The following is a 57,489-nucleotide window of genomic DNA, read 5'->3' as shown; positions in this document are numbered from 1 at the left end:
CCGCCCACTGGAACTTCTTGTTGGCATCAATATTATCTGGAATATTCGGCCCACGTATATCGTCGGCCACCTTGTTAATGCGCTGCCGAAGGTCATCTCCCTCTTCCTTCTGCTTGTCAGGGATATCGGAAATCGCCTTATCAATAGAATCGACCGAGTGGCTTTGATTTTTATTGACTTCTTCCCACACATCCTTGGTAGAGAATGACTCACCTAGATCCATTGTAGGTAGATGATCGGGAATGCTCGGTGGCGTAGGAGAAGACTTTGTGTCGAAGTGTTTATCCCAGACGCTTTCTTTGAGGCTCTTATCGAGCCCCAGGGCGTCAGCAAAGTCGGGTTGGCCGGATAGTAACTTATAGCTTTCACCGGTCAATCTGATCAACGAGGGAGTAACACCGACCAGCGAAAGGAAATTGCGCGCAACTTCTATGCGCTCATTTTCGGTTGCACCCAGGTTTAAACCGCCATCAGACATCTTATAGATGCCCGCCACCATAGAGGTCAGACCCGCTGCGGAGGCGAGAGCACCCGATTTAGTTAGTGTACCGAGGACACCGGCCACCCCTTTGCGGTCAGCCGTTGGCACATTGGCCTTGTCAATCGCGCGATCAATTTCATCGGCAGTGATTGACTTATATTCAATTTTTCCGTTTTTACTGGTGTCTAGAATTTCCCGGGACTGATCACCGAGCAGCTCAGTCAGCGCCTTATGAGAATTTTTGATCTCTGTCAGTTTTTCTCGCTCTTCCGGGCTAACGTCAACCTTCTCGCCATTGACAATTTTGTTGTATATATCGACGCCACGCTTGGTACCAAACAGTGAGGTGACCATGCCTTGCAACAAACTGGTAGCAACATCTCCAGAAGCGTTACCCAGGCTATCTTCACCCACGGCATCGGCGCCACCCTCAAAAATGTCGTTGAGCCCGCCGATCGCATCTTGGAATTTTAGCGTATTTTGTACTTCTTCGGCTCGATCCGGGCTGAGCATTTGAAGGCTCTGCATATCATTGGCGAAGCGGGTCGCAGCACCGTCGACATTACCGTCCTCTTTTAGCTCTTCAAGAGCCTTGATGTAGTCATCATCCAGCATGCTATCGGCAATTTTATCTTCCAGTTCATCCTTGTTTTTTATCTTATCAACGGCTTTTTCAAGAAAATCTTCACTATCGGCCATGATGTCTTCATCAGCCATCAGATCAGATAACTCATTGCCTAACGCCTCTTCATCAAGCATGCCACGCGCATCGGCAGCTTTGAGCTCGGACATTTCCTCGGCATAATCAGTATCAGACCCCCCATACTGCCCGTACCCTGTATTATAAGGCAGGTATTGAAAATTGCCTTGCAGCATCCCTTGGGCTTCCATTAAGCGAAGATACTTAGCCTCTTTGGAATCGTCGGGCGCATCCTTGTACGCTTCCTTCATGTACTCTTGATAAAGTTCGGCAACGGTTTTTCCATCTTCGGTCGTTTCCGCTTGCATTACATCGGTTTCATCTGAAGCAGGCAGATCTTTGTCTTTAAAAAGATCGTCGACGTCCCCTAGCTGCTGGCTGGCCGCATCGGACGTAATCGTGTCAAATTGATGCGGCGTCTTAGATTCGAGAACAACGTACGTCTCGTCACCTTTAGTAACGAGCTTAATCCCCTCCACGGGATTGCCATTTTTATCCGTAACGCTGTCAACCTCATTATCACCACTGAGTACAGGCGAATCATCGCTGCCATAAAACAGCTTATAATCACCATCACCGATTTTTTCATCCACCTCGTCCCATGTCTCTTTCAGGTTTTTGATTTGGTCGTAAACCTTGGGCGTATACTCTTCAGAAACAGCGAAACGCTTTCCTTCGCTGTCTTTATAGATGAGTGTGCCACCCTCAGTCCAAGCTGAGTCATCCAGCGTTATCTGGACGCCCGAATCCAAACCGAGACTGATATCATCCAGGTCTCCAAAGTCAGAATATGAAATATCGTTGAAACTTTTCGGAATGGGCACATCGGAATTGGGGGTTATAATCTCAAAGTCTTGATTGCTTTTGGTCGATAACCAATCTTTATCATCGTCCGGAATATCCGCATCCGCCCAGTCATTGTCTTTGCCCAGCCGGTCTGTGTCACCACCGTCCATGACCGACTTAACCTGTTCATAGAGTTCCGGTGTAATGTCTTTCTGCACTAAAAACTTATCGCCATTCTCGGTTCTGACCTCAAGCATATCAAACCAATAAGATAGGGTGACGCCTCCACCGCCGACATATTCTTGACTGACGTACTCAACTTTATCTTTGGACACAAGCTTGTCTTCGGTCACAAGCTCCGGCTTTCCATCCATGTACGGGGCATACTCGCTATCATCGCCGACCAATTCATCTAGCATCTCCTGCCCTTTGTCACTCACCTCACTCTCTGGTTCGCGACTGCCAAAGGAAACGTTGTTAAACGGCAAACGCGAGGCAGAGTCAGAGGGCTCTTTGGCCCCCTCTAAAAACTGTGAGAACTTGGGCCGATCGGACTTTTCGTCGCCGAGTGCATTAGAGAGCCGTTGCGAGTTGCTTGTGGATCCGATTGCAGTAGACATATTACATAGTCCTAAATTTTGTGAAGATGCAAAATCAGCTGTAGGCAACGCGACCTGCTAAATGACTCATGACAAAAACGCAACTAGCGCTCTGCTAAAAAGCTCAAAGCCGCTGTGGCTATGACCAATGGCCGCTTTTTCCGATCAAATGAGTCACCACTGAGTATGTTGATCATTTTTATTTAAAGCTTGTAAACTCTTATATTTAAGCGTAGCTAAAGTTTTTGAAAACGCAATATGCAATATATTGTCCGGGCTCAGCCCGATTCAGTAGCGACGTTACTGAGTTCAGCGTCGCCACACACCAGAATAATCACGCATCGCTGAAGTGAGCCGAGACATGCCACTGAAGAGCGCCGGTCAAGACTCACTAAATAAGCTTGGCTGCAACCAAAATGTCGGCTACTGACTGAAAAGCATCGCCCGGGACCGGTTCGCCGTTACCGGCACGCCTACCGATCCGGCCGGCCAGCTCGCGGTTTTCCACAACAGTCAGCTGGCATTCCGCTGCCTTGCGTCGCAGCAAAGCAGAATCTTCAGGTGCCGCCCTGCAAACCACCACGGGCACCGGCGTCTCGCCACGCACGTAGCGGATACCCACCAACCAGTCGCCTTCGGCACCAATCATAATTGACGCCTGCTCTATCCCGGTACGCGTTGAGGCCCCATGAGTGCTGCGGCGCTGCCGCTGACGCGCCTTGCGGATTTCCGGATCGCCCTCTATATCTTTACGCTCACGCTTTTGCTCGGAGCGCGTCATGCGCTGATCACGTCGAAACAGCCAGCGCTGCATCTGCACGTCGATCAATCCAACCACTAAAAATACAACCAGGGCAGTAATTACCAACGGCTTGAGCAGGGCCAGAAATATACCCTCAAGGCAACCGATACCACAACGAGCCGACTCCATTAGAGCCTGCAACCCTAGCCGACACACCACAACGAAAGCGACACCAAGTGTGACAAGTTTGAGCAGTGATTTGAAAAACTCAATAATCCCGCGCGCAGAAAAAATCCGTTTGACCCCAGCGGCGGGATTAATGTGTTCGAATTTTGGTTTGATAGGTTCAACAGAGAACAGCATGCCGCGCATGATGAGGATGTTGGTCAGGACTGCGGCGACAACGGTGATAACGATCAGCGGCAGTATCGAGTACACCAGAACTTCGACTCCTGCAGCCACTAGCCGTGGCCACACGGTGTCAAAGGGCTCTAGGTAGAGCCGAGTAGTGAGAGTGATGAGACTACGTACCCGAGCCTCAATCATCCCAGTGCTGGCGAGTAAGTAGAGGGTGCAGCCCAGCATAGTGACGGCAGTTACCATGTCACTACTCTTATCCACTTGCCCTTTCAAGCGGACATCGCGAAGCTTTTTATCCGATGCGGGGAGAGACTTTTCCTCGCTTGGCTGCTCACTCATTGCAGACTCCTAAAAAGGGCGGTGCTATGGCATGGAGCCGACCAATGACGCGAAGCGCCGATAGTAATCGTCTAGCATTCCCAATTCGCCAAACATCTGGGGCACCAAGAATACCAAGTAGAGTGCTATCAGAAAGGTGAACAACAGGTTCTTGATCGGTAGCGACAAGATGAACATGTTGAGAGTAGGCGCCATGCGCGCCAGGTAGGCAAGCATCAGATCGGCCACCAGCATGGCGATGACCAACGGTGCAACCATCAGCAAGCCGACTCGCATCACCTGATCCAGAAAGCCAAGCATCGCCAGGGCTGTCCGAATGTCCAAAGCAGGCATGAAAGAATCCACAGGCCATAGTGTATAGCTGTTGTAAAAACCATCGAGCAGTACTAAGAAGCCGCCACTACCAAAAAATAGTGCCACTAGCATGATTACTAAGAGCGTGCTAGTAACACTGGACTGCGTGGCGCCGCTCGGGTCGAGCAATTGCCCCATGGTCGAAGCACGCTGCAGATCGACCAATTCACCCGCCACCTCAGCCGCCCAGAACGGAATACCGAACACCATGCCAAGGAACACCCCGATCAACAACTCTTTGAAGAGCAAGCCAGTGATAATGAAAGCGGTTGTGTCTCCTAGAGCGGACAATGTCTCAAGAATAGGCAGTATCATGGGAATTGATAGGGTCAGGGCCACAGCGGCACGAATCAGACCGGTTAAGCCAAGGCGATTGAAGACGGGCGTAATTAAGATCATGCCCGAAGCGCGGGCCATACCAATAGCGACCGCTACCAACAAAGGATAGACTTGCTCAATCAGTACGCGGGAGAGCTCATCGTACAATATCACCACTCCTTCGGAAGTGTTCCATTATTGCCGTGGCGACGAAAATTGGTTTAACGCGTCCATGACGCGAAATTATTCAATATCTGATCGGTCAGGTTGATAAGCTGGCCAACCAACAAAGGCCCCGCCAGAATCAGCACCAGCATTATTACAATCACCTTGACCGACTGCGGTAGCGACTGATCTTGAATCTGCGTCAACGCCTGAAACAAACCGATGCCAAAACCGATCACAATCGCCGACACTAGCGCCGGTGCTGACAGCAGAAGCACTGTCCACAAAGCCTCGCTCATCAACGACTGAAAGATGCCTTCTGTCATCGCTAACCCCCATAGCTGAGAATCAGACCGTGCATCAACCGGGACCAGCCATCGACGGCGACAAATAGAAAGATCTTCAGAGGCACCGAAATTAAGGGCGGAGCTACCATCACCATGCCCATCGCCATCAAGACATTAGCTACGATTAAGTCTATAACCAGGAATGGGATATAAATCAGAAACCCTATCTCGAAGGCGCGCGTCAGCTCGGATGTGACAAAGGCGGGAATTAACGTCACTAGATCGTCATCCCTGACATTTTCTCGCGCTTGCTCAGACCAGATGTTCTGAGTGGCATCAAGGAAGAAGGCTCGCTCACGCTCGTTCGCGTACTGCGATAAATATTCCTTGAGCGGCTCTCGCAAAATTTCTCCGGTCGCCTGGATCTCTTCCATACTACTTAGTCCCGCTGAGCTACTTTCGAGCTGATAGTAAATCTCCCCCACCAGTGGAGTGGTGATATACACAGTCAATACCAAAGCAATGCCATACAACAAAAGATTCGGCGGTGTCTGCTGAACCCCCAGCGCATTGCGAATAAGAAAAAGCACTACGGCGATCTTGAGAAAAGAGGTCATGGTGACAACTGCCAGCGGCAGCAGGCCCAGAGACGCGACAAGAACGATGATCCCGATCAAATCGGGCTCGAACTCATTCATCGATAGCCAGCCTCACGATTTGTACACCCAAACCATCGCCGACCTCCACCAAGCGTCCGCGTCCCATGACCTTGCCGTTGATTACCAAATCTACGGCCTCCTCCGATGGACGCGACAGGGCTAGCACACTGCCCTGATCAAGTTCGCGCAGCTCGCCTAGCGAGAGCTCAAGACGACCAAACTCACAGACCAGTCGAACCGGCAGTCGACCTAGCATTGCGTCATCCAACTGAGTCGACGGAATGCCGCCGGCGTCCTTCTGGGAGTCGTCGGGGGGCTGGGCCATATTGAAATCTCCTTGGGTCAAAATATGAAACGAGGACCGCAATTGCATACCGTCCCGATGTGCGGCCGCTTCAGCCATTAGGGTACCGCCGATCTCTGCCGTCTCCGGGCCAGGCCTGTCGAGCATGACAACGTCCCCCAGATTCAGACCACGAAGCTCGGCAAGACTCAGCGTCTGACATCCGGCAACCCACTGCAGCGGCCAGGACACTGCAGTGCATGCCTTCGGCGCCACCGAACAATGAGTATCAAGTAGAGGGTATAGTGCTAAGGCAGATGATAGAGTTAGCGCCAGCGAGAGCCAGCCACACTGCTCTTCGCCCTCTAACCGCAGTGCGATGCGCACTGGCAGATCCTCTGGCGTATCAACATCACTATGAAAACGAATCGTGCTCCCTAGTCGCGCTTCTAAGGGCTTGAGCCATTCGAGTAAAGCATACTCCAGCCATAAAGCGCGTACCTCAGGCGTGCAATCTTGCAATGACCGGCGTAGCGATAGAGGTGCAACCAGCATTGCGAGCGCCGCAGAGTCGAGTGTCAATCTCGCCGCCTCCGCCCCCAGGCCGATTCCAATCGTTATCGCGCTCACGCTGGGAGACGACCCAGAATCCAGGTGCCACCTCAGTGGGTACCCACCTAGCGACAGGACTAGAGGCTCCCGCGGACGGCTCATAACATTCAATATAGTCACGGCACCCGACGGCAGGCGAGGCAAGCGTGGTGAAATCAGTTTACCTGGAATAGCATCTACCAACGTTGTGTTGCTGTTAAGAAACGCCTCTTCATTCACCATCAACGCACACCTCGTGGAATAGCATCCTCAACTTCCAGTTCGGCATGTACTTCATCGCGGAGGCGTTCAGCGTCGTGCCGCCGTGCCACCAGTTTTTTAAGGGCACGCTCGCTCCGCATCCGACGCACCCACTCGGAGGCAAGACGGTCACGCTCGGTCAATTGCCGGGATTGCTCCTGCTCGGCCTCATGACGGACTTCTTCCAGAACTGCTTGACGGCGATAATGCACATTGATGCCTTGGCGCATGTCCTCAAACGCGGCCTTCGATAGCAAATTCTCTCCATTGGAGTCGAACCAAGCCTGCTCCTGGTGATCGAAGGCACGGCGTTGCTCAGCGAGCTTGTTATCAAGCGCTTCTAGATTTTCCGCATCGGTTTGACAGCGGCGCCTCTGCTCTGCCAGGGCGTATTCGGCCCGGCGCAAGCGACTCTCCCGTAGAGCCCGTAGCTTCTCAAGTTGTTGGCGTGCTTTCATGACACAATCTCGCTCATGCGTTGCAGAGTATCCTTAAGCCCACCAATCTCATCGCTGGACTGGCGTAGGAAAGCCTCTATGATCGCGCGTTTGTCCACGGCCTCGTCAGTAAGGGCATCTTGTCCTCGTTGGTATTCACCCACCTGGATCAAGAGCTCGACATCCTGATAACGCGCAAGCAGATCTCGAAGTCGACCGGCGTCACGGCGATGGTCTTCGCTTGCAACAGCGTCCATCAAACGGCTACGGCTGGCCAGCACGTCGATTGCTGGGAAGTGATTGCGGCGGGCCAGATCGGCACTCAACACGATATGCCCGTCGAGAATCGCCCGCGTTTCTTCGGCCACAGGGTCGAGTGTCCCATCACCCTCGGTGAGCACAGTGTACAGAGCGGTTATGCTGCCGCGCGCGCCCGGCCCTGAGCGCTCTAGCAAACGCGGTAAGGCCGCAAAGAACGAGGGCGGAAAGCCCCGACGTGTCGGCGGCTCTCCAGCGGCCAGACCAATCTCGCGCTGAGCGCGAGCAAAGCGAGTGATACTATCAACCAGCAGCAAGACATCGCGCCCTTGATCACGAAAATACTCGGCCACGCTGGTGGCTACCATCGCCGACCGAACACGCTCTATGGCCGGCCGATCCGAAGTGGCTACCACGCACACCGTGCGTCGGCGAGCCTCGGCACTCAATTGTACTTCCAGTAACTCGCGCACCTCGCGGCCCCGCTCGCCGACCAAGCCCAAAACAATGACTTCGGCTTCACTACCGCGCACTATAGCGGAGATAAGTGACGACTTGCCCACTCCGGGTTCGCCAAAAATCCCTATGCGCTGGCCACGCGCAACGGTGAGCGGGCCGTCGATGGCGCGAATCCCCAAAGCCAGCGGATGCTTGATTAACTGTCTTGACAGCGGCGCGGGCGGCGCAGCATGAACCGGGTATTCACTCAAGGCGTCAATAGATGGCTTTGGCGCGCCGTCGATGAAATTACCGAGCGGGCTAACGACACGACCTAGCAGGGCCTCACCGACGGGCACACTCTGCGGTGCCCCGGTGGCAATCACTTCCGTCCGGGTCGACATCCCGTACAGATCGCCGATGGGCGACAAGATAGCGTTTTCGGCCTCAAACCCAATGACCTCGGCGGGTACGCTGCGACCACTAAGCGGATCGCGCAAATAGCACAACTCGCCGATGCCTGCACCGTCGACGCTAGCATGCACTAATTGGCCAAGAATACGCCGCACTCGACCACGTACCGGCCTTAACTTTGCCTGGGCGACGCGCTCAGAGAGGCGCGGCAATAAGGTATCGAAATCAATGTCGGGACCTTGCGTCATCACGTTCTCCCTGCATCATGGCAGAACAGCGCTTCACGCAACGTATTCAGTTGTGCATCCACTCCCACGTCAACCACTGCCACTGGGCTGACAAGTAGACACTGCCCAGCATCAAGTTGGGCATCACCCACCACATGACATTCCCGGTGCCCACCTCTCTCTGTCAGCAGCGTCTCAACCTGGGCAACCAGCTCCGGTGCAACGCGCACCGTTAACACCATATCATGGCGATATTCGTCAAGCGCCTGACGCACACAACAACTGATCAACTCGGCATCATCAAATTCTCCCAGTATGCGTCGCACCATCTGCAGACTAAGGTCGGCCATCGACTGATCCAGCCCCGCCAGATACGTTTTTACGTGTTGCGTCGTTCGATCCAGCAGCTCGGCAGCCTGCGCCTCTCCAGCCCGCCGCCCTTCCTCAAAGCCCTCTAAATAGGCCTTTTCTGAAGTGCGGCGAGCCTCATCCGCGATGCCGTCGGCTTGACGTCGTACTTGTTTTAGAAAGGCGTAACCGTCAACCCAGGCAGCGGCTTCAGCTGCCTTCAGTATAGTTTTGCCCGGATGCGGCGGTAGCTCGTTCACTCTACTGCCTCCACTCCGTGATCAATCATGAACGCTGACGCACGACGCACGATGTCAGGCCCTAGTTTAAAAATCTCGTCACTGGGCTCGGAGTCAGGGCGACAAGGGCTTCCCAATACGCCTAGACGCAGCCAATCAGTAAGCCCTGTCGGCTGCATCGACATCCAAGCGGCGATGCAGGCGACGCCATCGCGCTCCACAGAATGCTCCAAAGCATCGTCATCGGCATAATCATGACTGTGAAGCGCCACGTCGCGATTGCTCAACGCAGCTCTATATGAAAGCTCGCCAAAACGCTGCTTAAGCTCGACGACGCGAGTTGCGCGAATTGCGTGTACGAAAGCTCTGGCGTGGCAGATCATGCCGCAATAGCGCGCCAGCTCCTCACCGGCCCCGGGCGGCAGCTTGAATAATACCAAGTCGTTCGCCTCAGGCATCGGTAACTCTTCGGGTGGAAGCAAGCCATGCCGGTGCGCTAGCTGCTCTCCCAGACGCTTCTGGAAGCGTGGATGCCGCGCCAATACTGCCTGGGTAGCATCGTCGGCCACGTTTTCCAGTTCAGCGCATAACCATTGCAGGGCGACATATTCCGTCGGCTTCTCAATAAACGCCTGCCAAGGGTCAGATTGCGCACTATCAGACATCATGGCGGCGTCTCCTCCAATTCATAGGTGCCTCGTTGCCGCTTTCGCCAGAGCACCCAACCCAGAGCACCTGCCAAGCCTAGGACAAGCGCCAGCAATATGCTGAAGAGCCAAACAGCGCGCGTCACACTAGAGGTCGGCATGGCGATGCCAAGAAACGAGCGCAAGGAAGCCTGTGTCTCTCCGACCGGCACCTCAAGCATGACCGCGGCGACCGGAACCACCGAGACACTTTCATAATCAAGACCCGAGATGCCATTGGCAACCAGTGTCTTGATCCTAGGGATCATGGGGTCGATCTCGAGAGCAGGGGAATGGCGGATAAACACCGAAGCCGACGACGGCGTACTGTTCTTTTCCAGCAGGTCGTTATCGGACAGTACTACATGCACTCGGGCTGAGAGCACTCCGTCGATTTGCGATACCGTATGGGAGAGCTCTTCACTGAGGGCATAGATCATTTTTGCGCGTTCTTGCACTGGCGAGGACACCAAGCTATTACTTTCGAAGACCTCATTAAGATTTGAAAACGTCTGCCCCGGCAGTCCCAGACGATCAAGAACGCTAATTGCCTCCGAAAAATGGTTCTCGTCGATGGTGACAGTCATACCCCCCTCTTTCTGAACCACTCGATTCGCCGGTATACCATGCCGTGCCAGACTCGCCACCATCACATTGGCTTCACGCTCACTGAGGTTGGTGTAGAGCTCCGTGTCACATGCCTGAAGCAAAAGCGACATAGCCACGACCGCCAGAAGCCGCACGGCATTCAACCAGGGTCCCGTCATCCGTTGTTTGGAAAGCAAGTGTCACTGTCCTCGTAACAAGGTTTTGCAAGCGCCGGACATCTGAGAAGCACAAGACGACATCAGCTTCGTCAAGGTCGCGTGATCGAACATGGTGGAGAATGATTCAAGCATTCGGTCAAACTGCATGTCCTCCACTCCTCCAGCCCCTTCTCCCGCCATACCTTCGCCGCTAGAGGGCCGCATGGCACCACTGTCATGCAACCTGCTGGAGAAGCTCTGCACCTTATCGAGAGGGCCCTCCAGTGAATTTAAAATACTGGAACCCAGCTCGGCTGGGGTGGTTACCTGCAGCGTCACTCCGGATTGCTGCGCCATGTGTTCGAATAGGTTCTGCGCCGCCAGCGCCTCTGTGCCCCCCCCACCGGGAGGGGTTGCAGCGCCTATCGTAGTTGTAGGAATCATAATCTAGGCTCCTTCGCTGGTATTGTTGACCGAATTATCGACCCCTCGCTCAGCCTTCTTCTTTAAGCATGTCGCTTGCATAGCCCATTAGATGCGATATAGCCAATGAGCCCACAGCCTGGCCGACAATATCAGTGACCTTGGCATTCTCAACAGCCTGATCAAAGTTCTGTTGCTGATCGAGACTCAGTGTCTCATTGCCATTTGAGGCGTTCACTCCATCTACCGTTGCCATAACTACTTCCTCCCATTCGGGTTGCTCATCATTCGGCAGTCTGCTTCGTAATACTGCCTCGAAACACAGTCACTCCACCGTCGTTACTCGGGCTAGGTGCCGGCTGACGCAAGCGCTCGACGCGTCGCGCCACATCATCAACCCAAGCATTCATACCCCATATTTGTAACGTATCACCACCGTCTACAAGCCTGGATCGCATAGGGTCACCAACGCTAGAACCTTCGATATCCGCCATCAGGCGCTGACTATCAATGTCAGTCAGCTCGAAGGACTGCTGCGTCATTTCCTCCCGCGTAGAAACATGCAACACACCACCATCAAAGAACCATGCTAGGTCATTGGCGGCACACACCTGCTCAAGAAACCCTCGGGCAGTCTCAGCCGTTATATTTCCACGAACCGCACCCTCGACCCGCTGAGAAACCTCCATAGGAAGCGCGAGATTCCTGCCAAACTCCTTCAACACAGCTTGAACGTCTTGCTCGACAATCAGATAGCGATATTCACGCTCCATCCATTCAGCGGCTCCATTCGATTCATCAGACGCCCATGTTACGGCTGGAAATAGCAGTATCATGGGACCTGACAAAAGGATGGCGTAGATCATTAAACGCCCACCTTTACTGCATGACGATGTAAGTGATAGTCGACGCTTGCTAGGCTCTCTAGCCTGCCTAAAATGCATAAAAAACCTACACATCATGCTTCCTCGACCCCAGTTGACGAGCTCCAGGTTCGGTGGCTCAATACCTTTAAACATAGAACACTAATTTTTTTTCTACCACACGCCATAAGGCGTACCATGGAGCGTCCAATGTCGATGCGATACTGCATACGCCTTCCCATCCTGTTGTCCTGCTCGTTGCTAGTTGCCTGCGCGACCACTGCCGAGCAAGCCGAAGAGTCTAGCTTATTGTCTTTGGCCGATGACATCGCTGCCCAGGGTGACTACGCCACCGCCACCACCCTCTATGAACGTGCAGCTGAGCTATCGGATGAAGACGTCAATATCAACGTCCGGCTTGGCGACGCACGACTCGCTAGCGGCGATCTGCAGGGAGCACTGCGCTCGTACCGAGCCGCACTGGAAAAGAACATCGACTCCCCAACGGCCCTGCTCGGCCTCGGATCGACCCAGCTGCGGCTCGACAAGGTCGAAAGTGCGTTGCGCAACCTACGCCGAGCAGCACCGGCACTTGACACTCCCACCGCCTGGAGCCGCCTAGGCGCCGCGCAGGCTTTACTGGGCGTGAAAGAGGGCGAAGCCGCAGTCTCTTCCTTTTCGCGAGCAGCAGAACTGCTACCAGATGCCCCCGACGCACAGACCAATTTGGCGCTAGCCCAGTCCCTGGCCGGACAACACGCTACTGCAGTAGCCCACATACGCGATGTCGCCTCTTCCCCGCTGGCCGAGGACCGCCACTTCCATAGCCTGATTTTAATTCTGATACTAGCTGGCGATACCCAACAGGCGGAAACGATCGAGATTCCCGATATGCCAGCATCACAGCGCCAATCACTAATCGAACAAGCCCAGCGCATTCGCGCCTTGCCCGACATCGGCGAACGGGCTCGTGCCATCGGGCTCGCCGGATATTAATGAGGCGACAGCTACATGTCGCTCGTTGTGGCATAGCGGCCCACCCCCCTCGCCTCTTCCTCTAGTCGTTGTCGCCGCCGCTGACTGTGCTCGCGATTAGAGAGCCGTTCCCGAGCCGCTCGGGCCAACGGCTCCGCGCTCGATGGCCCCATGTCTCGCCCTTGCAGCAGATCCCGTGGCCGTTCAACCATGAACTGCAAATTAAGGTCGTTCGCACAACCTGGAGGTAGGGCAACGATGCCAGTCTTTGAGGCCGGTAAATGACAGAGGTGAGGGGCCAGCAAAAGCCGCTGTTCGGTGGTATCATCCACGCCGGTTGCGTGGTAGCCCGTATCCCAGGACATCGGCCCCATTGATGAAGAACATCCTCCTAGCAACAGCAGCAGAGGCACTAGCCGCCAAATAGCCTTAGGCTTTGTCGTTATCACCACGTGCTCCTCACTCTTATTGTAGATAGAAGCCGAAGGGATCGTCCCGTACCGCTTGCCTGGGGAGTGCCTCGCCATTGACCTGCAAATAGCCGTTATCAGCCCGCCCTTGAGCCAACGGTGTACGCAATGGCTGTGTCACAGGCTCGACGATATAGGGAGTAATCAGAATAACGAGCTCAGTTTCACTGCGCTGAAAACGACGAGATCGAAACAGGTTCCCCAAGATCGGCAAGTCACCCAACACTGGCACCCGCTCAATGGCATTGGAGGCGTCGCGCTGGAATAATCCTGCGATAGCAAAGGTCTGACCACTTCCCACTTCAACCACAGTATCCGCTCGGCGCACCTGCAGCCCTGGCACACTGATGCCACCGATCTCAACACCGCTGCTGGTCAAGCTGCTGACCTCAGGCCGTACCTCCAACGATATACGTTCGTTAGGCAATAGGACTGGCGTAAACATTAGCGAGACCCCGAACTGCTTATACTCAATACCGACCAAATCATTGCCGACCGGTACCGGAATGGGAATTTCCCCTCCAGCAAGAAAACTAGCGGTTTCGCCGGTAACAGCAGTGATGTTGGGCTCCGCCAGGATCTGCAGCAAATTATTCCTCTGCAGAGCTTGGAGTAGACCATCAACGCCATCGACGCCGCTACCCACAGTGCCAAACGCATTGCCAGCCATAGAGCTCGGCAAGACACCCACCGAGAGCGAGCCGTTGTTGATCAGCGCGCTCCAACTGATGCCATACTCCAACAACTCCTCACGGGCTACCTCGGCGAAACGCACGCGAAGATTAATCTGAGTGGCACCCTCGTAGGTGGAGTTATTCTGCGCCGCGCCCTCCCCCGGTGCCTGTCGTTCAAGTGTGGCTTGAGTGGCAAGAGCGCCTTCGACACTCTGACTTTGTCCTTCGGCCAGCAATTGGTTACCAGCCACCCGTAGATGGATCGGTGTACCAGCATCGGCAGCGTGCAACGCCCGATTAGCCCCCTGAGCGCCATCACTGACCTCTAGGCGCATGGAGGCTTCGGTACTATCATCGGGGCCAAGCGCGATGAGATTGGTATCCCCATACTGCTTGCCGAATAAATAAAGAACACCGGGTGATACTACCTGAACATCGGCAATCTCAGGGTTGGCAACAAACACCGATGACACATCCTGGTTAAAACGTAAGATTAGCCCTTGCCCCGTTTCCAGGCTGAGAGAACGCTCACCAGACTGCCCATGGGCATGACCAGCCATCATCGTCAACAGCAATATGAGAGGCGTCAGAACGCGAGCCATCACACGTCGATCAGTATCTTCGGTCATCGCTCTAAAACTGAGCAGTGTCATGCATAATGTTGCTTTCACAGGTTGACTCCATACTGAAATATATTGTTATAGCGGTCTTTTACTCTTCCGAGGTGTCAGCCTTTTGATCGGTATCTCGTGGCGATGTTACCGGTATTTTCACCTGCGCCAGCACATGCAAATTGAATTCCGAGGCGACCTCCTGCCAGGCAATGACCGGTAGATCCAGTTGGTAGCGCTTGGCCCACTGTTGCAGCACTGGGCGAATATCACTGGAGGTAATGATCACCGGAGCCACATCTGCATCCAGCTCGCCCAATCGTTGTTGGAACCAACCGTTCAGTGATCGCGACAAGCGTATCGGCAAGCCACCGTTGCGAGTGCCGCCACCAGAACTACGTAGCGAGGTCCGAACCACTTCCTCGAGCTGGCGTGTAATTACCCAGGCCGGCAGAACCCTGTCTGCTCGTGCGTAGCGATAACATATCTGGCGGGCAAGAGCGGCGCGAATCCGCTCCACCAAGCGCACTACGTTCTGCTCCTGCCCTCCCCATGTCACCATCGCCTCAAGGATGGTACGCAGAGCTCGTATGGGCACACCTTCTTCTACTAGGCGTCTTAGCACATCAGCCATCTTTTGCAACGACACAACCCTTATAGCTTCGCCAACAAGCTCCGCGTAATCCTGCTCCATGCGCGATAACAAAGCCCGAGTCTCCTGGATACCGACGAACTCTCCTGCGTAGCGACCTAGCACTCGCTCCAGACAGTCACACAGCACTCGCTCGACCGTCCGGTAGCCAATGCCCGACTCCTCAAGGCGCGCTAGCTCGCTGTCGTCCACCCAGAGGCCCGGCGCACGGCCACTTAGTGGCGGATGCTCATGGCACTCGACATCCAGTAGCTGTAGGTGGATAGGATCGTCGTCAAGTAATACTCGCCCAGCGGGGATATCGCCTTCCAAAACCGGTACTTCATCGAGTTCTATGCTAATGCGTCGCGCCTGCATTGTCGGTAGCACGCGTACACCGACATTCGGCATCTCGACGCCAAGCTCCAGCCCCACACGCTGCCTCGTAGCGTTCAACAAGCCATGCAGCTCGTCAAGGGACAGAGCCTCTTCCAGGGCAATATCCAGTGATACCATCAGTCGATACCCTGCTGTCGGAAACGCCTCTTCTGCTGGTGGCTCCGGCATTGTGGCCGCTGATGCTGCAGGCGCTAATGTCGCTTCATCGGCGTTACTCACCACCTCAACAGTCTCTTCTATGTCACGTTTATCATGCCTCGCTCGGCGCCGCACGCACCATGCAGCCAAACCAAGGCCGGCGGCCAGTACCAAAAACACGGTAGTAGCGAACCCAGGAATGAAGGCGGCAAAGAAGAGGACGACGGCGGTTAGTTCCAACGCCCGCGCGTTATTGCCCAACTGCGCGATGATTTCACTGCCGAGATCACCAGCCTGATCAGAATTAACTCGCGTCACCACAGTGCCAGCACCGACCGCGATGAGCAGCGCAGGGATCTGAGCAATAAGCCCATCGCCGACAGTCAACAGCGAATAAGTGTTCACAGCCTCACCGAATGCCATGTCACGTTTGAGCATGCCTATCAACAGCCCTCCGATCAAGTTAACGCATAGAATCACCAAACTCGCGATAGCGTCACCCTTAACGAATTTCATGGCACCATCCATAGAGCCATACAACTGACTTTCGCGCTCCAAGCGCTGACGACGAGTTCGCGCTTCTCCCGCGTCTATGTCGCCGTTGCGCAGATCATTATCAATACTCATCTGCTTGCCCGGCATCGCATCCAAGATGAAGCGGGCAGCCACTTCGGCGACCCGCTCGGCGCCTTTAGTAATCACCAAGAACTGGGCGATTGTTATGATCAGGAAAACCACGAGACCTATGACTACCTCGCCAGCAATGACGAAGTTACCGAAGGCAGACACCATCTGACCAGCATATCCCTCTAGCAGAATAAGGCGCGTGGTACTAATCGATAGTGCCAAACGAAACAGCGTCGCCAAAAGAATAATCGGCGGCAGCGACGAATAGTCGACAGGGTGAGAGATATAGAACGCGACGATCAGGATCAGCAGACTAAAACCAATATTGATACCGATTAGAGCATCGACCAGGGCGGTCGGCAGCGGAATAATCATCATGACGACTGCCAGCACGATAAAGCTGGCGATCACTACATCACTGCGCTGCGCTGCACGTTGCGCGATGACATTGAGTCGAGTTAACAGACCGCTCATCTATCCTCCCGGCGCTGTAGATAGTCTTGAAAGCACCGCCGCGCATCATCGTGCCTACCATCGACCCACAGTGCCCGACTCTGCAGCAGCGACAGAATCGGCGTATGCCCTTCCACATATTCAAGACGTTCGACCGCATTCAGCGCACGCGGGACATCGCCGTTAACGATAAAAGCTTGGATAAGGGTGTGAAGGATGCCGGTATGAGCTGGCACTATGTGCGAGGCAAGCAGCAATAGCACCAACCCACGCTTACGTTCACCGCTTTTCACGTACAAGTGCCCCAGCATATGTAACAATTCGGCGGCGTGGCGGTCACTGTCGTCAGTCACGTCGCACCCTCCTCGGCGCGTCGCGCCTCCCATTCCTGGCGCAAGGCAATCTCTTCATAAATCAACTGGGAGGCAAGCTCGGTAGCATCGCCTTCAGCCTCAAGCCTGGGCAAAATGTTATCCACTACGTGTTGCAGCAACTCAATGCTCCGCTCACCGCTATAAAGGGATGGCCCCCCGATTGCCGGCGTCGATTCTCGCTCCACGCGACTAATTAAAGAGTCATCTCCCTCGCGGCGCCCCCGAGTATTATCCAACGCGCGATCAAAGCCAGATTGGTGTCCCGAGTCAACGAGTCTGTCAGCGTTGATATCAACAGGACGCGCCTTAGCCTCTACCGGCTCATCATGCCGAGGATTTTCGGTGACGTTAGCGCGATCAGGCGCAATTCTCATTAACTCGTCCTACAGCGTCAGAAAAAACTGTTCGTCGCCACGGCGCAAGGTAACCCTTTCGTCGCCGATAGCGGCAAGCACCCAGCCTTCCGGCAAAGATGCCCCCGTGTACAATCTCTCGCCTTTGGCACCAATGACATAAGGGTTATCACCCAGCCAAACAGCCTGAAAACGAAAAGTTGGCTGGTCAGCAATCAGGCTCAATTTGGCATTACTGACCAATACTTGGCTGCTGCCGTAGCGCTGATCGAACCAGCGCTGCACTCCCTGCCAATCCTCATGCCGCTCGGGCGCGAATTCGCCCGACACTACCAGATGGTTGCCGGCATCGCTCACCTGTAGCCCATCAAGATCAGCCTGTTTCAATCGACCCTCCAAGGCCTCCGCAGGCGTTTCGTGCTGATCGCTTGTCAGTGCCGCCTCTACCGCTTGAGGATATAAAGTAGCGGTCGAATGTAGAGCTTCGGCAGAAATATTAGCGCCCGCTTCGTCCACTCCCACTAACTGATAAACGCCAGCGATACCGATAATTGTGCAAAGCGCAGTTAACACGGCTCCACGTCCAACTCGCTCGCCCCCGGAAGAATGGCGTCTTCGCGACAACAGCTTATGCGGCAGCGAGTCACGGGTGGCGCGCAATGCTGACTCAACTGCCTCGTAAGCCGATCGCAAGGCGGGCGGCAAAGAGGTCTCAGGACGCGAGAGTCGCAGCCGGGCGTCCCCCATAGCGAGAGTCGTAGGCAAGTCGATGCGCCGCCCAGTGCCTTGCGCCAGCGTTTCGCCGCCAATGATAACCTCCCCACCAACTGCTTCAATTGCTACCATCCGGGCGTGAAACCGCAGGATGACATGCTCAGCAGCGACACCCTCATCGCAGAGCATCACATCCGCCGGCTCCGCAGCGCCGATACGGCATACAGCTTGCTCCAGGGACACAGCTACGCCCTGATGAACACCCCCAGTCACTTGAATCGTCGAATAAACACCTGCGGACGGAGTGAATAACGAACCAATAGATGTCGTGAAAGAAGAGGCCATGAGCAAATACCTATCAATAAACCTCCTGCCTGCTGCTACAAATTACTTCCAGCGGCTGGCAAGAGGAAAATAAAACCGTTGAGACTACAAAAGCGTTATCAACAGCCAGCGGCGGCAAATACCACCACTGACCGATATGATGGCAATCCTCAGTTGTTTGGACGAGAGGACTTGGCGGTATCAACCTCCGTATTACCCTCCGTCTTGGCCTTGCTCACTTCCATGGATTTTTGAGCAGCTTCTTCGAAGACCTGCTTCAGCTGGCCAACATCAATACCTCCACCGCCGCCGTCACCACCAGCAGGAGGAACACCGTTCTCTTTCTTCGGTTTATCAAATGTAAACATTACCATCTCTCCTTTTATTCATGTTATGCCTCCATTGGAGTCAGAAGGCATAGCTTGTAAAGCACTTCTATAGAATTACAAATGCAGAGCTAGAAACCTAACTCAAAGCTCGTGAGCTGTGAGCCAACCTCGTTTTGATCAAATGAATCCACTTGGAGTACATTGATCATTTTTGTGCAAAAAAAATAGAGCTGCACAATGAAGCTAATACTTAATGTAGTTTAATCGTCAGACAACGCAAGGCCAAAATACGCTAAATGGACATAAAATCATGAGCTATTGGTTGGCAATATTAAATTCTGGCTTGACATGAACCGGTAATAAAATAATTATAATTAGGAAAAAGGAGGCCTAATATTTGCCCCTACCGTGCTTCAATTAACTCCCTTCGCCACTCTTAACAAATAGTTTCTTGGCGACCAGGTTTCACCTGACGCCCTGCTGAGATTATTCTATGAAACTATATGAAACATCTATGAGATCAGGGGCAATTCGGCAGGGTACATAACGACATTGAAAGTCTCATATCACCTCCCCCAGACCTGCAGCTTTTGTCCTTAATGAACAAAGCCAGCTTAGCAGTACCGTCTGAGCATTAGCTTCAATCAGTCGGTAATGCTCCCTCAAGTGCTCTCAGAACTAAAAACAGCCAATCTGCATCATGTTTTTCTAATTAAGACAACGTTTTTACAGATAGCATGAATGGCTTTCAAACAAGCCTGTCGATAAAATCTATGGCAAACCATCAAGAGCTTTCACGTGAATGGATTGAGAACTAATTTCCCAGAGGACGAAATCTATGCGCGATGATGACCAATACTCCCATACTGAAGAGCAGCTGCTGTATCTTCAAAAGCGGTTAGACGAGGAAGATACAAGCGCGTTAAAAGCGCTTTTCACTGAGCTCGACACCTTAGAGATTGCGCGCACACTTGAGTCTTTTCCTGCTAAAACCCGCGACTTGCTTTGGGAATACATCCCTGAAGAATTCATTGGTGAAGTGCTGGCAGAAGTCGATGAAGAGATTCGTGCCGACTATATTGAAGATTTATCGGCAAGCGACGTAGAGCAAATTGTTAAAGGGCTGGATGCGCAAGAAGTCGCAGAGGTATTAGATGTTGCTGCCGAGGCTATCAAAACCAGTGTTTACGCCAGTTTAGACCAAGAGATTCGCGCGCAAGTTGAGAACCTTCACGCCTATGAAGACAATGTGGTGGGGCGTTACATGGATCCTGAAACGGTCAATGTAAAACAAGGCGTCTCGCTAGAAGCCGTGCAACGTTATATTCGAATCTACCACCTGCTTGATGATGAATCGCAGCAAATTATGATCACCGATAAGGATAAGCGCCTGCTTGGCACCCTGACCTTAATTGACTTAATCAAACAGCCACAAGATGCCGTGGTTGATGATTATATGGATGATTTTTTTACCCTCAATGACCAAATGAAAGTCGGTGACGCGGCAGCATTATTGCGCTCTAAAGAACTCCACTTTGTGCCGGTCTGCGATAGTGACGGCTTATTGGTCGGCCAGCTAAATGCCACTGACGTACTCGAAATCACGCAAGATGATGCTGACATGACGTTAAAGCATTTGTCGGGCGTCAGTGACGAAGAAGAAGTCTTTACCCCGATTATGCGCAGCGCGAAAAGCAGGGGTATCTGGCTGGGCATTAACTTGTTGACGGCCTTTTTAGCGGCGTTTGTTATCGGCCAGTTTGAAGCCGTGCTAGATCAAATCGTTGCCTTGGCCATCTTGATGCCGGTCGTGGCCAGCATGGGCGGCATTGCCGGCAGCCAAACCCTGACCGTGGTGATTCGTGGCTTGGCACTTGGTCAGCTTGCAGGAAATAATAAACGCTGGCTGTATAACAAAGAGCTGTGGGTGGGCATGAGTAATGGTCTGGTGTGGTCGTTAGTGGTCGGCTTTATTTCCTACCTGTGGTTTAGCGACCCGCTGATTACGCTGGTGATCACACTGGCGATTTTTATCAATATGAGCCTGGCCAACGTATCGGGCGTACTGATCCCACTGGTATTGAAAAGACTGCAAATTGACCCGGCCCTTTCGGCCGCGGTGATTTTAACTACCGTTACCGATGTAGTGGGCTTTTTATCTTTCCTAGGCTTAGCCACGCTGATTATTTTGTAATTTTTGCTTCTTAGGCAGACGCTGGAGCGCTTTTGAAAAGACGCCCGCGTCTGGTCATAAGTTGCCTATACCGTCACCCACTGCCCTGCCTGGTCGGATTTTTCGATGGCATCAATGAGGTAATTCACGCGGGCAGCCTCACGAAAATCAGGATACAACGGGCGGTCGTTAACAATCCCTTCAATCAAGTCACGTACTTCGATAATTTTCTGGTCATTATAGCCCAAACCATGGCCAGGCGCCGGGCTAAACGCCGCATAGTCGGGATGTTCAGGGCCCGTCAACAGCGTCGTAAACCCGCGGCGCCCATTCGGTCCCTCGTGGCGATAAAGCTGTAGTTCACTCATACGCTCTTGGTCGAACACAATGGCGCCTTTGGTGCCGGTTAGCGTGTAGGCAAGGCCCATTTTTCGCCCTGCCGCCACGCGTGACGTTTCGATATTGCCAATAAGCCCGTCACTGAAGCGCAGCATTGCTTGCGCTTGATCGTCGTTTTCAACCTGGGCCATCCCGCTACCATCTGCCTTTGGACGCATGGGAATCACCGTCTGTAGCTGACCACATACCGATGTAATGCGCTGGCCAGTCAGAAACTCTGCCATATTAAGAATATGCGAGCCGACATCGCCTAACGCACCAGCCCCTGCCGTGGCACGCAGCGTATGCCAGTCGTTGGGTTTTTGAGGGTCAAGTAGGTAGTCTTCATTGTGCCGCCCACGGAAATGGATCAGTTCGCCAATTTCACCACTTAGCACGATTTCTCGCGCCAGCTGAGTGGCTGAATTACGAATATAATTAAAGCCAACTAGCGTTTTCACTCCAGCACGCTCAGCGGCCGCGACCATCTCGTCAGCATCCGCGGCGCTTAGCGCCAGCGGCTTCTCCGCATACACATGCTTACCAGCGGCAATGGCTGCAAGCGCCATTTCTTTATGCAAGAAGTTTGGCGAGCAAATATCCACCACGTCTACGTCGCTGTCCGCTACCAGCGCACGCCAATCATCTGTGGCCCTAGAAAATCCCCAAGCACTCGCCCGGCTTTTTGCCATCGAAAGATTTACATCCGCCAATAGCTCACACACGGGCTTAGCGGGGAGTTCAAAAACGCTAGGCGCTGCGTTAAACGCAATGGCATGCGCTTTACCCATAAAACCGGTGCCAATTAAGCCAATTCTGAGGGTTGTCATTGTCGCTATCCTGATCAATAAGGCCGGCCATAAACCGACGCCGGACGATTGCCTGGCGTTAAGCTATCTATTGAGACTGCCTCTACGCCACTACATCGTGGGCATTGAGAAATGATTGGTCTCTTCGCGGATGCCGCTAGGCCAGCGTTGCGTAATCGTTTTCATACGCGTATTGAAACGCACGCCATCAGGACCATGCATGTGTAAGGGGCCGAACAAAGAGCGCTTCCAGCCACCGAAGCTGTGGAACGCCATAGGCACCGGGATAGGTACGTTGACGCCCACCATGCCTACCTGGATTTGTTCGCAGTATTGACGAGCGGCATCGCCATCGCGGGTAAAGATCGCCGTACCGTTGCCGTACTCGTGGGCATTGATCATCGCGACGGCATCGTCGAAGCTTTCCACACGAGTGATCGCCAATACGGGGCCAAAAATTTCTTCTGAATGAATACGCATGCTGGGCGTCACGTGGTCAAACAGGGTGCCACCAATGAAGTAGCCATCGCCGGCACCATCAATGACGGTCTCGCGTCCATCGACGACCAACTCAGCCCCTTCGTCTACGCCGGTCTGGATATACCCCGCCACTTTGTCGCGGTGCTCACGGGTAATTAACGGACCCATATCGTTATCAGGACCATCGACCAAGCCGGGGCCAACCGTTAGCTTATCAAGCTCCGCCACCAGTTTTTCACGCAGGCGCTGGGCGGTCTCTTCGCCGACAGGCACAGCAACAGAAATCGCCATACAGCGCTCACCCGCCGAGCCGTAAGCGGCGCCCATCAGTGCACTCACCGCCTGGTCAAGATCCGCATCGGGCATAATCACCATATGGTTTTTTGCCCCGCCCAGTGCTTGAACGCGTTTGCCGTGGGCGGACGCCGTGGCGTAAATGTATTCAGCAATCGGCGTGGAGCCGACAAAGCTCACCGCCTGCACCCGCTCATCCGTCAGTAGTACATCCACCGCTTCTTTATCCCCGTTGACGACGTTAAAGACGCCGTCCGGTAGCCCTGCTTCCGTTAACAGTTCGGCTAAGCGTAACGGCGTAGAAGGGTCTTTTTCTGATGGCTTCATTACAAAAGTATTGCCACAGGCCAGCGCAATGGGGAACATCCAAAGCGGCACCATGGCGGGGAAGTTAAACGGCGAGATACCGGCACAGACACCCAGCGGCTGCATCATGGAGTAGCTATCGACCCCGGTGCCCACGTTCATGGAGTGCTCACCCTTTTGTAGATGCGGAATGCCGCAGGCAAACTCGACCACTTCCAGGCCACGCGTAACTTCGCCTTTGGCATCAGAAAACACCTTGCCGTGTTCGCTGGAAATAAGGCGCGCCAGCTCGTCAGTATGCTGCTCGACCAATTCTTTAAATTTAAACAGTATCCGGGCACGCTTAAGCGGTGAGGTTTTGGACCAGGCGCCAAATGCTTCATCCGCTATGCGTACAGCTTCTCGCGTCTCGTCAGCAGATGCTAGAGCGACCTGAGCGCTTTGTACTCCCGTAGCAGGATTATAAACCGGCGCAAAACGCTCACTGTGGTTTGAAAGGCGCTTGCCCTTTAGAAAATTCGATAACGTCAGCATAAAAATTCCTTAATTAAACAGTAGCGGTAATAGTGGCGTCGGCAATATCAAACCCTGCCTGCTCGGCAAGTTGGCGTAAGTTGCGGTGGCCCAAACGGGCGTAGGTCAGCGGGTGAGCTACCTCTGGGTCCTGTTCAGCTTCAACCACCAGCCAGCCTTGATACCCTTGTTCACAGAGATGCGTTAAGGCAGGTAAGAAATCGATATCGCCATCGCCCGGCACCGTAAACATGCCGTCAAGCACGCCATTTAAAAAGCTCTTATCGCGATTACGCACGGCTTCCAGCACCGGGAAGCGCAGGTCTTTACAGTGCACGTGGTGGATGCGATCGCTGTAGCGCTTGGCAATGGCGAGCGGGTCACCGTCGGCACCCCGCAGGTGGCCAAAGTCCAGCAATAAACCGACATCTCCGCTGGTGTTATCCATCAAGCGTTCGACGTCTACCTGGCTTTCAATCACCGTGCCCAGGTGATGGTGATAGACCAGCTGTATGCCTTGCGATTTAAGGTAGTAGCCGACCACATTCAGCCCGTGGGTAAGGCGCTGCCAATCGGCTTCGGCCAGGTGAGGACGCTGGGAAAGCGGGCGCTGCTGATCACCGTGCACACAGTGAGTGACTTCACACAGCACCATGACCTTAGCACCGCACTGTTTGAGCAAATTCATGTGGTCTTGTATGGCTTCAATCTCTTCTTCAGGGCTACGCGCTAGCAACTGTGCCGAGTACCAGCCAGACACCAGTGCGAGGTTGTGGCTATTGAGCACTTGCCCCAAAGCATCCGGCGTACGCGGAAACTTGTTGCCCAGCTCAAAGCCGCTAAAGCCTGCTTCGCGCCCTTCTTTCAGGCAGGTTTCCAGGGAGGTCATCGCGCCTAAACTAGGTAGGTCGTCGTTCGTCCATGTGAGCGGATTAATGCCTAATGTTACCGTGGGCATAATGTGATTCCTTATGATTGTTTAAGCATGCTCGACTAACGCGCTTGTTGCTGCTTGGCATCGCGGTAGCTCTGGTAGGCCGAATTGACCGCTTCCCGTTCAGAAACTTCGGGCACGGCCACTTCCCACCAGGCACCGCCTTCTTGGGTGCTGGGTAGCGGGTCGGTATCCAGGGCGATCACATAGGTGGTTTGAGACTGGCGGGCACGCACAAGTGCTTGCTCAAGCTCGGCAATACCGGTGACTGACTCAGACGCGCAACCTAAGGATTTGGCATGCGCAGCAAAGTCGGTTTTGGGCGCGCCAGCTTCGACCGGACGGCAATCTTCGAGCAGGTTATTAAAGCCTGCGCCGCCAGTGGCCTGTTGAAGGCGGTTAATACAGCCATAGCCGCGGTTATCCAACACCACCACTATCAGCTTGTGACCCAGCATCACCGAGGTCGCAAGCTCTGAGTTGTGCATCAAATAGCTGCCGTCGCCAACCATGACCACCACTTCGCGCTCGGGCTTGGCCATTTTTACGCCCAGCCCACCGGCAATTTCATACCCCATGCACGAGAAACCATACTCAACGTGATAGCTGCCGGGGCCTGAGCATTGCCAGAGTTTATGTAGCTCACCCGGCAGTCCGCCGGCAGCACACACCACGGTCGAGTCATCGCCTGCCTGACGGTTAACCGCGCCGATCACCTGGGCGTCGGTCGGCAATACCAGCCCTTGGTCAGCCGTCACGTTATGGACGACATCGGCCCATTCGCGCTTGAGCGTTGCGGTGCGTTCTCGCCAACTATCCGGCGCATGCCATTCAGCTAGCTCAGCGTCAAGCTGCTGCAAACCCACCCGTGCATCGCTGATAAAGGGCAGCGCATGGTGCTTGAGGCTATCAAAACGGCCGACGTTAAGGGCAATGAGCGTTTTCTCATCGCTTTCAAATAAGGCCCGCGACCCGGTGGTGAAATCTTGCAGCCGTGTGCCAATCGCCAGAATGACATCCGCCTGCTTCGCCAACTGGTTGGCGGCAGCGCTACCGGTCACGCCAATGGCGCCCACCGCACAAGGGTGGCGGTCCGCCAGCGCGCCTTTGCCTGCCTGTGATTCGGCAACCGGTATGCCATGCGCCTGGGCAAAATACGCCAGCGTTTCGCAAGCATCCGCGTAATGCACCCCGCCACCGGCAATGATCAACGGGCGCTTTGCCTGCTTAAGAGCAGCAACCGCTTGCTGAAGCTCATCCTGTGTTGGCGGCGCGCGGCGAATGCAATGCACCCTGGGGGCAAAAAAGCGTTCGGGGTAATCATAGGCAAAGGTTTGTACATCTTGAGGGAGTGCCAGCGTTGCAGGACCACAGTGCTCCGGATCGAGCAGCGTAGCGATAGCCTGCGGCAAGCTCGTTAGCAGCTGCTCCGGGCGGCTGATACGGTCGAAATAGCGCGACACGGGGCGAAAGCAGTCGTTAACGCTGATTAAAGGGTCGCCAAAATGCTCGACCTGTTGCAGCACCGGGTCAGGCGCTCGGGTGGCAAACGTATCGCCCGGCAACAGCAGGATGGGCAGACGATTAGCGTGTGCCAAGGCCGCGGCGGTGATCATGTTGGTGGCGCCCGGACCAATGGAACTGGTGGCCGCCATCAGTCGCTTGCGCCCATTGGCTTTGGCAAACGCAATCGCCGCGTGGGCCATTGTTTGCTCATTGTGGGCGCGAAACGTCGGCAAGTGGTCTTGAACGTGGTAAAGCGCTTCACCTAATCCTGCCACATTGCCATGGCCAAAAATCGCAAACACGCCTTCAAACAGTGCCACCTCTTGACCATCAACCTCAATACGTTGCGCGGCCAGATACTTAACCAACGCCTGGGCCATGGTCAGTCGAATAGTGCTCATTACGCCTCCTCCGAGTGAAGCAACGTGTGCCGCTGGCTTTCGCGCAGCTGCTGCCATGCCTGAATCAGCTCGGCATAATTAGTAGCTACCCGCTGCACCAGGCCGGCATCATCAATACGCCCTGCCAACCAATCGCGGCTGGCGCTGGCAAACAGCGTTCGCCCAACGGTAAAACCTTTGCAGCACGCGTGTTTAGCGGCTTCTTCAAAGCCACGCTTCATGTCATCCATGGGCGCGTCTAGCCCGAGCAGCACCACGCCGCGGCAATAGCTATCTTCTCGGGCGATGATCGCGCCCACTGCCTGCCAGGCCGCATCAGACATGGCGGGAAGCTTCCACCAGTCGGGATAAATGCCCAGGTTGTAAAGCCTCTGCAGGCTGCGCGGCAGCACGGTGGTGTCGCTGGGCATATCAGCGGGAGGAATGATCTCGATCAACAGCTCCAGCCCATAGGCACACGCGGCCTGATACAGCTGACGCAGGCGCTCTTCTTGCTCAAGACGCAGCGACAGTTCGTCATCAGGGTGATAGAACACCAGGCATTTAATGATGTGCTCGCGTGGCCAGTGGCGCAGGCAAGCACCTAAGTCGTCGCCGTGTTGAAAGCGCAGCGGGCGAGAACCGGGTAGCTCTACCGGCCTGCCAATCCACCAGCCGCGGCCACTTGCCAGGCTTAGCGCCTCTTGACCAAATACGTCGTCAACCAAAATCGCGGGCGTGGTGATATTGCCTAGCCGTGCGCCTTCTTGAGCTGCCTGCACAAGAAGCTCTTTCAGCACAGGCAACCGTGCAGGGTCGGTGTGTTCATCACGGGCCATATCAGTGAGCTGGCGGCGATGGTCAAACGCCAGCCCCAGCACTTCAGGCCATTGGGCCGGCACGCGTGTGGTCACTCGGTGCAAATGGTTCAGACGTTGATCGATATCGGGGCGCAGCACCTCATCGCGGCGGGCTAAATAATCCAACAACTCATCTTCTGTCGGCATTGCAGGAGCGCAGCCATGGCGAGAAACCACCAGTGCCCCGCAGGCGTTGGCATAATCGGCACTGGTTTGCCAGGATTCGCCGCGCAACCAGCCGCGTAATAGCCCGCTCATAAAGGCGTCACCGGCCCCCAGTACGTTGAGCACCTCGACCTGTACCCCTTTCACCAGAATGCCGTCTTCGATACGCTCGGGAATCGCCCCTTCTAATACTACGCAGCCCAGCGGCCCCAGCTTGCACACCAGCGTGGCATCGCTTACTTGACGTACCGCACGCAGGGCCGACAAAGTATCCGTACTGCCGCCGGCAATGTGAAACTCCTCCTCAGTGCCGACGATCAGGTCAAAATCAGGCAACCAGCGCTGTAGGTCTGCGGTAACTGAATCATCGGCGATAAAGCGTGTTTCACCATCGCCTGGGTTGGTCAGCCCCCAAAGAACGGGGCGATAGTCGATATCCAAAACACGTTTAACACCCGAGTTAGCCGCCGCCTCCAATGCCTTGCGACACGCCTTGCGCGTGGTATCGGTTGAAAGGTGGGTGCCGGTAATCGCCAGCGCCTTGGCCCTGGCGATAAAGTCTGGGTCGATAGCATTAGCATCAATGGCCATATCGGCGCAGTCGCGGCGATAAAACAGCAGCGGGAAACTTTCGCTATCCTTAAGTGCCAGCAATACCAGGCCGGTATGGCGCTCAGCATCCGTTTGTAGCGCAGACGTATCAACGCCCGCTCGCGCAAGTTCTTCGCGCACAAACTGCCCCATCTGCTCATCACCCACCCGTGACAACATGGCTGATTTTAGCCCTAGGCGTGCCGTGCCATAAGCCACATTGCCGGAGCTTCCACCTAGATATTTAGCGAAACTGGCCACATCTTCCAAACGACTACCAACCTGCTCGGCATATAGGTCGACAGCTACGCGTCCTAAACAAATGAGGTCTAACGATCGCTGGTGCGTGTCGTTGTTAAGCATAAACGTCTCCCCCACGCCACTGATCGTGGCATTGGTTATAAGTGGTCAAGGGCCTAACGGTGTCTTATTGAATTGACTCGGCCTTATAGTGAAAAGGCAGACCGAAAGCGTTCCAGCGCTAATTCGTCATCCTCGGCGGCCCAGCCTTCTAAGCCCACCGTGCCGCGATAGCCAATGTCATTCAGCGCGTTAGCAATGGCTGGATAGTTAATTTCGCCGGTGCCCGGCTCGCAACGCCCAGGCACATCAGCCACCTGCACTTCGCCGATGTAGGGCCCGCAGCGGCGAATCAACTCGATTAGATTGCCTTCACCAATTTGGGCGTGGTAAACGTCCAACATGATGCGCAGGCTAGTCCGGTCAACGCTTTCTACCAGCGCCAGCACATCGGCCAACCGAGCAAACGGAACGCCGGGGTGGTCAACGTCGGTATTGAGGTTTTCAAGCACAAAGGTAACGCCGTGCTGCTCGCCTAAATCCGCCAGCCGGTTCAAGGTTTCCCGCGCTTTGAGCCACATAGCGCCGGTCATCTCTTGGCAAGGCTTAACGGGTAACCCATTACCATCTAGCCCGGTGCCGTGAAGGTTAAGGCGCGGGATCCCCAGGCGCTTGGCGACTTCTACCGACTCGGTGGCGGTGCGCAGCAGTTCATCAGCCCCGGCGGCGTCTGCCAGGGTGCCGCTGACATAGCCGGTCATGGATGAAAGTGTCGCCCCGCTCTTGGCGAGTGCATCAATGTCGTGCTTAGTCCAGTCCCAGATTTCGACTTGGAAGCCCCGCTCAGAAATACGCTTAATGCGCTCCATCATGGGCAAATCGCAGAAGATCATTTCAGCACAGACGGCCAGCGTGAACGGCGATGATGGTGTTAATTGATTCATCATGCTTCCTTAGTAGCCGCTAGCATTTCGCGGTGAAGATTGCTCAGTGCTGCTTGTTACATCGGCAGGCTGAGTGTCTTGATCAGCTAAGCTGGCTTTCTTGGCTTTATCGTCTCGTTGGAATTCCGCAAGCTCTGCATCCAGGCTTTCAAGCTCTGCGCCACCTGCCATCATATTGAGCACTTCTTCGCGGCTGACTTCCTCTTTGCGGAAGGAGCCTAAACTGCCGCCGCGTGACAATAGGGTGAACGCATCGGCCACTGGGTAAGCATGGTGGACGTTGTGGGTAATAAAGATGACCGCAAGCCCATCCGCGCGGGCTTTAGCAATGTAGCGCAGTACCACGGAGGCCTGCTTGACCCCCAGCGCTGACGTGGGCTCATCAAGAATCAGCACTTTGGCGCCAAAATAGACGGCACGGGCAATCGCCACACACTGGCGCTCCCCACCGGAAAGCGTGCCCACTGGCTGGCTTGGGTCGCGTACATCAATACCGATTTTAGACATTTCCTCCTTGGCAACCCGGTCGGCGTATTTCCAGTTGATGCGCTTGAACGGCCCCCAGCCCACCGTCGGCTCACGACCCATAAAAAAGTTACGGGTAATCGACATTAAAGGCACCATCGCCAGGTCCTGGAAAACGGTGGCGATACCGGCGTCGAGTGCGAAGGCGGGTGACTTAAAGCGGGCAGGCTTACCATCCAGCAGCATCTCGCCGTGAGTGGGTCGATGGACGCCTGACAGGGTTTTGATCAGAGTAGACTTACCCGCGCCATTATCTCCGAGTAGGCACATTACCTCACCGGAATAGACCTGCATCGAGATATCACTTATGGCGATGACACTACCGAAGTGCTTGCTGACGCTGCGCATTTCAATCATTGGAGTGCGTGTAGTCATGTTATTTAGCCTCCATCGCCTTTTTGCGCATGTAGTTGTTGAATAACACCGCCACCAGCAACATCACGCCCAGAAAAACCTGGAACCAGTCAGTATTGACACCGGTGTAGAAAATTCCCATTTGCACCATGCCGAAAATCAGCGCCCCCAGCGCGGCCCCTATCGCAGACCCATAGCCTCCGGTCAGCAAAGCGCCACCGATCACCACCGCGATAATCGCTTCCAGCTCTTTTAGCAGGCCACGGATGGTGTCCGCCGAACCGGTGTCCATCACCTGAATACAGGCAAAGATGGTGGCCGAGAAAGCGGTGAACATGAACAGTGAAATCTTGACGCGATGGACGGGAACGCCCGAATTGCGCGCCGCATTGGCATCGCCACCACTGGCGAAGATCCAGTTTCCGTAAGGCGTGCATAGCAGCACCCAAGTCGCTACAGCGGTTAAGCCCAGCCACCAGACAATAGACACAGGAATGCCGGTGACCGTGGGATTGCCCGCAAAGTTGGTCGCCATCCAGCCATTTGCCGCCATCCAACTAAATAATCCCGTAGCGACTTCTCCAGAGAAAAGCGCCGCGAACCAATCTCCTGGGATATGCTCCTGCACTCCCCCCACCTGAGTACGCCCCGTCAATAACCGGCTAGTACCGATAGCCAGGCCACGCAGAATGAACAGGAAGCCCAGGGTAACGATAAATGACGGTAACCCCGTTTTATTGACCAGATTCCCGTTAATCCAGCCCACCAGGCCCGCACAGGCGAACGCCATTAAAATAGCGGCCCACAGCGGCCAGCCATACTCCACTGCAGGAATGGCAATCAGAATGCCTGCCAAACCAATCATCGAGCCAATCGAGAGATCAAATTCTCCGCCGATCATCAGCAGCGCGGCGGCCGTGGCGATAATGCCGAGCTGAGCGGCGACTTCAAGAAAATTAATAATACCCGCTGGGGTAAACATCCCGGTGCCACTGGAAGCCGCTATAAAAAAGGCAAGCACCAGCACGGCACCGGCCAGCGCCCCCAACTCGGGACGGTTAAGCGCTTTCTTCCAGAGAGAGACTCTCTGGATACGCTCATCTTGCTCAGCCGCTACTGGCGCAACCGATGGTTTCGTTTCAGTGGAACTCATGGTGACCGACTCCCAAGGCTCGACATCGCCGAGCCTTTTCCGATTAGGTAGTTATCAACGGATGCCCTGGCTACTTAGCTCAATAACCTGTGCAGCGTTTTCTTGAGTGACAAACCCAGGGCCGGTGGCAACATCCCCTGCGGGTAGCAGTCCATTCTTGACGAACTGATCTAGGAACATGACGGGCAAGTAGCCTTGCATGTACTGCTGCTGGTCGATCGCGAAGTCCAGCTCGCCCGCATCAAGGGCTTCCAGAATGCCAGGCGAGAGATCAAAGGTAGCTAGAGTGAACATCTCGGTAGCGCCTTGATCGCGCATGGCACTAATCATTGGCTCAGCGGCTAGGGCGCCTAGCGTTAACACACCGCGAACATCATTGTTCTGATTAAGATAAGCGATAATGGCATTTCGGATGGCCGTGGGGTCGTACGTCGTTGCTAGCTGCTCGGCGTTACCGTCAAAGCCATCGACAAAACCGTCACAACGCTGATCAAGCCCCTGATTGCCTTGCTCATGGTTAACGCAAACGCCTTTCTCGACGCCCATCTCTTGCATGCGCTCGGCGGCTTGGCGGCCCGCCTCATACTCGCTTTGCCCGATATGCAAGCGGGCACCGTAATTGCGCGCCACGTCGCCTCCGGAGTTAATCGTGATAACGGGAATGCCGTTATCCACCGCATTTTGAACAACGCTGCCGAGTGCACTTTCATCGGTGAAAGACAGGATTAAACCGTCTGGCTGAGACGCCACCGCCGCCTCCACGAGCTGCTGCATCTTGGCCATGTCGAAGGTTGAAGGTGCACGATACTCAAGCGTTGCACCCACTGTTTCAGCGGCCGCTTCTGCGCCATTTTTAACCACTGACCAGAAAGGGTCCGAGGGAACACCATGGGTCACCATGACGAAGCGGTTCTCTTCTTGTGCCTGACCTTGTGCTTGCACCTGTGCGGCCCCCGCCATTAGCGCGGTGGTGGCCGCTGAGGCTAAGAGCCATTGAGGCCAGCGGGATAGAGATAGACGTGCCATAAATAATTCCTCTTAACGTTATCGTTGTTGGTCGAGAAGCGGCATTTAATGCCTTGGCGCTATGAAATATAGATTCCACATCGACCCTATTGCAAACTATTTATTCTATACTTTGGTATTATTGGAATATTTATTTCACTTGAACTAGACTACATAGCAACTCGCCATTTGGCTCTGAGATTGCCAAGTGGCGCACAATCTAACGCTGAGGAATGTTTATGCAGCAGCCTCCACAAAAGCAGCCTCCACAAAAGCAGCCTCCACAAAAGCAGCCTCAAAGTTATCGCGAGCTGGAAGCGCTAATGAGTACTGAGTACGCCACGCTGAGCAAACGCTTGCAGCAAACCGCGCGCTTTATGCTCGATCATCCTCAAGAAGTCGCACTCGCGACCGTAGCGAAAATCGCTGAGCAGGCCGATGTCACCCCTTCCACGTTAATTCGCTTAGCCAATAGTTTGGGGTTTAAAGGCTTTTCTGAAATGCAGCAGCTGTTTCGCAGTCGCTTGGTAGATGAGCTTCCCAACTACACTGAGCGAATTCGCGCGGTGCGCAGCGCCACCGGAGAAACGCCCGACAGCACGCAGCTACTATGGGAATTTGCCGATGCTAATCGTGCCGTTTTAGAGCAATTGCCTAGTCGCATTGACCCAGAAAGCCTGGAAAAAGCGCTGGATATTTTTGAAAAAGCCCATGCTATTCATGTGATGGGGGCACGGCGCAGTTTTGTGGTGGCTAGTTATATGACTTATGCCCTGGCACATGTGGATAAGCCCGCGTTGCTGGTTAGCGGATTGGGCGGTATGTACCGCGAGCAGTTACGTGCAATGAGCCAGCACGATGCTCTCTTAACGATTAGTTTTTCGCCCTATGCCGAAGAGAGTCAGCGTGCGTGTGAAGGTGCTAAGCAACGGGGCTTGCCTATCATCGTAATTACGGACTCCCACCTTAGCCCACTCGCAAGTTTTGCCGACGTGGTCTTTGTGGTTAACGAAGCCGAAGTAAAAAGTTTCCGTGGTCTAACTGCCTCACTGTGCTTGACGCAAGCCTTGGCAATCAGCCTGGGAATGCGTCAGGACAAAGCACGCGAAAAAGCCATTCAGCAAGATCAGCAACGCAACCCCTAAACACGGACATCCGCATAGACGCGGCTACAATTACAATAGGAGAAAGACGATGAGACTTGCACTCATTGGTGCTGGACGCATTGGCAAGGTGCATGCCCAAGCGATTCATTCACACCCCGACGTAACGCTGGCTGCCGTGGCTGACTTTTACGCTCCCGCCGCCGAGGCGTTGGCAAATCAGTATGCAAGCCAAGCCGTCTCTGTAGACGCTATTTTTGCAGATGACAGCATCGACGCAGTGCTAATCGCCTCTAGCACGCCCACCCACGCCGAGTATCTAGAACGTGCAGCGCGCGCAGGCAAAGCCGTTTTATGTGAAAAGCCGATCGCTCTGGATTTAGCCCGCACTCGTGATGCCCTTCAAGTGCTTAGCGAGCACCCCGTGACCTGCGCGCTGGGCTTTAACCGCCGACATGATCCCCAGTTTTCGGCCCTTAAAAAAGCGGTTACCGAAGGACGTATTGGTGCATTGGAAACGCTGACAATCATCAGCCGCGACCCCTCTCCCCCGCCTGCCGAATATATAGCCGAGTCCGGCGGCCTGTTTCGGGACATGATGATTCATGATCTTGATATGGCCCGCTGGCTGCTAGATGAGCCGATAGAAAGTGTTTTTGCCGTAGGCAGTAGCATCATCGACCCATCCATTGGCGAAGCAGGTGATGTCGATACGGCTATGGTCACTCTCACCACGGCCAGTGGAAAGCTCTGCCAAATCAGTAATTCGCGTCGTGCCTGCTACGGCTACGACCAACGTATTGAAGCCTTTGGTAGTCAAGGTATGCTTCAGGCACAAAATGAAAGCGATACTCGTCTGCGCTTCACCGGCGAGGCAGGACAAATAGAAGATAAGCCTCAGTGGTTTTTCTTAGAGCGCTACGCACAAGCGTACCGGCTTGAAATCGGTGACTTTGTTGATGCCTGGCAGGAGAACCGCGCGCCGCTTGCAGGCGCACAAGATGGTTTAGAAGCGTTGCGTTTAGCCGATGCCGCCGAGCTCTCGTTGCGAGAAGGCCGCAAGATTCTACTGCAGACTGACACAGCCTTTACTAAATAAAGGAGCAACGCATGTCATCACTACTAGTACGCCCCGCTGCCCCGGATGAAAAAGGCACCGTTATTAACGTTACCCCCGCCTCTGCGGGCTGGGAGTATGTCGGTTTCCGTGTGCATAAACTCGCCAAAGGAGAACGCCTGGAAGCGAGCACTAACCACCAGGAAGTATGCCTCGTACTGCTGACGGGACGTGCGAATGTGGCAAGCGGCGAGCACTCTTTCGAGGACATCGGCGAACGGATGGATATTTTTGAACAGATCCCTCCTTACGCCGTTTATCTACCCAACGACGTTAGCTATCAAGTGGAGGCCACCACGGATCTGGAGCTGGCGGTCTGCGCGGCCCCAGGCCACGGCAATCATTCGCCACGCCTAATTGCCCCGGACAACATCAAACAAAGTACACGTGGGCAGGGTACTAACACGCGCCATGTGCACGACATCCTGCCTGAAGGCGAACCGGCAGACAGCCTGCTGGTGGTCGAAGTGTTTACCCCCGCCGGCAACTGGTCAAGCTACCCACCCCACAAACACGATGTGGATAACTTACCCCAAGAAACCCGGCTGGAAGAGACCTACTACCATCGCATTAACCCTGCCCAAGGCTTTGCGTTTCAGCGTGTTTATACCGACGACCGGTCTCTTGATGAAACGATGGCCATCGAAAACGGTTGCTGCGTACTGGTGCCCAAAGGCTACCACCCTGTGGGTGCTGCTCATGGCTACTCGCTCTACTACCTTAATGTAATGGCAGGCCCTAAGCGTGCCTGGCAGTTCCATAACGACCCCGATCATGAGTGGATGATGGAAAGCTAAATCGACGCTCAGTTTTTCAACATCCTGCTTTTCGATAGCCTGCTTTGCCTGCTAACGACTGTCTAATGCTATGCTGTTGTGCCTCGCTCACGCGGGGCTTTTTTTTACCACCCCTTTAAAGCATATAGAGGCCCCTCATGCTGCCCGACTACTCCGTTATCGCCTGGCTGTTGATTGTGTTTTCCGTCTACCTGACCGGCATCTCAAAAGGTGGTTTTGCGGGGGGCTTCGGTACGCTTTCAGTGCCGTTGATGGCGCTGGCGATTAGCCCCGCTCAGGCAGCGGGCCTGCTGCTACCACTATTGCTGGTCATGGACGTGTTCGCGGTAAAAGCGTGGTGGGGCAAGCATGATATAGCCGAAGTCTGGCGCTTTGTGCCGGGGCTGTTCGTCGGTGTTGCCGTGGGGACGCTGTTGTTCGACCGCCTAAGTGAAGAAGGCTTACGTCTGACACTGGGTGCTATCACCTTGCTGTTTGCCGCTTACATGCTGCTTAAACCCGTCGCCAAGAAACCTATTTCCACCCGATGGGCGTTACCGGCTGCCACCATCTGCGGTTTTACCAGTTTTATGGCCCACGCCGGTGCACCGCCGCTGAACGTTTATATGCTGCCGCGCAAACTGGCCAAAGAAACCTTTATCGCGACCTGCGCGGTGACGTTTGCGGTGGTTAACGTCATTAAACTGGCGCCATACATGTGGCTTGGCGAGATTAACGTGACCAGCGCCTGGGCCTCGCTGGTGCTGGTGCCGATTGCCTGGATTGGGGTGCGTAACGGCTTGTGGCTACAAAGCCGAGTTAACGAAAAGCTATTCTATCGTTTAGTAATTCTGGCGATGTTTTTAGTAGGCTTTAACTTGATATGGCAGGCGCTGACATAGAAAAATGCTTATCTAAAGCGTGAGGCGACACAATATGCGAAGGTGTTCGCCAGTCTAAGCATCGCCACCCTTCTACACTCGCTACCTCAGCCAGCACTGGGTCGGGGTTCACCGCTACAGGGCAGTCAACGTACTGCAATAAGGGCAAGTCGTTACGTGAATCAGAGTAAAACGTGATGTGACTAGGCGTTACCTGTTGTTCCGCTAACCACTGTTGAAGACGTAAGACCTTTCCGCCGCGATAAGAAAAGATGCCCTCGCTACCGCCGGTATAGCGTGCTTGTTCATTAATACCGCTTTCGACACTAGGCTCTACCGCCAGGACGTGATCAATACCTAGCGTCACCGCCATGGGCGCCACCAAGTGGCGGGAAGAGGCTGAAATCAGCACCATTGTATCGCCAGCCTGGCGGTGCGACTCCAAACACGCCCATGCTTGGTCGAAAATACGCGGCTGCAGGTGGGTCGCAACAAACCGCTCGACCTCCTTTTGAACATCAACAACACGGCGCCCGCGCAGCGGCTTCAGCGTCATCGCCAGATACTCTTCAAGCTTAAGCTTTTCCGCGTGGTAGGCCTGCTGCATCAGCTCTGCACGCGCCATAAAGGTCTCGGCATCGCTGATCCAACCTTGCTCTATCATCCATAGGTTCCAGCGGGCGCTGCAGTCTCCGTCCAGAAGCGTGTCATCAAGGTCAAACAAGGCCAGGCGCATAGCGGCACTCCTCTCATCGTGGGCTCGCGGTGCGTAGAGTATGCCAAGGGCCATGACAAAACGATGACGCTGTTAATCCCTCTCTTTATCGCTCGCTATCAGCGCTCGGTAACGCATCCCGCCATGAGTAAGTCGGTGCGAAACCGACAAGACGACGTGCTTTGTCATTGCTATAGAAAGTTTCGAACTCGCCCATCTCGCGCCTGAGCGGCACGTTCGGGTAAAAGCGTTCAATCACCTGGGCATTCGTCAGGCCAACCGAAAGATCGTTATTGGCAACATTGAAGATCTCGTAACCCAGGCCATCTGTCTTCAGGCAACAGTCGACCATCTGCCCCAGATCACGCGCATCAATGTAGGCGAAGATATTGCGCTGGCGCATAGCCGGTTGATCTAAAAAGTCCGGAAATAGCTCGGCGTATTCATGCGGCTCAATAACGTTATTGATTCTTAAGCCGTAGATATCGATACCTGAGCGCGCCTGAAAGGAACGCGCCGTTACCTCATTAACCACCTTGCTCATAGCATAGCTATCCTGGGGAACGGTGGGATGCTCCTCATCGACCGGCAGATAGTCCGGTGTCTTCTCACCATCCGCAAAGCAGATGCCGTAAGTGGTCTCGCTGGAGGCAAAAATCACCTTAGGAATACCTAGCCGAGTGGCGGCATCCAGCACGTTATAGGTACTGAGTGTATTAATACGATAGGTTTCATTATCCGGCCGGTGCAGGATAGCGGGAATAGCGGCGAAATGGACAATAGCATCGTAACGCGGCACGCCGGTGCCCGGTTCAAGCTCGTCGATCCCTGCGTAAGCTTGGCATGCATTAAACACCTGGCCAGCGTCCGTCAAGTCGACCTTCAGAGTGGTGATACCGGGCACGTCGGACACAATCCAATCCAGATTGGTGACTCGGTGGCCCTGATCGCGCAGGTAGGCCGTCGCATGACGACCGGCCTTACCGCTGCCACCAGTGAAGAGAATTCGCATGGAGACTCCTTAATGAACAGAACGAACCATTCCTCTTTAGCAAAGAAATGCCCAGGACTGACTGATCGAAGGCAGGGCTTACTAAAAGGACTTGTGCACTGGATTAGGAGGTTAGCCGCGCGGCTACCAAGAGTATCAGTTAAGCATCCAGGCACTTTCAAAGCAGCCTGGATGCTGCCTTATGGCCAATCCGTGCGTTTATTTATTCATAGCTTCAGGCAAGTAGAGGGCGATGCCGGGAAAGATATGCATTAATGCAATCGCCAGCAGCATCAGTAGGAAAAACGGCAGCGTGGCCTTGGTAATGGTCAGAATATCTTTACCGGTTAATCCTTGAATCACGAACAGATTAAAGCCAACTGGCGGCGTAATCTGCGACATTTCAACCACTACGACCAGGTAAATACCAAACCAAATCAAATCGAAGCCCGCAGCGCTTACCACCGGCATAATAATCGCCGTCACCAGCAGAATCAGCGAGATACCGTCGAGAAAACACCCCATCATCAGCAAAAGCAGGGTCAGTGCTACCAGCAGCATGGTGGGTGAAAGCCCCATTTCACTAATCGCTTGAGCCAGTTTCATGGGCACTTGAGTAAAGCCCATCGCCGAGGTTAAAAATGAGGCGCCGGCAATAATAAACGCGATCATGCAGGCCGTACGGACAGCGGCAAACAGTGAGTTTTTGAAGATATCGCGATCAAAGTGACCGTTAAAACGTGCAATCACAATCGATAGCACCACACCCACCGCAGCCGCCTCAGTGGGCGACGCTAACCCACCATAGATTGAAAAGACAATGCCGCCGATCAGTAGCAAAATAGGGACGAGTGACCACGTATTACGCAGCTTTTCCGCAAAGCTCATGTCCGACTCATCTTCACCGGTAAGCCCTTCACGATTGCCTTTAAGCAGCGCCCATAAAATGAGATAGGTCATAAACATTGCCAGGATCATTAAACCGGGGCCAATCCCTGCCATAAACAGCCTGGAGATCGACTGCTCAGTCACCACACCGTAGACGATCAGCACGATAGACGGTGGAATCAACAGCCCCAGCGTCGAGGCGCTGGCCAGCGTACCAATCGCCATATTGCTGTCGTAGCCCCGTCGTTCAAGCTCTGGTAGCGTCATCTTGCCCACCGTAGCGCAGGTCGCCGCGGAAGAGCCGCACACCGCAGCAAACATCCCGCTGCCAATAATATTGGTATGAAGTAAACGGCCAGGCAGTCGATTCAGCCAGGGTGACAGGCCGCGAAACATATTGTCGGCAAGGCCTGAGCGAAACAGTATTTCACCCATCCAGATAAACATAGGCAGTGCGGTAAGGTCCCAGCCGTAGCTAGCCCCCCAAAAATCTGAGGCTAAGATCGACCCTGGTGAGAACGAGCTGAAGAACTCTAATGCTATCCAGGCAGTGCCGATCAGCGCGAAGGCGATCCACACCCCGCTGCCAAGCAACAGCATAAGAGTAAGAATGGTAGCCAAACTTAGTAATAGCACGCGGGCGTCTCCGGAATAAAAAGCATGGGCTGAGTAAGTACAAAGTGAGTTGTCATAGACTTAGCAGACATAACCTCAGTGCATCTCACTGTCATCCGTCGCGGTGGCCTCGCGAAAGCTCGAGGGGTCGCGGGCGGCGATGCGCAATGCCATCAACAAGGCTTCGATAAGGGCCAAACACAGCAGGCCGACGCTCGTCGCCAGCACTGTTTGGGGAATCCATAGCGGAATCGACAAAAATCCTGAGGAAACATCGTTATACGCCAAACTTTCTCTTGCCAGCTCAATCAGGCCGTAACTCAGTATTAGGCTGATCGCCAGCGCAATAATTAAACAAAATACTTCAAACCAAACGCGCACGGCCGATGGCAGACGTGCAATCAGCAGCGTCACACGAATATGGGCATGGTGCACAAAGGTGTAGGCTAATCCTAAAAAGGTCGCCCCTACCAGCAGGTAAGAAGCCAGTTCCGAAACGCCGGTAATACTTAAACCCAGGCGGCTCAAGCCAACCAGTACAAGCAGAGCATCTATCAATCGAAAGGTCACCTGGAACGCGATGAGCGCACAGATAGCCACCATACACGCCGCTGCTCCCCAAGCTCCCAGACGATAGAGTTTGTCGAATTTAAACGTCATATTCACAGTCTCGCGAAGCACATGGGAAAAACAGAGGGTCTGGCCAAAGCCAGCCCCTCACAAGAGCTATCAAGATGAGGATTAGCTATCCCGCTGATCGCGATAAGCTTCCAGTGCCTGCTTAGCTTCGTCATCGGCACGAGACTGCCAGTCTTCAAAGAGCTTGTCGCCAGACGACTGTAGGGCAGCGGATATGGCTTCATTAGGCTCAGAAACCGCAACACCTTTCTCTTCCAACGTGACCAAACTAGCATCGTTATCTTCTTGGCTCATCTCCCAGCCACGTTTTTCAGCCTCAGCGGCGGCTTCCATTAACGCGTCCTGAGTCGCTTCATCCAGCCCATCAAAACTACGCTGACTCATGAATATTATATTTTTAGGCAGCCACAGGTTGGCATTGGTGTAATCCGTTACATAATCCCACGCGGCCATGGAACTGCCGGTGGAGCTGGAGGTAATCATGGCATCCACTCGGCCAGTGCTGAACGCGGTGGGAATATCCGATTCTTCGGTTTCTGTGGGGCTGCCACTCAAGTAATCGACGAAGCGCTGGGTATTGATGTTAGGAGCACGAACGCGCAACCCTTCAAACTGCGCAGGATCGGTGAGTGCTTCTGCGGTGTAAATACCTTGCGCGGGCCACGCAACCGCATACAAAGGAATCAATCCTTGATCAGCAAATAGCTCGGTAATCATGGGCTTAGTCGCTTCCCAAAGCGCGTAGGCATCATCATAGCTACCCGCTACGCCTGGCAGCGTGTCGACTTCAAAAATAGGGTCATCGTTGGACAGAACCGAGAGAAACACTTCACCTGCATCAATAGTGCCCCGACGGACCGACGGCTTAATTTCCCCATGAGCGACCAATGCCCCCCCGCTATGAACGGTGATGGTCAGCTCACCATCGGTAGCTTCTGCCACATCTTCGGCGAACTGCTTGGTATTTTGAGTGTGGAAGCTAGCATCGCCATAGGGCGTGGCCATCGTCCATTCGGCAGCGTGAGCCGTGACCGTTAAGCCGCAGGCAGTTGCCAGTAGCAGTGTAGACGTTAGTGTTTTGCGCATCTTGAGAACCCTCTTATTCATTTTATTAATGTGTTACTTCTGTAGTAGTACCAGAGGAGGCACTGGAAGTAATCCAACGCCCGGAGAAACGTGTTGTTGTAATATCCATTCGCCCCCTGAGCATAGCGCTTGGGCAGGCCATACGGAATGCTCTAGCAATGGTTGACTGATAAAATAAGCGTTGTCGTACTGCCAGCCCTTTAAACAGAGTGATGACGCACGTGACGATGCATTAACTATGCAATGTTGAGGCCACTTTTAGCAGTGACTACAGCCAACGCTTTTATCACGCCCTGCTGCTAGCGCTAAAATATATCGCGCTCAGCGATTAATCATTTTTCCAACCAATAACAATATGATAAGAGCAGTAGAAAATAAAAATTATCAAAAACGATTGGCACTGGGCAAGCCGTATTCATATATTGTTGGTGGTTTACACGTTAGCTTTTGCTAAGTGAAAGCACCTAAATAACAGGAGTCGCTATGGCCATCCCCCTGCTTAACTGCGATATGGGCGAAAGTTTTGGCAACTGGAGCCTCGGCTTAGATGCCGATGTGATGCCCTATGTCGATTGCGCCAATATCGCCTGTGGCTTTCACGCCTCTGACCCTCATGTGATGCGACGTACCGTCAAACTGGCTGTCCAGCACGGCGTGCGTATTGGTGCGCACCCAGGCTACCCCGATTTAATGGGCTTTGGCCGCCGCTCAATGGCCTGCTCCCCGGAAGAGGCTGAAGATATGGTGCTCTACCAAGTCGGCGCACTGGCGGGCATATGCCAAGCGGAAGGCACGCAACTCAGCTACATAAAACCCCATGGCGCGCTGTATAACGACATGGCCGCTAACCTTGCGTTACTCGAAGGCGTGATGCGCGCTGTGCGTGCCTATGATCCCAGCCTGCCGCTGATGGTGATGTCGACAGCCGACGCTGCGCCGCACCGCGAGTTAGCCGCCAAGCTGGGCATTACCCTATGGTTCGAAACATTTGCTGACCGCGCCTACGATGCCAATGGCCATCTGGCCTCACGGCGCTTACCGAACGCCGTGCATCACGATCAGCACACTATCGTCGATCAGGCGGTGATGCTGGCGAAAGGCGAATCGCTCACCTCACTTGACGGCACTCCGCTACAGCTGGCCTGCGACACACTTTGTGTTCACGGCGACAATCCCGAATCAGTGGCCGCCGTGCGTGCCATCCGCGAGGCCTTTCAGGCGTTGGAGCAGGCGTGAAACCGAGCATTCAAATACGTCCTAAAATGCGCATTGAAACGACCGCCATGGACGCCCTAATGGTGCGCCTGTTCGACACCATTGATGAAGCCAATATGGCTTGGGTGATCGCCGCCGATCAAGCCCTGCGCGCCGCCTTTGGGAACGCTTTAATTGATTTAGTCCCCTCATACACCACGCTATTAGTTCACTACGACTGTCAGCAGCTGAATCACAGCGATGCCCTAAGCCTTATCAACAAGACGCTTTGCAACCTCACGCCTGCAGATACCCAAGCGGGTGAACTACACATAATTCCCGTGTGGTATGACGAAAGCGTGGGGCCTGAGCTGCCCCTGGTCGCCAAGCGCGCGGGCTTAAGCGTCGAGGCACTGGTCGAACAGCACTGCAACCACGACTACTGCGTATTCGCACTCGGTTTCGCGCCCGGCTATGGCTTCATGGGCTTGGTAGATGAAGCGCTAGCCACCCCGCGCTTAAAAACGCCGCGCCGCAAAGTCGCGACAGGCAGCGTAGGTATTGCCGATCGCCAAACGGCGATTTACCCGCTGCTTTCGCCAGGTGGCTGGAACATTCTTGGCCGTACTAACGTGCCGCTTTTCGAGTATGCCAAGCGTGGCGACCCCCTGTTCCGCCCTGGTGACAAAGTACGGTTTAAAGCGATCTCGCGCGCCGAGTTTGAAGCGGACGGTGGTGATACCACCCCGATGGAGGAGCGCTCATGAGCCAAGTTGCTACGCGTAAAGCGCCCGCAGGAATGCTCGTTAAACAAGCAGGACCGCTGGCGTTAATTCAAGATGCCGGACGATTTGGCGTGGGCCATCTTGGCGTAACCCAAGGCGGTGCGGCCGACTGGATTTCTTTTCGATGGGCCAACTGGCTGCTAGGCAACGAGCCAAACAGCGCAGCTCTCGAGATTGTCATGGGCGGCGGCTTAAGCCTCGAAACCGAATGCGAAGTGCACCTTGCGCTAACGGGCGCTGACTTGGATGCCCAGTTAGACGACAAGCCACTGGCACCGAACACAAGCTTCACCCTGACGCCCGGCCAGCGCTTAGTATTTCGCCAGCCTCGCCTGGGGTTGCGGGCTTATCTCGCGTTTCCCGGCGGACTAAATGCGCCAGAAGTGCTGGGCAGCCGCGCCTGCACCGCCCGTGAGCAGCTAGGCGGCTTACATGAAGATGGTAAACCGCTGAAAGTGGGCGACCGCTTGACGTGGCAAGGCGATGCCCCAGCGGTTAAGCAACTCCCTGACAGCCAAGCTTTGCGTATGCCCGCAACAGAATGCCGCCTGCCTGTCGTGCTCGGCTCACAAATCGCCACCTTCAGCGGCCGCTCTCTGTTCCAGGCTTTTAATCAGCCTTGGACGGTGGATAACCGTGCCGATCGTATGGGCGTGCGGCTCACGGGACCTGTCCTGAATGGCTCACTGACCGGCATTATTTCCGAAGGCATTCCACTCGGTGCCGTTCAAGTACCGCCTGACGGTCAGCCCATCATACTCATGAACGATCGCCAGACAATTGGCGGCTATCCGCGCCTGGGTGCGCTCACCCCGACCGCCTGCGCGATGCTTTCCCAATGCCTGCCGGGCACGAAGGTGTGGCTAACCCCTGTCAGCGCCAGCCAAGCGCAGGATGATTATCGGGCACAGCTAAACGTGTGGCGCTAATACGTCAAAGCCCCTCGGTTGAGGGGCTTTGTTGAGGGCTTTGGCACGACCAGGTTCTAACGCATTAATGTCTGGCCATTTGCAGTTCTTTAACGACAATATCGCCATCAACCACAATAGGTTCACCATCCAGAAACAGCGAGCAATTGCGCATCGGGATATCGAGATGGCAGGCCGTATCGTTAGTGCCACCTAACTCATTATTTGGCCCGGTAGAGAACATTACGTTGCCATAAAAACTGCGCGGCTCCATGCCCATGCCGCCGGGAAACTCGCCAGGCACCATACGGTGCCACTTGGCATTGGGGTTCATGCCCCAACCGACATGGCTCATACCCAGCCCACGCGGATCGTTAAAGCTTTCCATGTAGGACTTAACCAGCTCCGCATCTAGCCCACCGCGGATATCGGTAATCCAGCCCTTCTTGATGGTGTACGTAATCGGCTCTCTGACATACATATTCTGGGGCAGCAAAATATCGCCTGGCGCAACGACAATGGTGCCATCAACCCCGTCATCATCACCGCCGGTAAATACAAAGCCGGACGGCCAATGGTCCCACCGCCCGGGCTCATCGGTGCAGGCATACTCAGCAACGGTGGCGTATGTATTAAGTTGATAGGTGACATCCGTTCCGTGGGGCGACGTGATGCGCATAACCTTGGCTTTTGCCAGCAACTCGGCGGCTAATTCAACCTTTTCCCGGAGTTCCTTCGTAGGCAGCATTCTGGCCAGCAATTCCGGTGGTTCAACGGCGGTTAAGATCCGTGTACCGGCCGCTTGAATGGCCATTTGCTCAGGTGAGAAAAGCAGAAAAATACAGTCGATCAGCATATCGCAATTTTTGAGCGCCTCCACCGCGTCGGGCATACTGGCAAGCCCTGTCGCACCCACGCTCCAACCGCCAGTGGGTAGCGGAGCGGGTAAGCGCATGTGGTACATGTTGGCGCCTAAACGCTGACCCGCGGCCATAAAGGCATCGGCATATTCCAGGCGCTCGCTTCCCTGCGTAAGCACCACAAGTCTTTCACCTTCGTGTACGCCGGACATTTTTAACTGATGGAGACAGATTTCCGTAAAGCCTGCATGATCCATAAAGACTCCTACTTCGCTGGTGTAAATCTTATATCGTGTTAGGAAAATCTTCTTGAGAGCGTTTGAGCTTCCAATATTGGGCCTCAAACGCTCTAAATATTGTCAGATAAAACTAAACGTTCGACTCCTGAGTCGACGGGCTAACCTTGTGGCTGCGCTTTTTACCCAGCTCTTCTGATATGGCGTCAAAGAAAGCATCGGTGGCTGCTTGATGAGGCTTGGTCATCAGACTAACGCCAACAAAAAGCACGCTAGCGACGACGATTCCCCATATGCCGGAAGGCAGACCCAGCAGTGAGTTTCCGGTGGCATACATCAGCAGCACAAAGGCACTCGTGCCTACCACACTGACTAAGGCACCAGCGCCAGTGCCACGCTTCCAATAGAAAGCGCCGATAATGGCGGGCACCATCGCGACCAGGCCAGACGATGCGGCGACTGACAGTACGGCAATCAAGTCCAACTGCAGCTCGGCAAAGGCCAATGCCAAAATTGCGATGACAGGTACAACAAACTTACCCACTAGCAGCTGGCGTTTCTCACTGACGTTAGGCTTCACGTTCGCATACACATCACGAGAGACCATTGAGGCCAGCGTCAGCATGATGGAATCAATAGTAGAAACGGCTGCTGCCATAATGCCGACCATCACGATTACACCCAGTACCGGTGGTACAAACTCAGATGCTAGCAGCGTGGGCGTCGCCAAATCGGCACTTGCAAGGCTGGGGAAAGCGGCTAAAGCTGAGAAGCCCCACAGTACCGACACCATGGTGTAGATAAAGCCAAACACTAGAAAACCAATCAGCATTTGACGCATTGCGCGCAATGAAGAAGGCATAAACAGGCGCTGGCTAACTTGGGGATTAGAGAGGCTAAAGAAGAACCAAGGAATCGTTAGCCCTAAGAAAGTAACGAAGCTGAACAAACCCGAGCCCGGCACCGTGAGTGACTGAGGATGCTCCGTCGCAAGCGTGTCAAATAGCGCGCCAAAACCACCCAGGCCCTGAATGACCAGGAATGCCACGAGCGTCGAGGCCACAATCATCATGATCGCCTGGAGAGAGTCGGTCCACATGACCGAGCGAATTCCCGCTATATAAGAGAAGAAGATAGCAATCATCGTGGCCATGATGACGCCCGTCGTAAAGGTAATCGCCCCGTCGGTAATACCTTGCAACAGGTAACCTACACCCGCCAACTGAACCGCTGAATAAGGAATCAGGAAGATACAGCTGGCAAGAGAAACCGCCATTGCGACATGTTTGCTGTTATAGCGATGACCCAGCATTTCGCTTGGCGTCACATAGCCGAACTTTTTCCCGACGGCCCAAAACTTCGGCCCGAAGATAGCCACCAGGGAAACGCCCGCAAAATAAATAATTTCAAACCCCAGTGCGCCCACGCCTCCGGCGTAGGTGAGGCCTGCTAAACCGACCATCATAAACGCGCTGTAGGTGGTGGCACTGTAGCTCAGCGCCGAGACAAAACCATTCATCTGTCGATTGCCCAAAAAGTATCCTGACATACTTTCTGCAGCGCCTTGTCGCGACATAATCGCAATGCCTACCGCAATCAATAAATAGATAGCAATAGACCACCAAATGAGTGACTCAGTCATTGCTGTGATCCTCGAAGTCTTTAGTGATAAACACGTTCAGCGCAATGACAATTAACCCTGCAACCGCCCAAAACAAGAAGCTGCCGTACCAAAACGCGACATTGCTCAACAGGGTGTAAGGCACTAAATAGCTCAGCAGGACAATTATCCATACGAGCCATATCCATTTACTTCGTTTTCCAAACTCAGGTTTCATAGTCCACCTCGTTTTATTACATCATGGAGTAGAGTGTGTGTTGTTTTGGTGAGGCTGGCGTAAATCAGCGCTACGTTGTTCTAGTTGTTGCCAAGGTGCTTTATCTGGTGCAAAGCGCGCTCGAAGATACATCGCTAAATCAGCGACTTGGGTATTGCTAAAACTGTCGGAAAAACCAGGCATACTGCCGGTTCCTGGAACGTGGTCTGCGTGGACACCGCTTAAAATCGACTGAATAACGTTGTCGGGGTGGTCGCTATGAATATTGGTATTCAGCGCGAGTGACGTACTCGCGCTGGAGAAAGTAGGTACTCCGGTTGCCACGTGGCAGGCTGCGCAAGCGCCATCGAATAGGCGCTCGCCCGCCTCCAAGCCGGGCGCACTAAGCGTTGCGCCAGCCACACGCTGCTCCGCCCTCGCCACCGCTACGTCGCTATCATCCGTCGGTGCCTGCATCTGTGTGGCCACATAGTGGGCAATGGCTCTCACGTCGTATTCAGGCAATTCGGCCAATCCCGCAACGACTGGTGCCATCGGGCCAGAGGCAACCCCATGCAGCGCCGACTCACCATGGCGCAAATAGTCGTAGAGCGATGTTTCACTCCAAGCAACCGGCGCACGCGACAGCGCATTGAGTGGCGGCGCCTCCCAGCCATCAACAAAGGCCCCTGCAAAATAATTCTTGCCGCTTTTCTCCGCGCCCATGGCATTACGTGGGCTATGGCAAGCACTGCAGTGGCCTAACCCTTCTGCCAGATAGGCGCCTCGATTATAAAGCTCGCTTTGCATGGGGTCTGGCTGGAAGGGAGTGGGGTCGTGATAAAGCGTGTTCCAGCCAGCCATTAAGGCGCGTACGCTGAAAGGAAAAGCAAGATCGTTAACGGTTTTATCCGATGACACCGCCGGCTGAGACATTAGGTAGGCGTACAGCGCCTGTAAGTCGGTATCACTTGTTTTGGCAAACGCCGTATAGGGAAAAGCGGGATAGAGATGACTGCCATCGCGACTGATGCCATGGCGCATTGCTCGTTCAAACGCCGCGTAGGACCACTGACCAATACCCGTTACCTCGTCTGGCGTAATGTTAGTACTGTAGAGCGTTCCAAAAGGCGTTTCAAATGAACGCCCACCCACGTTGGCTACACCATTGTCAGCGGTATGGCACGCTGCGCAATCACCAGCGGCGGCGACTAGCCGCCCGCGCTCAATGGTATCGGCGGAATAAAGATTAGTGGCTGGCCGAGCAATAGGGGCCACGGCGCCCTTCCACGGCCATGCGATAGCCACCGTGCCCGCCATTGTAGTCAGTGCCGCAGCGGCTAACCAGCGCCGCCTCGCAGGGCGCTGCAGTTTGGCCGGACGCCCGGCAATCGCCACCGTCGGCTCTTGGAGTGCCTGGCGGACACGCTTGGCAGTAAAGGGAGGCTGGCGAAAACGAATGCCGGTCGCATCAAATAGCGCGTTGGCAATCACGGCAACACCGGGCGATAGCTCAGCCCCGGTTAATACATCGGTAGCAGGTTGGTTAAAAGAAGAAGGCACCCTTTGCGTTGCCGGTTGATAGCCGCGCGTAGCCAGCTCGCCTGCTCCTGAAGCGACGGGCACGAGTACATTGCGGCCATCACCCCACTCATCAAACGCAGGGCTTTGCCCCAAAAGCGGGCGAGCTTCACCCAATACCCGTGTTTGGAGCGTTTGCTGAAGACGCGCGGTATCCACATCAGGGCCCGTGTCTTGGCCAACAACCAAGCGGGTCAGCTGCACCTCACCGGTAATCCGGTTAACCACTACGTCGGCAATCCACGCGGAGCGTACACCGGGTGCCTCACGTTGATCACGGCTTGGCAGCTGAGAGTATGCAAAACCGCGACCTCGCAGCAGGTCCTGCGGCGCTGAATTTGGCGCTGACGTGGGAGAAAGCGGCGACAGAGGCACCGTCCACTCAGCCCGTTTAGCGACCGACTCTATTAGCGCTATGCCACGCGCATCGTCGAGGTGACGAAGACGCAGCGCAATGGGGTCCTGTTCGCTATCACGAGCCACCTCATCTAGAAACGACTCTCGCGCAAACGCCTGCTGAATGTCGACGACAGTAGAATCACTTGAAAGGCTATTGGATTGGCTTCTTGCAGCAAGATATTGGTCTCGAAAAACGTAAGGTGAAAACGGCGCCGCATCGTTACTATTATCCGAAGCCTCAGTAGCCTCAGCCCTAAGCTCGGTGATCGCGGCCTTGCCACTCAGCCAGAGCCCGACAGCGGCGACCTCACCGATAATACTAGCCTGCTGGTAATGATAGCGGGTGATCTCACCGCTGCTGGCAAGATCGGCTTCTAGCGTCATCCTCTGCGCCTGCCCCAGCGCCTCTTTATCTTTTGCATAGCGGGCATCAAGCCAAACCGCTACCGGGGCCCCCACCGCCTTAGACATTAGCGCCGCATCGACAGCGGCATCATCGCCGCAATGGCGGCCAAGCCCGGTTGCTTGACGCGACACGTGCGTTTGGTCGAGGCAATAGAGTTCAATCTGGTTAACGGGCAATGCGGTTAAGCGACTTAAATCGTGCTTAAGCGCCAGTGGAGTAACGGTTTTTCCCCAAATATCGAGCTGGTGCTGGCGGTAATCCGCGATCACCCAGCCGGGGCTATTTCCCCAATGCATCCGGCTCGGCCAGCCATACTGCTGACGCATTGACGCCTGCGATTGAGGGCTTGTTTTAACAGCGCTGAATTTGAGAGACGTAGATTTAATAGAATCAGGTGCGCTATTGGTTGGCTGACGCACGGATTGCCACTCAACCTTGAGCTGTTTAGCCGCATCAATAGCCAAGGCCAAACTGCCGGCAACAACACCGACAAAGTCTTCTTCAACCACCACCTCAATAGCACCTGGTGGTGAGCCGATGCTGGACCTATCAACACTAATTAAGCGATCGCTTTCAAACCGCTCGCCATCCCAATGATAGTGAGGTGGGCGTACGACGACGCCATAGCGTGAATGCGCCAATGCCGCGGGAATGCTCGCCTGATGATGCTGACGACGAAGCCGCTGCCCTTCACTCATGAAGTGGCTCCTGCAATCGGCTCGCATTGAGGTCAACAGCCAGGCGCGCTGCTTGCAGAATTTCAACGTGAGTACCGCATCGGCACAGATTATGCTCAAGCGCGGTACGAATCTGTTGCGCTGAAGGCTGTGCGTTATGATTTAACAGCGCACGAACGGTGATAATCATGCCGTTCAGGCAGTAGCCACACTGGGCTGCTTGCGCATCAATGAAGGCTTGCTGAACAGGATCAAGCTGGCCGTAGCTGGCCAGCCCATCAAGCGTAATGACGTCATGGCCAACGGCAGCGGACACGGGTAGCACGCACGTTCGTGCGGCCATGCCATCGATCAATACACTGCATGCACCACATTCGCCCAAGCCACAGCCGTATTTAGGCCCATTAAGCGCTAGGTCATTACGCAGCACATTGAGTAGCAGCGTATGCGGGGGCACTGCCAGCTCATGTTCTTGTCCATTGACTGTCAACGTTAGCGTCATAAGGAATCATCATCTTATTGTTAAAACGGCCTGCTTGCCAAACACTCTTCGTCGTACTGAATAATCAGCCTATTTTCGCCTTCATCGCTAGGCGTGCACCGGTAAAGTGCGGCGATGCTCACAAACATGCATAAAAAGCGTACACGCCATAAAAAAATACTAATAAACATATAGCACTCAATTGATGAGTCTTTCAAGTTTTTATAAAAACCATAAAAATACAAAAAAAGTCATTAAATTCAGCATAATATATACTCAATCAACCTATTTGTTCATAAAAATAATTTTCCCATTAAATCCTTGACCAACAAATAAATGGTGTATACGTTGTTTTATAGCATTCACAAACTCACTCCCTGAGGCGCTCTGCACGGTGGTGTGTGAATAAAAACAGCGAGGCAACGACGATATGAAGAACAAACCCACCATTGCAGTCATTGGCGCCGGCCTTGGCGGTGCCGCGGCTGGCGCACTGCTGCAGCAAGCGGGTTATCCCACCAAGGTTTACGAACAAGCGCCGGCTTTTTCTCGCCTTGGCGCGGGAATTCACCTTGGCCCCAATGTTATGAAAGTCATGCGGCGTATCGGCATTGAGGACAAGCTTAATGCCATGGGGTCACATCCTGATTACTGGTTCAGCCGTAACGGCATGACGGGGGAATATCAGTCGCGTATCCCGCTGGGTGAGTTTGCTCTCGAAAACTACGGGGCAGCCTATATCACCGTCCACCGTGGCGACCTCCACGAATTAATGGTGAGCACGCTCGACCAGGATAATCTACATTTCGATAAGCGCTTGGTAGATGTCGATGACAGCGGCGATAAAGTCGTCATGACCTTCGCCGATGGTTCGACGGAAGAGGCGGATTTAGTCATTGGTGCTGATGGTGTTAATTCACGCCTGCGTGAGAAATTACTCGGCACTGAAGCACCTATCTACAGTGGCTGGGTTGCCCACCGTGCGATTATCTCCGCTGAAAAGCTCAAGGCGTACGATTTGGATTTTGAGGCGTGCGTGAAGTGGTGGTCTGAAGATCGTCATATGATGGTTTATTTCGTCACCGGCGACGAAAAAGAGTATTACTACGTGACGGGCGTGCCCGAACCCGACTGGAACCACGGCACCTCCTTCGTCGATAGCTCCCAGGAAGAAATGCGTACAGCGTTCAAAGGCTATCACCCCACCGTACAAGCGCTGATTGACTGCACAGAAAGCGTCACGAAGTGGCCTTTATTGGAACGTAATCCGCTACCACTTTGGCATGAAAACCGATTAGTACTGCTTGGTGATGCCTGTCACCCAATGAAGCCACATATGGCTCAAGGCGCCGCCATGGCGATTGAAGATGCTGCCATGCTGGTGCGTTGCCTGGAAGATGTTGGCGCTGACAATTATCAACGTGCTTTCGAGCTTTATCGCACCAATCGCTTTGAGCGTGCCTCGCGAGTGCAGCAGGTCTCCCATGACAATACATGGCTACGCGCAGATGAAGACCCGGCCTGGGTATTCGCCTACGATGCCTTTGAAGTACCACTGAAGCAACCTGACGCGATCAATGAAGGAAGCCCAGTATGAGCAGCACCTATCTTTATGGCGCGAACTTACATGCCAACGGTATTCGCCAGCACTACCTGCGTTTCGGCGATAGCGCTAAGTCCTCACGCCAACCCCTGGTGCTGATACCGGGCATTACGAGCCCTGCTATCACCTGGGGGTTTGTAGCCGAGCGGCTGGGTCAGCACTTCGATACCTACGTGCTGGATGTCCGTGGGCGGGGCTTATCGTCTACCGGCCCCGAGCTCGCTTACGACATCGACACCTGCGCTGACGATGTGATTGCGTTTATTGATGAGCTAGGGCTCGACAATGTCATTCTAGCGGGCCACTCCATGGGCGCGCGCTTTGCGCTTCGCGCCATGAGCCGCGGCGCAAAGGGCATTGCCAAACTGGTACTGATCGACCCACCGGTTTCAGGACCAGGACGTCGAGAATATCCCAGCAAGCTGCCGTGGTATGTGGACTCGATTCGTGACTGCACGCGTGGCGCCGACATTGAGACCATGCGTCACTACTGCCCGACCTGGAGTGATGAGCAGTTGCGGCTGCGCGCCGAGTGGCTGCATACCTGCTTTGAGCCGGCCATAGTTCAGGCGTTTGAAGAGTTTCACAGCGTCGATATCCACCAAGACCTCCCCAACATCAACGTGCCTACGTTGCTGATGTGCGCGGGCAAAGGCGGCGTTATCCAGGATGAAGATCGCGCTGAAATGATCGATCTGCTGCCCACCCTGCGGATTACCACCGCGGAAAACGCGGGCCACATGATTCCCTGGGATGATTTCGACGGCTTTTTTGCCGCTTTTGAAGACTTCCTCGGCAAACAACTCTAACAAAGGCCAATGATCATGACTCACAGCACCAAGAGCTATTCCAGGAACTATTCCAAGAGCTATCGCATCGGGCAGATCGTGCCAAGTTCTAACATCACGATGGAAACGGAAATTCCGGCCATGCTGGCGGCACGGCAGCTAATCCGGCCTGAGCGTTTTACCTTCCATTCCAGCCGTATGCGCATGAAAAATGTCAGCAAGGACGAGCTCGCAGCGATGGATGCTGAGTCAGACCGCTGTGCATTGGAGCTTTCCGATGCGGCAGTCGATGTGATGGGCTACGCCTGTTTGGTCGCGATCATGGCCATGGGGCCTGGCTATCACCGCGAATCACAACAGCGCTTACGCAGCCGCACCAAAGAGAACGGCTGCGATACGCCGGTGGTGACGAGCGCTGGCGCGCTGGTCGATGCACTAGGCGTGATGAAAGCCAAACGCGTGGTCGTGGTAGCGCCCTATATGAAGCCACTCACCGAGATGGTGGTCGACTACATTCGCCAAGAAGGCATTGAAGTGCTTGATTATCGAGCACTCGAAATCCCTAACAACCTGGATGTCGCCCGCCACGATCCCGCTAATCTTCCTGGCATTGTGGCTAGTCTCGATTTAAACAACGTCGATGCCATCGTGCTATCAGCCTGTGTACAAATGCCATCGCTAGCGGCCGTTGCCAAGGTAGAAGCCTTAACGGGCAAGCCAGTGGTCACTGCTGCTATCGCCACTACCTACGCCATGCTTAAAGCGCTCGATTTAGAGCCTATTGTGCCCGGCGCTGGTGCCTTGCTGTCAGGAGCTTACTAGGAGCTAATATCATGACGCCCTCTAACCAGACAGCCAGCGGCAAAGGTGCTGACGATCGCTCTTTAGACGACAACTACAAAGGTGTTTGGGATGGCCGCATTGGCTTTGGTAACAAGCCTGCGCTGCTAGTGGTCGATTTCATGCAGGGCTACACCACGCCTGGCTCGCCGCTATTTGCCCAGGGCGTGGTGGATGCCGTTGCCAATATGCCCTCACTGTTAGACGCAGCCCGGCATAGCGGTATTCCTGTCATCCATACCAACATCCTGTATCACGCCCCGGATCAAATTGATGGCGGCATATGGGTGAAAAAAGCGCCGGTAATGCGCGCCATGGTAGCGGGCAACCCTTACGCAGCGTTCTGCCCAGAGGTAACACCGCGTGAAGACGAGCTGGTGATGACAAAGCAGTATGCCAGCGCCTTCTTCGGCACCTCGCTTGCTTCAACGCTTGTCGCGATGGGGATCGATACACTGATCATCACCGGCTGCTCAACCAGCGGCTGCATCCGCGCCACTGCGGTTGACGGCCTACAGCACGGCTTTCGCGTGATCGTCGTGCGCGACTGCGTCGGCGACCGCCACCCAGCGCCCCACGAAGCCAATCTGTTTGATATCGATAGTAAGTACGGAGATGTCATTAGCCTGAATGAAACCTTGGATCACCTAGCCACTAGCTAGCTATCCGCGTTCATTTTTTCGAGCAGATGCATCAGCGCAACGCGCTCTGCGGGATTGAGATTTTGCATGGTCTGATCGCTGATTTGCTTGGCGCTGGGTACCATATTTTCTACCAACTCAGCGCCCAACTCAGTGATGACAACCATCACTTTGCGCTGATCATTAGGGTCCGTGGTCAGCGAGATCCATTCGCGGGCCTTGAGGCGTTTAATAACGCCACGGATAGTCGCCGGGTCTATCGCCGTGACGTTGACGATATCGGTTAACGAGCTGGGACCACGTTCCATTACCGTGCACAGCGTCACGAACTGGATCGCCGTTAACTGTTTATCGCTACTGTATCGCTGAAAAATAGCCGTGTGGCGCTGATAGGCTTTGCGTAGCAGGTGCCCCACTTGTTCTGAAAAATCATAGCCTTGCTCTGAAGGCGTAGGATGCTCACCGGCCGACGAGTGATGAAGCGCACTATCCGTTGTCATTCAATATCCTTAATGTATTGGCGCCGAGATGTACTGAGTATGGCACTGATGATCAGGGCACGTAGCAGCCCACGAAATACTGCTTGCGTGAGAACAATTCACCATGCTTTTATGGCGTATACGCTATAATTTTACCTTACTTATCGCCAATTCATCACCTCAAATACATTAATTTAAAAGATAGCTTTGGAAGCGGTTATGGCGGATAAATCAAACTATACAAGACAGTCACTGCTGCATGAGCCAGATCTTCTGGTTGTCTATAGAGACCCTATAACGCCGCCCAAACCAGCTCCAGGTCAACCTGGCACACTTTCCCTCTTCACGCCCATTGAGCCCGAGATATTCATCGCCATCTTGAGCGATAGCCATATCGTGGCGTTCAACGGACACGTAGATCTCGGCACCGGCATACGCACGTCACTGGCACAAATCGTAGCGGAAGAGCTGAGTACGGCGTTCGATAGTGTCACCATGGTGCTCGGCAATCCCTTTGATGTGCCCAACCAAGGACCCACCATCGCCAGTGCGACGATTCAGATTACCGCGGAACCTCTTCGCCGTGCCGCGGCACAGGCACGCGAATATTTGCTCACACTGGCTGCCAAACACTTTGGCGTCGAGCGCTCCCTACTCAGCTGCCAACACGGCGCTATTCATTTCAACAGTACTATCCAGCCCAACGACAAGCATCACCCGCCGATAAGCTTTGGAGCATTGCTAAAGGGTGCACGCCATGCGTTGAAGCTAGATGATCGCGCACCGCTCAAGCCCGCCAGCGATTACACGCTAGTGGGTCGAGCCATGGCTCGTGTTGATATCCCTGACAAAGTCACAGGCAAATTAACCTTCGTCCATGACTTCCGCCTTCCCGACATGCTGCATGGCCGAGTGATTCGCCCCCCTTATGTAGGTCACGATAACGGCGCGTTTATCGGCACTAGCTTGATAGCCGTTGATAAAAGCTCTGTTGCTCATTTGCCAGGCGTGATTAGCGTTGTCGTGATAGGGGATTTTGTCGGTGTCGTTGCTGAGCGTGAAGAACAAGCCGCCGCTGCTGCTAAACAGCTTAAAGTTGAGTGGCGCCCGGTCGAAGGACTTCCCCAACTGGACAATATTGAGCAAGCGCTACTGGATTTACCCAGCAAGCAGCGCATGCTTATCGATGAGGGTGAGCTAGATAGCGCGCTTAGCGTGGCCAGCCAGCAGCTCAATCGCAGCTATGTTTGGCCTTTTCAACTGCATGGCTCGATAGGCCCTTCTTGCTCAGTGGCTGATGCTAAAGCTGGCGCGCTTCACGTCTGGTCGGGAACACAGAATCCACATAGTTTGCGGGCAGACTTAGCGCGCCTAACAGGCTTAGATGAGAGCGTCATTACCGTCACTCGCATGGAGACGTCGGGCTGCTATGGCCGCAACTGCGCTGACGATGTGGGCGCCGACGCCGCGCTTCTTTCCCAGGCAGTCGGCCGCCCTGTTCGCGTGCAGTTAACGCGCGAGCAAGAACACACGTGGGAGCCTAAAGGAGCCGCTCAGTACATGGCTATTGAGGGCGGGCTGAACGCAGACGGTAGCCCAGCAGGCTATCGTTTTAGCTCACGCTATCCTTCTAACAGTGCACCGACACTGGCGCTGCTTCTGACAGGTACAACCCCGCCGATCGATATCCCCTTTGAAATGGGCGACCGAACATCAGTGCCGCCCTATCATTACCCTCATCGGCAAATCATTTGTGACGACGTGCCAACGCTTGTGCGCGCCTCTTGGCTACGCGGCGTCTCGGCATTACCCAACACCTTCGCTCATGAAAGCTACATTGATGAACTGGCCTGTTTGGCAAACGAAGATCCCGTCGCCTACCGATTGCGCAACTTGCCTGATGTCCGCGCCTGCGAGCTTATTGAAGCGCTCGTGCAGCGTGCGAACTGGAAAGCAGGTGTCGCCAATAAAAATCCGAAAAAAGACGCTGACTGGTGCTATGGCCGAGGCTTCGCTTATGCGCAATACGTGCACAGTAAATTTCCAGGCTTTGGCGCGGCACTCGCCGCCTGGGTTGTCGAGCTTAAAGTGAATACGAAGAGCGGACGTATTGTCTTGGAACGGCTATTCGTAGGGCAGGATGCGGGCCTAATGGTGAACCCTGCCGGCGTTCGCCATCAGGTACATGGCAATGTCATTCAGATGCTAAGCCGCACCTTAAAAGAACGTGTCACCTT

General features: G+C 54.3%; 56 protein-coding genes (2 of these 56 cut by a window edge). 14 read left to right on the top strand and 42 right to left on the bottom strand.

Annotation, left to right across the window (positions count from 1 at the left end):
• From ACT3TF_RS06975 to ACT3TF_RS06910, 14 genes are all read right to left on the bottom strand, one after another.
• On the bottom strand, positions 1-2,587 hold the 5' portion of the coding sequence (locus ACT3TF_RS06975) for a hypothetical protein (RefSeq protein ID WP_444671864.1). 1,229 nt of this gene lie to the left of the window's left edge; 2,587 of the gene's 3,816 nt are visible here — the first part of the coding sequence; the start codon lies at positions 2,585-2,587; its stop codon lies beyond the left edge, outside the window.
• 370 nt (positions 2,588-2,957) lie between these two features.
• Positions 2,958-4,007 (bottom strand): EscU/YscU/HrcU family type III secretion system export apparatus switch protein, encoded by a 1,050-nt coding sequence (locus ACT3TF_RS06970; protein WP_096277474.1) that lies wholly within the window; start codon positions 4,005-4,007, stop codon positions 2,958-2,960.
• A gap of 24 nt (positions 4,008-4,031) precedes the next feature.
• Positions 4,032-4,853 (bottom strand): type III secretion system export apparatus subunit SctT, encoded by an 822-nt coding sequence (sctT, locus tag ACT3TF_RS06965; protein WP_255249086.1) that lies wholly within the window; start codon positions 4,851-4,853, stop codon positions 4,032-4,034.
• Positions 4,854-4,900: 47 nt separating this feature from the next.
• Positions 4,901-5,170 (bottom strand): EscS/YscS/HrcS family type III secretion system export apparatus protein, encoded by a 270-nt coding sequence (locus ACT3TF_RS06960; protein ID WP_096277470.1) that lies wholly within the window; start codon positions 5,168-5,170, stop codon positions 4,901-4,903.
• 2 nt (positions 5,171-5,172) lie between these two features.
• Entirely contained in the window at positions 5,173-5,829 is a 657-nt protein-coding gene (sctR, locus tag ACT3TF_RS06955; RefSeq protein WP_096277468.1) for a type III secretion system export apparatus subunit SctR, read from the bottom strand.
• On the bottom strand, positions 5,822-6,787 hold the full coding sequence (gene sctQ, locus ACT3TF_RS06950) for a type III secretion system cytoplasmic ring protein SctQ (RefSeq protein WP_444672023.1): 966 nt from the start codon (positions 6,785-6,787) through the stop codon (positions 5,822-5,824). The genes sctR and sctQ overlap by 8 nt, the downstream gene beginning before the upstream one ends.
• Positions 6,788-6,906: 119 nt before the next feature.
• Positions 6,907-7,383, bottom strand: coding sequence for a hypothetical protein (locus ACT3TF_RS06945; RefSeq protein WP_096277464.1), 477 nt, complete (start codon positions 7,381-7,383; stop codon positions 6,907-6,909).
• Positions 7,380-8,720, bottom strand: coding sequence for a FliI/YscN family ATPase (locus tag ACT3TF_RS06940; protein WP_096277462.1), 1,341 nt, complete (start codon positions 8,718-8,720; stop codon positions 7,380-7,382). The genes ACT3TF_RS06945 and ACT3TF_RS06940 overlap by 4 nt, the downstream gene beginning before the upstream one ends.
• The gene (sctL, locus tag ACT3TF_RS06935) at positions 8,720-9,307 is read right to left on the bottom strand and encodes a type III secretion system stator protein SctL (RefSeq protein WP_096277460.1); all 588 of its coding nucleotides are present in this window, start codon (positions 9,305-9,307) and stop codon (positions 8,720-8,722) included. Before sctL ends, ACT3TF_RS06940 begins: the two co-directional genes overlap by 1 nt.
• Entirely contained in the window at positions 9,304-9,954 is a 651-nt protein-coding gene (locus tag ACT3TF_RS06930) for a hypothetical protein (RefSeq protein ID WP_444671863.1), read from the bottom strand. Before ACT3TF_RS06930 ends, sctL begins: the two co-directional genes overlap by 4 nt.
• Positions 9,951-10,757, bottom strand: a complete 807-nt coding sequence (gene sctJ / locus ACT3TF_RS06925; protein ID WP_226938569.1) for a type III secretion system inner membrane ring lipoprotein SctJ — start codon at positions 10,755-10,757, stop codon at positions 9,951-9,953. The genes ACT3TF_RS06930 and sctJ overlap by 4 nt, the downstream gene beginning before the upstream one ends.
• A gap of 3 nt (positions 10,758-10,760) precedes the next feature.
• Entirely contained in the window at positions 10,761-11,162 is a 402-nt protein-coding gene (locus tag ACT3TF_RS06920; protein ID WP_441685385.1) for a hypothetical protein, read from the bottom strand.
• A gap of 49 nt (positions 11,163-11,211) precedes the next feature.
• Positions 11,212-11,397, bottom strand: coding sequence for a hypothetical protein (locus ACT3TF_RS06915; RefSeq protein ID WP_096277452.1), 186 nt, complete (start codon positions 11,395-11,397; stop codon positions 11,212-11,214).
• A gap of 28 nt (positions 11,398-11,425) precedes the next feature.
• Complete coding sequence (locus tag ACT3TF_RS06910; RefSeq protein ID WP_096277450.1) at positions 11,426-12,007, bottom strand: hypothetical protein; 582 nt, start codon at positions 12,005-12,007, stop codon at positions 11,426-11,428.
• 207 nt (positions 12,008-12,214) lie between these two features.
• On the opposite strand from ACT3TF_RS06910, the gene ACT3TF_RS06905 reads away from it, so the two are divergent.
• On the top strand, positions 12,215-13,000 hold the full coding sequence (locus ACT3TF_RS06905) for a tetratricopeptide repeat protein (protein WP_176483356.1): 786 nt from the start codon (positions 12,215-12,217) through the stop codon (positions 12,998-13,000).
• Between the two features lie 11 nt (positions 13,001-13,011).
• Here ACT3TF_RS06905 and ACT3TF_RS06900 read toward each other — a convergent pair whose 3' ends face one another.
• The 7 genes from ACT3TF_RS06900 to ACT3TF_RS06870 all read right to left on the bottom strand — a co-directional run bounded on the left by ACT3TF_RS06900 (position 13,012) and on the right by ACT3TF_RS06870 (position 19,115).
• Positions 13,012-13,428, bottom strand: coding sequence for a hypothetical protein (locus tag ACT3TF_RS06900; RefSeq protein WP_141393025.1), 417 nt, complete (start codon positions 13,426-13,428; stop codon positions 13,012-13,014).
• Between the two features lie 16 nt (positions 13,429-13,444).
• Positions 13,445-14,794: a type II and III secretion system protein family protein gene (locus ACT3TF_RS06895; RefSeq protein WP_255249085.1), complete on the bottom strand. Its 1,350-nt coding sequence runs from the start codon at positions 14,792-14,794 to the stop codon at positions 13,445-13,447.
• A 40-nt stretch (positions 14,795-14,834) separates the two neighbouring features.
• Positions 14,835-17,003 (bottom strand): type III secretion system export apparatus subunit SctV, encoded by a 2,169-nt coding sequence (gene sctV / locus ACT3TF_RS06890; protein WP_444671862.1) that lies wholly within the window; start codon positions 17,001-17,003, stop codon positions 14,835-14,837.
• The gene (locus tag ACT3TF_RS06885) at positions 17,000-17,335 is read right to left on the bottom strand and encodes a tetratricopeptide repeat protein (protein ID WP_217990270.1); all 336 of its coding nucleotides are present in this window, start codon (positions 17,333-17,335) and stop codon (positions 17,000-17,002) included. Before ACT3TF_RS06885 ends, sctV begins: the two co-directional genes overlap by 4 nt.
• Positions 17,332-17,730 (bottom strand): hypothetical protein, encoded by a 399-nt coding sequence (locus ACT3TF_RS06880; RefSeq protein WP_444671861.1) that lies wholly within the window; start codon positions 17,728-17,730, stop codon positions 17,332-17,334. The genes ACT3TF_RS06885 and ACT3TF_RS06880 overlap by 4 nt, the downstream gene beginning before the upstream one ends.
• 9 nt (positions 17,731-17,739) lie before the next feature.
• The gene (locus ACT3TF_RS06875; RefSeq protein WP_096277439.1) at positions 17,740-18,768 is read right to left on the bottom strand and encodes a SctD/MshK family protein; all 1,029 of its coding nucleotides are present in this window, start codon (positions 18,766-18,768) and stop codon (positions 17,740-17,742) included.
• 149 nt (positions 18,769-18,917) lie between these two features.
• Complete coding sequence (locus ACT3TF_RS06870) at positions 18,918-19,115, bottom strand: hypothetical protein (protein ID WP_096277437.1); 198 nt, start codon at positions 19,113-19,115, stop codon at positions 18,918-18,920.
• Positions 19,116-19,914: 799 nt separating this feature from the next.
• Between ACT3TF_RS06870 and mgtE the strand changes: the two genes are divergently transcribed.
• A complete protein-coding gene (gene mgtE / locus ACT3TF_RS06865; RefSeq protein ID WP_096277435.1) occupies positions 19,915-21,270 on the top strand; it encodes a magnesium transporter in 1,356 nt (451 codons plus the stop codon).
• A 65-nt stretch (positions 21,271-21,335) separates the two neighbouring features.
• Here mgtE and ACT3TF_RS06860 read toward each other — a convergent pair whose 3' ends face one another.
• The 9 genes from ACT3TF_RS06860 to ACT3TF_RS06820 form a co-directional block, all read right to left on the bottom strand.
• Positions 21,336-22,457 (bottom strand): Gfo/Idh/MocA family protein, encoded by a 1,122-nt coding sequence (locus ACT3TF_RS06860; RefSeq protein ID WP_444671860.1) that lies wholly within the window; start codon positions 22,455-22,457, stop codon positions 21,336-21,338.
• Between the two features lie 90 nt (positions 22,458-22,547).
• Positions 22,548-24,050 (bottom strand): CoA-acylating methylmalonate-semialdehyde dehydrogenase, encoded by a 1,503-nt coding sequence (locus ACT3TF_RS06855; RefSeq protein ID WP_444671859.1) that lies wholly within the window; start codon positions 24,048-24,050, stop codon positions 22,548-22,550.
• Between the two features lie 13 nt (positions 24,051-24,063).
• Positions 24,064-24,987 (bottom strand): myo-inosose-2 dehydratase, encoded by a 924-nt coding sequence (gene iolE, locus ACT3TF_RS06850; protein ID WP_444671858.1) that lies wholly within the window; start codon positions 24,985-24,987, stop codon positions 24,064-24,066.
• A 35-nt stretch (positions 24,988-25,022) separates the two neighbouring features.
• On the bottom strand, positions 25,023-26,870 hold the full coding sequence (gene iolD / locus ACT3TF_RS06845; RefSeq protein WP_444671857.1) for a 3D-(3,5/4)-trihydroxycyclohexane-1,2-dione acylhydrolase (decyclizing): 1,848 nt from the start codon (positions 26,868-26,870) through the stop codon (positions 25,023-25,025).
• A complete protein-coding gene (locus ACT3TF_RS06840) occupies positions 26,870-28,828 on the bottom strand; it encodes a bifunctional 5-dehydro-2-deoxygluconokinase/5-dehydro-2-deoxyphosphogluconate aldolase (RefSeq protein WP_096277423.1) in 1,959 nt (652 codons plus the stop codon). The genes iolD and ACT3TF_RS06840 overlap by 1 nt, the downstream gene beginning before the upstream one ends.
• Before the next feature lie 83 nt (positions 28,829-28,911).
• A complete protein-coding gene (locus ACT3TF_RS06835; RefSeq protein WP_444671856.1) occupies positions 28,912-29,709 on the bottom strand; it encodes a TIM barrel protein in 798 nt (265 codons plus the stop codon).
• A gap of 9 nt (positions 29,710-29,718) precedes the next feature.
• Positions 29,719-30,609 carry an ATP-binding cassette domain-containing protein gene (locus ACT3TF_RS06830; RefSeq protein WP_444671855.1) on the bottom strand — a complete coding sequence of 297 codons (891 nt, stop codon included), beginning with the start codon at positions 30,607-30,609 and terminating at the stop codon, positions 29,719-29,721.
• Between the two features lies 1 nt (position 30,610).
• On the bottom strand, positions 30,611-31,741 hold the full coding sequence (locus ACT3TF_RS06825; protein ID WP_096277417.1) for an ABC transporter permease: 1,131 nt from the start codon (positions 31,739-31,741) through the stop codon (positions 30,611-30,613).
• A gap of 54 nt (positions 31,742-31,795) precedes the next feature.
• On the bottom strand, positions 31,796-32,767 hold the full coding sequence (locus ACT3TF_RS06820; protein ID WP_096277415.1) for a sugar ABC transporter substrate-binding protein: 972 nt from the start codon (positions 32,765-32,767) through the stop codon (positions 31,796-31,798).
• A 218-nt stretch (positions 32,768-32,985) separates the two neighbouring features.
• Between ACT3TF_RS06820 and ACT3TF_RS06815 the strand changes: the two genes are divergently transcribed.
• From ACT3TF_RS06815 to ACT3TF_RS06800, 4 genes are all read left to right on the top strand, one after another.
• Positions 32,986-33,891: a MurR/RpiR family transcriptional regulator gene (locus ACT3TF_RS06815; protein WP_444671854.1), complete on the top strand. Its 906-nt coding sequence runs from the start codon at positions 32,986-32,988 to the stop codon at positions 33,889-33,891.
• 49 nt (positions 33,892-33,940) lie between these two features.
• On the top strand, positions 33,941-34,948 hold the full coding sequence (iolG, locus tag ACT3TF_RS06810) for an inositol 2-dehydrogenase (RefSeq protein ID WP_444671853.1): 1,008 nt from the start codon (positions 33,941-33,943) through the stop codon (positions 34,946-34,948).
• An 11-nt stretch (positions 34,949-34,959) separates the two neighbouring features.
• Positions 34,960-35,763, top strand: a complete 804-nt coding sequence (gene iolB, locus ACT3TF_RS06805; RefSeq protein ID WP_096277409.1) for a 5-deoxy-glucuronate isomerase — start codon at positions 34,960-34,962, stop codon at positions 35,761-35,763.
• A 137-nt stretch (positions 35,764-35,900) separates the two neighbouring features.
• Entirely contained in the window at positions 35,901-36,644 is a 744-nt protein-coding gene (locus ACT3TF_RS06800; RefSeq protein WP_096277407.1) for a sulfite exporter TauE/SafE family protein, read from the top strand.
• Here the strand turns inward: ACT3TF_RS06800 and ACT3TF_RS06795 are convergent.
• From ACT3TF_RS06795 to ACT3TF_RS06775, 5 genes are all read right to left on the bottom strand, one after another.
• Positions 36,616-37,359 carry an HAD family hydrolase gene (locus ACT3TF_RS06795; protein ID WP_444671852.1) on the bottom strand — a complete coding sequence of 248 codons (744 nt, stop codon included), beginning with the start codon at positions 37,357-37,359 and terminating at the stop codon, positions 36,616-36,618. The genes ACT3TF_RS06800 and ACT3TF_RS06795 overlap by 29 nt on opposite strands.
• A gap of 85 nt (positions 37,360-37,444) precedes the next feature.
• Entirely contained in the window at positions 37,445-38,350 is a 906-nt protein-coding gene (locus ACT3TF_RS06790) for an NAD-dependent epimerase/dehydratase family protein (RefSeq protein WP_444671851.1), read from the bottom strand.
• A gap of 198 nt (positions 38,351-38,548) precedes the next feature.
• A complete protein-coding gene (locus ACT3TF_RS06785; protein ID WP_444671850.1) occupies positions 38,549-39,853 on the bottom strand; it encodes a TRAP transporter large permease in 1,305 nt (434 codons plus the stop codon).
• Between the two features lie 75 nt (positions 39,854-39,928).
• Positions 39,929-40,492: a TRAP transporter small permease gene (locus ACT3TF_RS06780; RefSeq protein ID WP_441685370.1), complete on the bottom strand. Its 564-nt coding sequence runs from the start codon at positions 40,490-40,492 to the stop codon at positions 39,929-39,931.
• A gap of 81 nt (positions 40,493-40,573) precedes the next feature.
• A complete protein-coding gene (locus ACT3TF_RS06775; protein WP_444671849.1) occupies positions 40,574-41,557 on the bottom strand; it encodes a TRAP transporter substrate-binding protein in 984 nt (327 codons plus the stop codon).
• Positions 41,558-42,040: 483 nt separating this feature from the next.
• Between ACT3TF_RS06775 and ACT3TF_RS06770 the strand changes: the two genes are divergently transcribed.
• The 3 genes from ACT3TF_RS06770 to ACT3TF_RS06760 are packed head-to-tail and all read left to right on the top strand — an operon-like array spanning position 42,041 to position 44,465.
• Positions 42,041-42,793: a 5-oxoprolinase subunit PxpA gene (locus ACT3TF_RS06770; protein ID WP_096277394.1), complete on the top strand. Its 753-nt coding sequence runs from the start codon at positions 42,041-42,043 to the stop codon at positions 42,791-42,793.
• 26 nt (positions 42,794-42,819) lie between these two features.
• Positions 42,820-43,518, top strand: a complete 699-nt coding sequence (locus ACT3TF_RS06765; protein WP_441685401.1) for a 5-oxoprolinase subunit B family protein — start codon at positions 42,820-42,822, stop codon at positions 43,516-43,518.
• Positions 43,515-44,465 (top strand): biotin-dependent carboxyltransferase family protein, encoded by a 951-nt coding sequence (locus ACT3TF_RS06760; protein WP_444671848.1) that lies wholly within the window; start codon positions 43,515-43,517, stop codon positions 44,463-44,465. Before ACT3TF_RS06765 ends, ACT3TF_RS06760 begins: the two co-directional genes overlap by 4 nt.
• Positions 44,466-44,529: 64 nt before the next feature.
• Here ACT3TF_RS06760 and ACT3TF_RS06755 read toward each other — a convergent pair whose 3' ends face one another.
• The 6 genes from ACT3TF_RS06755 to ACT3TF_RS06730 all read right to left on the bottom strand — a co-directional run bounded on the left by ACT3TF_RS06755 (position 44,530) and on the right by ACT3TF_RS06730 (position 51,092).
• The gene (locus ACT3TF_RS06755; protein ID WP_441685364.1) at positions 44,530-45,561 is read right to left on the bottom strand and encodes a leucyl aminopeptidase; all 1,032 of its coding nucleotides are present in this window, start codon (positions 45,559-45,561) and stop codon (positions 44,530-44,532) included.
• Positions 45,562-45,673: 112 nt separating this feature from the next.
• The gene (locus tag ACT3TF_RS06750) at positions 45,674-47,182 is read right to left on the bottom strand and encodes a sodium:solute symporter family protein (RefSeq protein WP_444624879.1); all 1,509 of its coding nucleotides are present in this window, start codon (positions 47,180-47,182) and stop codon (positions 45,674-45,676) included.
• Positions 47,175-47,378 (bottom strand): hypothetical protein, encoded by a 204-nt coding sequence (locus ACT3TF_RS06745; protein ID WP_192535788.1) that lies wholly within the window; start codon positions 47,376-47,378, stop codon positions 47,175-47,177. Before ACT3TF_RS06745 ends, ACT3TF_RS06750 begins: the two co-directional genes overlap by 8 nt.
• A 21-nt stretch (positions 47,379-47,399) precedes the next feature.
• Positions 47,400-50,441 carry a c-type cytochrome gene (locus ACT3TF_RS06740; protein ID WP_444671847.1) on the bottom strand — a complete coding sequence of 1,014 codons (3,042 nt, stop codon included), beginning with the start codon at positions 50,439-50,441 and terminating at the stop codon, positions 47,400-47,402.
• Positions 50,434-50,922, bottom strand: a complete 489-nt coding sequence (locus ACT3TF_RS06735) for a (2Fe-2S)-binding protein (RefSeq protein WP_192535790.1) — start codon at positions 50,920-50,922, stop codon at positions 50,434-50,436. The genes ACT3TF_RS06740 and ACT3TF_RS06735 overlap by 8 nt, the downstream gene beginning before the upstream one ends.
• A gap of 20 nt (positions 50,923-50,942) precedes the next feature.
• Complete coding sequence (locus ACT3TF_RS06730; protein ID WP_444671846.1) at positions 50,943-51,092, bottom strand: hypothetical protein; 150 nt, start codon at positions 51,090-51,092, stop codon at positions 50,943-50,945.
• A gap of 239 nt (positions 51,093-51,331) precedes the next feature.
• Between ACT3TF_RS06730 and ACT3TF_RS06725 the strand changes: the two genes are divergently transcribed.
• From ACT3TF_RS06725 to ACT3TF_RS06710, 4 genes are read left to right on the top strand one after another with little or no spacing between them, the layout of a single operon-like run.
• Positions 51,332-52,498 (top strand): FAD-dependent monooxygenase, encoded by a 1,167-nt coding sequence (locus ACT3TF_RS06725; RefSeq protein ID WP_192535791.1) that lies wholly within the window; start codon positions 51,332-51,334, stop codon positions 52,496-52,498.
• Positions 52,495-53,313 (top strand): alpha/beta fold hydrolase, encoded by an 819-nt coding sequence (locus tag ACT3TF_RS06720; protein ID WP_192535792.1) that lies wholly within the window; start codon positions 52,495-52,497, stop codon positions 53,311-53,313. The genes ACT3TF_RS06725 and ACT3TF_RS06720 overlap by 4 nt, the downstream gene beginning before the upstream one ends.
• Before the next feature lie 15 nt (positions 53,314-53,328).
• A complete protein-coding gene (locus tag ACT3TF_RS06715; RefSeq protein WP_318781457.1) occupies positions 53,329-54,114 on the top strand; it encodes a maleate cis-trans isomerase family protein in 786 nt (261 codons plus the stop codon).
• An 11-nt stretch (positions 54,115-54,125) separates the two neighbouring features.
• Complete coding sequence (locus tag ACT3TF_RS06710; protein ID WP_444671845.1) at positions 54,126-54,794, top strand: N-carbamoylsarcosine amidohydrolase; 669 nt, start codon at positions 54,126-54,128, stop codon at positions 54,792-54,794.
• Here ACT3TF_RS06710 and ACT3TF_RS06705 read toward each other — a convergent pair.
• The gene (locus ACT3TF_RS06705; protein ID WP_444671844.1) at positions 54,791-55,273 is read right to left on the bottom strand and encodes a MarR family winged helix-turn-helix transcriptional regulator; all 483 of its coding nucleotides are present in this window, start codon (positions 55,271-55,273) and stop codon (positions 54,791-54,793) included. The two genes, ACT3TF_RS06710 and ACT3TF_RS06705, sit on opposite strands and share 4 nt — an antisense overlap.
• Positions 55,274-55,471: 198 nt before the next feature.
• Here ACT3TF_RS06705 and ACT3TF_RS06700 point away from each other — a divergent pair, with 198 nt between their 5' ends.
• A protein-coding gene (locus ACT3TF_RS06700) for a molybdopterin cofactor-binding domain-containing protein (protein ID WP_444671843.1) crosses the window boundary here: on the top strand, positions 55,472-57,489 show its 5' portion. The gene runs 256 nt beyond the window's last position; the window shows 2,018 of its 2,274 coding nt (coding positions 1-2,018); the start codon lies at positions 55,472-55,474; the stop codon falls past the right edge of the window.

Source organism: Halomonas sp. AOP25-F1-15 (genome assembly GCF_052378675.1).
GTDB classification, from domain to species: domain Bacteria; phylum Pseudomonadota; class Gammaproteobacteria; order Pseudomonadales; family Halomonadaceae; genus Vreelandella; species Vreelandella casei.
Note: the sequence above shows the minus strand (reverse complement) of the source record. Positions and strands in the feature narration are given on the sequence as shown.

Bases quoted from the DNA above. Each gene is read 5' to 3' on its own strand.
- ACT3TF_RS06970 (WP_096277474.1), bottom strand. From the start codon at position 4,007: ATGAGTGAGCAGCCAAGCGAGGAAAAGTCTCTCCCCGCATCGGATAAA.
- ACT3TF_RS06960 (WP_096277470.1), bottom strand. From the start codon at position 5,170: ATGACAGAAGGCATCTTTCAGTCGTTGATGAGCGAGGCTTTGTGGACA.
- sctR (WP_096277468.1), bottom strand. From the start codon at position 5,829: ATGAATGAGTTCGAGCCCGATTTGATCGGGATCATCGTTCTTGTCGCG.
- sctQ (WP_444672023.1), bottom strand. From the start codon at position 6,787: ATGAGCCGTCCGCGGGAGCCTCTAGTCCTGTCGCTAGGTGGGTACCCA.
- ACT3TF_RS06945 (WP_096277464.1), bottom strand. From the start codon at position 7,383: ATGAAAGCACGCCAACAACTTGAGAAGCTACGGGCTCTACGGGAGAGT.
- ACT3TF_RS06940 (WP_096277462.1), bottom strand. From the start codon at position 8,720: ATGACGCAAGGTCCCGACATTGATTTCGATACCTTATTGCCGCGCCTC.
- ACT3TF_RS06930 (WP_444671863.1), bottom strand. From the start codon at position 9,954: ATGATGTCTGATAGTGCGCAATCTGACCCTTGGCAGGCGTTTATTGAG.
- ACT3TF_RS06920 (WP_441685385.1), bottom strand. From the start codon at position 11,162: ATGATTCCTACAACTACGATAGGCGCTGCAACCCCTCCCGGTGGGGGG.
- ACT3TF_RS06915 (WP_096277452.1), bottom strand. From the start codon at position 11,397: ATGGCAACGGTAGATGGAGTGAACGCCTCAAATGGCAATGAGACACTG.
- ACT3TF_RS06910 (WP_096277450.1), bottom strand. From the start codon at position 12,007: ATGATCTACGCCATCCTTTTGTCAGGTCCCATGATACTGCTATTTCCA.
- ACT3TF_RS06905 (WP_176483356.1), top strand. From the start codon at position 12,215: ATGTCGATGCGATACTGCATACGCCTTCCCATCCTGTTGTCCTGCTCG.
- sctV (WP_444671862.1), bottom strand. From the start codon at position 17,003: ATGAGCGGTCTGTTAACTCGACTCAATGTCATCGCGCAACGTGCAGCG.
- ACT3TF_RS06880 (WP_444671861.1), bottom strand. From the start codon at position 17,730: ATGAGAATTGCGCCTGATCGCGCTAACGTCACCGAAAATCCTCGGCAT.
- ACT3TF_RS06875 (WP_096277439.1), bottom strand. From the start codon at position 18,768: ATGGCCTCTTCTTTCACGACATCTATTGGTTCGTTATTCACTCCGTCC.
- ACT3TF_RS06870 (WP_096277437.1), bottom strand. From the start codon at position 19,115: ATGTTTACATTTGATAAACCGAAGAAAGAGAACGGTGTTCCTCCTGCT.
- mgtE (WP_096277435.1), top strand. From the start codon at position 19,915: ATGCGCGATGATGACCAATACTCCCATACTGAAGAGCAGCTGCTGTAT.
- ACT3TF_RS06860 (WP_444671860.1), bottom strand. From the start codon at position 22,457: ATGACAACCCTCAGAATTGGCTTAATTGGCACCGGTTTTATGGGTAAA.
- ACT3TF_RS06855 (WP_444671859.1), bottom strand. From the start codon at position 24,050: ATGCTGACGTTATCGAATTTTCTAAAGGGCAAGCGCCTTTCAAACCAC.
- iolE (WP_444671858.1), bottom strand. From the start codon at position 24,987: ATGCCCACGGTAACATTAGGCATTAATCCGCTCACATGGACGAACGAC.
- iolD (WP_444671857.1), bottom strand. From the start codon at position 26,870: ATGAGCACTATTCGACTGACCATGGCCCAGGCGTTGGTTAAGTATCTG.
- ACT3TF_RS06840 (WP_096277423.1), bottom strand. From the start codon at position 28,828: ATGCTTAACAACGACACGCACCAGCGATCGTTAGACCTCATTTGTTTA.
- ACT3TF_RS06835 (WP_444671856.1), bottom strand. From the start codon at position 29,709: ATGAATCAATTAACACCATCATCGCCGTTCACGCTGGCCGTCTGTGCT.
- ACT3TF_RS06830 (WP_444671855.1), bottom strand. From the start codon at position 30,609: ATGACTACACGCACTCCAATGATTGAAATGCGCAGCGTCAGCAAGCAC.
- ACT3TF_RS06825 (WP_096277417.1), bottom strand. From the start codon at position 31,741: ATGAGTTCCACTGAAACGAAACCATCGGTTGCGCCAGTAGCGGCTGAG.
- ACT3TF_RS06820 (WP_096277415.1), bottom strand. From the start codon at position 32,767: ATGGCACGTCTATCTCTATCCCGCTGGCCTCAATGGCTCTTAGCCTCA.
- ACT3TF_RS06815 (WP_444671854.1), top strand. From the start codon at position 32,986: ATGCAGCAGCCTCCACAAAAGCAGCCTCCACAAAAGCAGCCTCCACAA.
- iolG (WP_444671853.1), top strand. From the start codon at position 33,941: ATGAGACTTGCACTCATTGGTGCTGGACGCATTGGCAAGGTGCATGCC.
- iolB (WP_096277409.1), top strand. From the start codon at position 34,960: ATGTCATCACTACTAGTACGCCCCGCTGCCCCGGATGAAAAAGGCACC.
- ACT3TF_RS06800 (WP_096277407.1), top strand. From the start codon at position 35,901: ATGCTGCCCGACTACTCCGTTATCGCCTGGCTGTTGATTGTGTTTTCC.
- ACT3TF_RS06795 (WP_444671852.1), bottom strand. From the start codon at position 37,359: ATGCGCCTGGCCTTGTTTGACCTTGATGACACGCTTCTGGACGGAGAC.
- ACT3TF_RS06790 (WP_444671851.1), bottom strand. From the start codon at position 38,350: ATGCGAATTCTCTTCACTGGTGGCAGCGGTAAGGCCGGTCGTCATGCG.
- ACT3TF_RS06780 (WP_441685370.1), bottom strand. From the start codon at position 40,492: ATGACGTTTAAATTCGACAAACTCTATCGTCTGGGAGCTTGGGGAGCA.
- ACT3TF_RS06775 (WP_444671849.1), bottom strand. From the start codon at position 41,557: ATGCGCAAAACACTAACGTCTACACTGCTACTGGCAACTGCCTGCGGC.
- ACT3TF_RS06770 (WP_096277394.1), top strand. From the start codon at position 42,041: ATGGCCATCCCCCTGCTTAACTGCGATATGGGCGAAAGTTTTGGCAAC.
- ACT3TF_RS06765 (WP_441685401.1), top strand. From the start codon at position 42,820: ATGCGCATTGAAACGACCGCCATGGACGCCCTAATGGTGCGCCTGTTC.
- ACT3TF_RS06760 (WP_444671848.1), top strand. From the start codon at position 43,515: ATGAGCCAAGTTGCTACGCGTAAAGCGCCCGCAGGAATGCTCGTTAAA.
- ACT3TF_RS06755 (WP_441685364.1), bottom strand. From the start codon at position 45,561: ATGGATCATGCAGGCTTTACGGAAATCTGTCTCCATCAGTTAAAAATG.
- ACT3TF_RS06750 (WP_444624879.1), bottom strand. From the start codon at position 47,182: ATGACTGAGTCACTCATTTGGTGGTCTATTGCTATCTATTTATTGATT.
- ACT3TF_RS06745 (WP_192535788.1), bottom strand. From the start codon at position 47,378: ATGAAACCTGAGTTTGGAAAACGAAGTAAATGGATATGGCTCGTATGG.
- ACT3TF_RS06740 (WP_444671847.1), bottom strand. From the start codon at position 50,441: ATGAGTGAAGGGCAGCGGCTTCGTCGTCAGCATCATCAGGCGAGCATT.
- ACT3TF_RS06735 (WP_192535790.1), bottom strand. From the start codon at position 50,922: ATGACGCTAACGTTGACAGTCAATGGACAAGAACATGAGCTGGCAGTG.
- ACT3TF_RS06730 (WP_444671846.1), bottom strand. From the start codon at position 51,092: ATGTTTATTAGTATTTTTTTATGGCGTGTACGCTTTTTATGCATGTTT.
- ACT3TF_RS06725 (WP_192535791.1), top strand. From the start codon at position 51,332: ATGAAGAACAAACCCACCATTGCAGTCATTGGCGCCGGCCTTGGCGGT.
- ACT3TF_RS06720 (WP_192535792.1), top strand. From the start codon at position 52,495: ATGAGCAGCACCTATCTTTATGGCGCGAACTTACATGCCAACGGTATT.
- ACT3TF_RS06715 (WP_318781457.1), top strand. From the start codon at position 53,329: ATGACTCACAGCACCAAGAGCTATTCCAGGAACTATTCCAAGAGCTAT.
- ACT3TF_RS06710 (WP_444671845.1), top strand. From the start codon at position 54,126: ATGACGCCCTCTAACCAGACAGCCAGCGGCAAAGGTGCTGACGATCGC.
- ACT3TF_RS06705 (WP_444671844.1), bottom strand. From the start codon at position 55,273: ATGACAACGGATAGTGCGCTTCATCACTCGTCGGCCGGTGAGCATCCT.